Annotated in this window: 51 protein-coding genes (1 of these 51 only partly in view); 22 read left to right on the top strand and 29 right to left on the bottom strand. The window is 60.7% G+C overall.

Going from position 1 to position 57,468, the window contains the following annotated elements; translation table 11 throughout:
• On the top strand, window positions 1-980 hold the 3' portion of the coding sequence (gene phnE / locus OC537_RS15155; RefSeq protein WP_410050482.1) for a phosphonate ABC transporter, permease protein PhnE. 559 nt of this gene lie to the left of the window's left edge; 980 of the gene's 1,539 nt are visible here — the last part of the coding sequence; the start codon falls outside the window, past its left edge; its stop codon occupies window positions 978-980.
• A gap of 111 nt (window positions 981-1,091) precedes the next feature.
• Here the strand turns inward: phnE and OC537_RS15150 are convergent, their stop codons facing one another.
• The 9 genes from OC537_RS15150 to rph all read right to left on the bottom strand — a co-directional run bounded on the left by OC537_RS15150 (window position 1,092) and on the right by rph (window position 10,668).
• A complete protein-coding gene (locus OC537_RS15150) occupies window positions 1,092-1,700 on the bottom strand; it encodes a thiol:disulfide interchange protein DsbA/DsbL (RefSeq protein ID WP_111910826.1) in 609 nt (202 codons plus the stop codon).
• Window positions 1,701-1,859: 159 nt separating this feature from the next.
• Window positions 1,860-2,849 (bottom strand): serine/threonine protein kinase, encoded by a 990-nt coding sequence (locus tag OC537_RS15145; protein ID WP_111910825.1) that lies wholly within the window; start codon window positions 2,847-2,849, stop codon window positions 1,860-1,862.
• A 123-nt stretch (window positions 2,850-2,972) separates the two neighbouring features.
• Entirely contained in the window at window positions 2,973-4,424 is a 1,452-nt protein-coding gene (ccoG, locus tag OC537_RS15140) for a cytochrome c oxidase accessory protein CcoG (RefSeq protein ID WP_111910824.1), read from the bottom strand.
• A 197-nt stretch (window positions 4,425-4,621) separates the two neighbouring features.
• On the bottom strand, window positions 4,622-4,885 hold the full coding sequence (locus OC537_RS15135) for a YihD family protein (RefSeq protein ID WP_025328759.1): 264 nt from the start codon (window positions 4,883-4,885) through the stop codon (window positions 4,622-4,624).
• Window positions 4,886-4,915: 30 nt separating this feature from the next.
• The gene (locus OC537_RS15130) at window positions 4,916-6,070 is read right to left on the bottom strand and encodes a diguanylate cyclase (protein WP_262112478.1); all 1,155 of its coding nucleotides are present in this window, start codon (window positions 6,068-6,070) and stop codon (window positions 4,916-4,918) included.
• Window positions 6,071-6,226: 156 nt separating this feature from the next.
• Entirely contained in the window at window positions 6,227-6,616 is a 390-nt protein-coding gene (gene cueR / locus OC537_RS15125) for a Cu(I)-responsive transcriptional regulator (protein WP_262112476.1), read from the bottom strand.
• The gene (locus OC537_RS15120) at window positions 6,613-9,024 is read right to left on the bottom strand and encodes a heavy metal translocating P-type ATPase (RefSeq protein WP_262112474.1); all 2,412 of its coding nucleotides are present in this window, start codon (window positions 9,022-9,024) and stop codon (window positions 6,613-6,615) included. Before OC537_RS15120 ends, cueR begins: the two co-directional genes overlap by 4 nt.
• Window positions 9,025-9,214: 190 nt before the next feature.
• Window positions 9,215-9,868, bottom strand: coding sequence for an orotate phosphoribosyltransferase (pyrE, locus tag OC537_RS15115; RefSeq protein WP_043128766.1), 654 nt, complete (start codon window positions 9,866-9,868; stop codon window positions 9,215-9,217).
• Between the two features lie 83 nt (window positions 9,869-9,951).
• Complete coding sequence (rph, locus tag OC537_RS15110; protein WP_025328763.1) at window positions 9,952-10,668, bottom strand: ribonuclease PH; 717 nt, start codon at window positions 10,666-10,668, stop codon at window positions 9,952-9,954.
• A gap of 146 nt (window positions 10,669-10,814) precedes the next feature.
• Between rph and OC537_RS15105 the strand changes: the two genes are divergently transcribed.
• The 7 genes from OC537_RS15105 (at window position 10,815) to OC537_RS15080 (ending at window position 15,850) form a co-directional block, all read left to right on the top strand.
• Entirely contained in the window at window positions 10,815-11,678 is an 864-nt protein-coding gene (locus tag OC537_RS15105) for a YicC/YloC family endoribonuclease (protein WP_163157541.1), read from the top strand.
• 183 nt (window positions 11,679-11,861) lie between these two features.
• Complete coding sequence (locus tag OC537_RS15100) at window positions 11,862-13,157, top strand: tyrosine-type recombinase/integrase (RefSeq protein ID WP_262112470.1); 1,296 nt, start codon at window positions 11,862-11,864, stop codon at window positions 13,155-13,157.
• Window positions 13,158-13,168: 11 nt separating this feature from the next.
• Window positions 13,169-13,843 carry a hypothetical protein gene (locus OC537_RS15095; RefSeq protein ID WP_262112469.1) on the top strand — a complete coding sequence of 225 codons (675 nt, stop codon included), beginning with the start codon at window positions 13,169-13,171 and terminating at the stop codon, window positions 13,841-13,843.
• Between the two features lie 112 nt (window positions 13,844-13,955).
• Window positions 13,956-14,171 (top strand): helix-turn-helix transcriptional regulator, encoded by a 216-nt coding sequence (locus tag OC537_RS15090; RefSeq protein ID WP_262112467.1) that lies wholly within the window; start codon window positions 13,956-13,958, stop codon window positions 14,169-14,171.
• Window positions 14,172-14,187: 16 nt separating this feature from the next.
• Entirely contained in the window at window positions 14,188-14,397 is a 210-nt protein-coding gene (locus tag OC537_RS20685) for a helix-turn-helix transcriptional regulator (RefSeq protein ID WP_410050481.1), read from the top strand.
• Between the two features lie 157 nt (window positions 14,398-14,554).
• A complete protein-coding gene (locus OC537_RS15085; RefSeq protein WP_262112465.1) occupies window positions 14,555-15,148 on the top strand; it encodes an inovirus Gp2 family protein in 594 nt (197 codons plus the stop codon).
• A gap of 144 nt (window positions 15,149-15,292) precedes the next feature.
• On the top strand, window positions 15,293-15,850 hold the full coding sequence (locus tag OC537_RS15080) for a hypothetical protein (RefSeq protein ID WP_262112463.1): 558 nt from the start codon (window positions 15,293-15,295) through the stop codon (window positions 15,848-15,850).
• A 4,535-nt stretch (window positions 15,851-20,385) separates the two neighbouring features.
• On the opposite strand, the gene cas2e is transcribed toward OC537_RS15080, so the two are convergent.
• From cas2e to OC537_RS15035, 9 genes are all read right to left on the bottom strand, one after another.
• Window positions 20,386-20,679, bottom strand: a complete 294-nt coding sequence (cas2e, locus tag OC537_RS15075; protein ID WP_171275181.1) for a type I-E CRISPR-associated endoribonuclease Cas2e — start codon at window positions 20,677-20,679, stop codon at window positions 20,386-20,388.
• Complete coding sequence (gene cas1e / locus OC537_RS15070) at window positions 20,679-21,593, bottom strand: type I-E CRISPR-associated endonuclease Cas1e (RefSeq protein WP_262112459.1); 915 nt, start codon at window positions 21,591-21,593, stop codon at window positions 20,679-20,681. Before cas1e ends, cas2e begins: the two co-directional genes overlap by 1 nt.
• A complete protein-coding gene (gene cas6e, locus OC537_RS15065; RefSeq protein ID WP_262112457.1) occupies window positions 21,593-22,204 on the bottom strand; it encodes a type I-E CRISPR-associated protein Cas6/Cse3/CasE in 612 nt (203 codons plus the stop codon). The genes cas1e and cas6e overlap by 1 nt, the downstream gene beginning before the upstream one ends.
• Window positions 22,195-22,842, bottom strand: a complete 648-nt coding sequence (gene cas5e, locus OC537_RS15060) for a type I-E CRISPR-associated protein Cas5/CasD (protein WP_043153346.1) — start codon at window positions 22,840-22,842, stop codon at window positions 22,195-22,197. Before cas5e ends, cas6e begins: the two co-directional genes overlap by 10 nt.
• 1 nt (window position 22,843) lies before the next feature.
• Entirely contained in the window at window positions 22,844-23,980 is a 1,137-nt protein-coding gene (gene cas7e, locus OC537_RS15055) for a type I-E CRISPR-associated protein Cas7/Cse4/CasC (protein ID WP_262112453.1), read from the bottom strand.
• A gap of 20 nt (window positions 23,981-24,000) precedes the next feature.
• Window positions 24,001-24,516 (bottom strand): type I-E CRISPR-associated protein Cse2/CasB, encoded by a 516-nt coding sequence (gene casB / locus OC537_RS15050; protein ID WP_223955970.1) that lies wholly within the window; start codon window positions 24,514-24,516, stop codon window positions 24,001-24,003.
• The gene (gene casA, locus OC537_RS15045) at window positions 24,513-26,066 is read right to left on the bottom strand and encodes a type I-E CRISPR-associated protein Cse1/CasA (RefSeq protein WP_262112450.1); all 1,554 of its coding nucleotides are present in this window, start codon (window positions 26,064-26,066) and stop codon (window positions 24,513-24,515) included. The genes casB and casA overlap by 4 nt, the downstream gene beginning before the upstream one ends.
• Window positions 26,067-26,421: 355 nt before the next feature.
• A complete protein-coding gene (gene cas3 / locus OC537_RS15040; protein WP_262112448.1) occupies window positions 26,422-29,124 on the bottom strand; it encodes a CRISPR-associated helicase Cas3' in 2,703 nt (900 codons plus the stop codon).
• A 41-nt stretch (window positions 29,125-29,165) separates the two neighbouring features.
• Window positions 29,166-29,372 carry a hypothetical protein gene (locus OC537_RS15035; RefSeq protein ID WP_235698468.1) on the bottom strand — a complete coding sequence of 69 codons (207 nt, stop codon included), beginning with the start codon at window positions 29,370-29,372 and terminating at the stop codon, window positions 29,166-29,168.
• 431 nt (window positions 29,373-29,803) lie between these two features.
• Here OC537_RS15035 and OC537_RS15030 point away from each other — a divergent pair, with 431 nt between their 5' ends.
• The 4 genes from OC537_RS15030 (at window position 29,804) to OC537_RS15015 (ending at window position 35,818) form a co-directional block, all read left to right on the top strand.
• A complete protein-coding gene (locus OC537_RS15030; RefSeq protein ID WP_262112444.1) occupies window positions 29,804-30,244 on the top strand; it encodes a hypothetical protein in 441 nt (146 codons plus the stop codon).
• 319 nt (window positions 30,245-30,563) lie between these two features.
• Window positions 30,564-33,422, top strand: a complete 2,859-nt coding sequence (locus OC537_RS15025) for an N-6 DNA methylase (protein WP_262112442.1) — start codon at window positions 30,564-30,566, stop codon at window positions 33,420-33,422.
• 141 nt (window positions 33,423-33,563) lie between these two features.
• Entirely contained in the window at window positions 33,564-34,169 is a 606-nt protein-coding gene (locus OC537_RS15020; RefSeq protein ID WP_262112440.1) for a hypothetical protein, read from the top strand.
• 197 nt (window positions 34,170-34,366) lie between these two features.
• Complete coding sequence (locus tag OC537_RS15015) at window positions 34,367-35,818, top strand: hypothetical protein (RefSeq protein WP_262112438.1); 1,452 nt, start codon at window positions 34,367-34,369, stop codon at window positions 35,816-35,818.
• Between the two features lie 139 nt (window positions 35,819-35,957).
• On the opposite strand, the gene OC537_RS15010 is transcribed toward OC537_RS15015, so the two are convergent.
• The 3 genes from OC537_RS15010 to waaF all read right to left on the bottom strand — a co-directional run bounded on the left by OC537_RS15010 (window position 35,958) and on the right by waaF (window position 39,349).
• Window positions 35,958-36,839, bottom strand: coding sequence for a DMT family transporter (locus tag OC537_RS15010; RefSeq protein WP_106885458.1), 882 nt, complete (start codon window positions 36,837-36,839; stop codon window positions 35,958-35,960).
• Window positions 36,840-36,972: 133 nt separating this feature from the next.
• Window positions 36,973-38,250, bottom strand: a complete 1,278-nt coding sequence (gene waaA / locus OC537_RS15005; RefSeq protein ID WP_262112436.1) for a lipid IV(A) 3-deoxy-D-manno-octulosonic acid transferase — start codon at window positions 38,248-38,250, stop codon at window positions 36,973-36,975.
• Window position 38,251: 1 nt separating this feature from the next.
• The gene (gene waaF, locus OC537_RS15000; RefSeq protein ID WP_262112435.1) at window positions 38,252-39,349 is read right to left on the bottom strand and encodes a lipopolysaccharide heptosyltransferase II; all 1,098 of its coding nucleotides are present in this window, start codon (window positions 39,347-39,349) and stop codon (window positions 38,252-38,254) included.
• A 225-nt stretch (window positions 39,350-39,574) separates the two neighbouring features.
• On the opposite strand from waaF, the gene OC537_RS14995 reads away from it, so the two are divergent.
• Entirely contained in the window at window positions 39,575-40,363 is a 789-nt protein-coding gene (locus OC537_RS14995; RefSeq protein WP_163156790.1) for a glycosyltransferase family 2 protein, read from the top strand.
• A gap of 57 nt (window positions 40,364-40,420) precedes the next feature.
• Here the strand turns inward: OC537_RS14995 and OC537_RS14990 are convergent, their stop codons facing one another.
• On the bottom strand, window positions 40,421-41,464 hold the full coding sequence (locus OC537_RS14990) for a glycosyltransferase family 9 protein (protein WP_262112432.1): 1,044 nt from the start codon (window positions 41,462-41,464) through the stop codon (window positions 40,421-40,423).
• Window positions 41,465-41,687: 223 nt separating this feature from the next.
• Between OC537_RS14990 and coaD the strand changes: the two genes are divergently transcribed.
• On the top strand, window positions 41,688-42,170 hold the full coding sequence (gene coaD / locus OC537_RS14985) for a pantetheine-phosphate adenylyltransferase (RefSeq protein WP_262112430.1): 483 nt from the start codon (window positions 41,688-41,690) through the stop codon (window positions 42,168-42,170).
• A 75-nt stretch (window positions 42,171-42,245) separates the two neighbouring features.
• Here coaD and OC537_RS14980 read toward each other — a convergent pair whose 3' ends face one another.
• The 6 genes from OC537_RS14980 to radC form a co-directional block, all read right to left on the bottom strand.
• Complete coding sequence (locus OC537_RS14980; RefSeq protein ID WP_262113274.1) at window positions 42,246-43,124, bottom strand: VirK/YbjX family protein; 879 nt, start codon at window positions 43,122-43,124, stop codon at window positions 42,246-42,248.
• A gap of 177 nt (window positions 43,125-43,301) precedes the next feature.
• Entirely contained in the window at window positions 43,302-44,114 is an 813-nt protein-coding gene (gene mutM, locus OC537_RS14975; protein ID WP_234677656.1) for a bifunctional DNA-formamidopyrimidine glycosylase/DNA-(apurinic or apyrimidinic site) lyase, read from the bottom strand.
• Window positions 44,115-44,141: 27 nt separating this feature from the next.
• On the bottom strand, window positions 44,142-44,597 hold the full coding sequence (locus OC537_RS14970; RefSeq protein ID WP_262112426.1) for a hypothetical protein: 456 nt from the start codon (window positions 44,595-44,597) through the stop codon (window positions 44,142-44,144).
• A 94-nt stretch (window positions 44,598-44,691) separates the two neighbouring features.
• Window positions 44,692-44,859, bottom strand: coding sequence for a 50S ribosomal protein L33 (rpmG, locus tag OC537_RS14965; RefSeq protein WP_005323752.1), 168 nt, complete (start codon window positions 44,857-44,859; stop codon window positions 44,692-44,694).
• An 11-nt stretch (window positions 44,860-44,870) separates the two neighbouring features.
• Window positions 44,871-45,107, bottom strand: coding sequence for a 50S ribosomal protein L28 (gene rpmB / locus OC537_RS14960; RefSeq protein WP_005307492.1), 237 nt, complete (start codon window positions 45,105-45,107; stop codon window positions 44,871-44,873).
• 136 nt (window positions 45,108-45,243) lie between these two features.
• A complete protein-coding gene (gene radC, locus OC537_RS14955) occupies window positions 45,244-45,918 on the bottom strand; it encodes a RadC family protein (RefSeq protein ID WP_042648929.1) in 675 nt (224 codons plus the stop codon).
• A gap of 147 nt (window positions 45,919-46,065) precedes the next feature.
• Between radC and coaBC the strand changes: the two genes are divergently transcribed.
• From coaBC to pgi, 5 genes are all read left to right on the top strand, one after another.
• The gene (gene coaBC, locus OC537_RS14950) at window positions 46,066-47,268 is read left to right on the top strand and encodes a bifunctional phosphopantothenoylcysteine decarboxylase/phosphopantothenate--cysteine ligase CoaBC (RefSeq protein ID WP_234690415.1); all 1,203 of its coding nucleotides are present in this window, start codon (window positions 46,066-46,068) and stop codon (window positions 47,266-47,268) included.
• 121 nt (window positions 47,269-47,389) lie between these two features.
• Window positions 47,390-47,848, top strand: coding sequence for a dUTP diphosphatase (dut, locus tag OC537_RS14945; protein ID WP_025328776.1), 459 nt, complete (start codon window positions 47,390-47,392; stop codon window positions 47,846-47,848).
• A 71-nt stretch (window positions 47,849-47,919) separates the two neighbouring features.
• Window positions 47,920-48,516 carry a nucleoid occlusion factor SlmA gene (slmA, locus tag OC537_RS14940; protein WP_005323760.1) on the top strand — a complete coding sequence of 199 codons (597 nt, stop codon included), beginning with the start codon at window positions 47,920-47,922 and terminating at the stop codon, window positions 48,514-48,516.
• Between the two features lie 181 nt (window positions 48,517-48,697).
• The gene (locus tag OC537_RS14935; protein ID WP_106885449.1) at window positions 48,698-49,534 is read left to right on the top strand and encodes a mechanosensitive ion channel domain-containing protein; all 837 of its coding nucleotides are present in this window, start codon (window positions 48,698-48,700) and stop codon (window positions 49,532-49,534) included.
• A 417-nt stretch (window positions 49,535-49,951) separates the two neighbouring features.
• Entirely contained in the window at window positions 49,952-51,601 is a 1,650-nt protein-coding gene (gene pgi / locus OC537_RS14930) for a glucose-6-phosphate isomerase (RefSeq protein WP_262112419.1), read from the top strand.
• Between the two features lie 151 nt (window positions 51,602-51,752).
• Here pgi and ilvC read toward each other — a convergent pair whose 3' ends face one another.
• Window positions 51,753-53,234 carry a ketol-acid reductoisomerase gene (ilvC, locus tag OC537_RS14925; protein WP_111913732.1) on the bottom strand — a complete coding sequence of 494 codons (1,482 nt, stop codon included), beginning with the start codon at window positions 53,232-53,234 and terminating at the stop codon, window positions 51,753-51,755.
• A 211-nt stretch (window positions 53,235-53,445) separates the two neighbouring features.
• Here ilvC and ilvY point away from each other — a divergent pair, with 211 nt between their 5' ends.
• From ilvY to OC537_RS14910, 3 genes are all read left to right on the top strand, one after another.
• Window positions 53,446-54,339, top strand: coding sequence for an HTH-type transcriptional activator IlvY (ilvY, locus tag OC537_RS14920; RefSeq protein WP_139745884.1), 894 nt, complete (start codon window positions 53,446-53,448; stop codon window positions 54,337-54,339).
• 102 nt (window positions 54,340-54,441) lie between these two features.
• Window positions 54,442-54,633, top strand: coding sequence for a hypothetical protein (locus OC537_RS14915; RefSeq protein ID WP_262112417.1), 192 nt, complete (start codon window positions 54,442-54,444; stop codon window positions 54,631-54,633).
• A gap of 90 nt (window positions 54,634-54,723) precedes the next feature.
• Window positions 54,724-57,297, top strand: a complete 2,574-nt coding sequence (locus tag OC537_RS14910; RefSeq protein ID WP_262112415.1) for a bifunctional acetate--CoA ligase family protein/GNAT family N-acetyltransferase — start codon at window positions 54,724-54,726, stop codon at window positions 57,295-57,297.
• Window positions 57,298-57,468: the final 171 nt, after the last annotated feature.

Below are 57,468 nucleotides of genomic sequence, written 5' to 3'. Positions count from 1 at the left end.
GCGTGCTGCCTGCGGTGCGCCAGGAGTTGCTCTCCTACACCATCTATCGCTGGGAGTGCGCCCTGCGCGCCTCCGTCATCATGGGCTTCGTCGGCGCCGGCGGGCTCGGCCAGCAGCTCGAACTCTCCCTGCGCATGTTTGCCGGTGGCGAGGTGGTCACCCTGCTGCTGGCCTTTATCCTGCTGGTGACCCTGGCGGATGGCCTCAGCGCCTGGCTGCGCCACAGCCGCTCCCCCGGCCTGCAACTGCTGGCCTGCCTGGGGCTGGCCGGCGCCATGGCGTTCCACCAGCTCGACTGGCGCATGCTGAGCTTCTCCTTCGGCGGGCTTGGGCAGTTTGTCGGCGAGTTTCTGCAACCGGACTGGTCGGCGCCCTTCCTGCTGACGGTGGCCACCGGCCTGCTTGATACGGTACAGATGGCGCTGCTGAGTACACTGCTGAGCGCCCTGCTGGCGCTGCCGCTGGCCAGCCTCGCCCGGCACTGCTGGCCGCTGCGACTGCTGTTCAACCTGCTGCGCTCCGTGCCCGAGCTCATCTTCGCCAGTCTGCTGGTGATCGCGGTCGGGCTGGGGCCGGTGGCGGGCATACTGGCGCTCACTCTGCATACCACGGGCGTGCTGGCGCGGCTGTTCGTGGAGACGCTGGAGAATGCGGATCAGGCCCCCCGCCTCGCCCTGCAGCTGAGCGGCGCCGGTCGCATCGCCAGCTTCTGGTACGGCCTGTTCCCGCTGGTGTCACGCCAGTGGCTGGCCTACAGCCTCTATCGCGGCGAGATGAACCTGCGCGCCGCCACCATACTCGGGGTGGTGGGCGCCGGCGGGCTGGGGCAGCAGCTCTATGTGTCCCTCAGCCTGTTCCGTTACGATCAGGCGGCCACCCTGATCCTGGCCATCTTGCTGCTGGTCTGGCTGGCGGAGGCCATCAGCCGCCGCACCCGGTTGCCGCGGCCAGCGCCCTCCCAGCGGGACTGCCAGATCTGAATCTGGCTCGATCCGTCCGCCTTGCCCGGCGAGACGGCAGGCTCTGACGAGGGTAAAAACAAAAAGCCCGCCGGTTTGCACCGGCGGGCTTTTTTATCGACTCGGGAGAGGTCAGTCTTTCTTGGCCAGCAGGAATTTCACCAGCTGGTTGAACTGCTCCTGGGAGGTGATGGATTCAATCTTCACCAGGTACTTGCCATTGACCAGGAAGGCCGGCACACCGCGAATGTTGTAGCTCTCGGTGTTGCGATCGAACTGGGAGACCATACCGGAGACGGCGAAGCTGTCGACGGCACCGTCAAACTCTTCGGCCGGTACGCCGTTGTCCACGAAGATCTGCTTCACGTCGGCACGGCTCTGCGGCACCTGACGCTGGGTGTGGATCTTGTCGAAGATGACCGGAGTCAGCTTACCTTCGACGTTCAGCAGGTTGGCGACGGCATAGGCGCGTTGCATCTCCGGGCCCATCTCACGGCCCAGGAAGGCCACCGGGTTCTTCTTCATCGGCACGCCTTCCGGCAGGCTCTTCTTCAGATCTTCGGCGATCGGCTCGAACTTGGCGCAGTGCGGGCAGAAATAGGAGAAGAACTCCAGCACTTCAGGTTGGGCGCTGCCGGTCTGGGTGACCACGTCATAGTTGACGCCTTCCTTGAATTCCGGGGCGGCGTGAACCATGGGGATCATCAGCATGGCAGCGAGGAAAAATAGTACTTTTTTCATGACGTTTCCTGTTAAGGGATCACTGTGAGGCACGCCCGGCGAACCGAAGCAGTCCAAGCCTATTGCGTCACCTTCCCGCCGTCAATGGCAAAGGCGGGTGGGCGAGCCCCTGGAGCGCATCCTTGCTGGTCGTACCCCGGGTACCGCGATCCGTCTGGCTTACCAGTTAGGCATCAGCGTCAGGGGCGGCGCCTTGAGCGCTTCCAGCTGGTCGTGCAGGGTCGCTATCTGCTGGCGCCAGTAGTGATCCGTATTGAACCAGGGGAAGTGACGGGGGAAGGCGGGATCCTCCCAGCGCCTGGCCAGCCAGGCCATGTAGTGGACTATGCGCATGGCTCGCAGCGGTTCGATCAACGCCAGCTCCCGCGGGTCGAACTCCATGAACTCCTCGTAGCCAGCCAGCAGGGTGTCGAGCTGGATCTGCTGCTCGTGGCGCTCGCCGCTCAGCATCATCCAGAGATCCTGGATGGCGGGGCCGGTGCGGCAGTCGTCGAGATCGACGAACAGGGGGCCGTCACGCCACAGTATGTTGCCGGGGTGGCAATCCCCGTGCAGGGAGATCCGGGCCACGTCCAGGGTCATGGCGTCGCAGACATGCCGGATCAGCTCGTCGAGCACCCCGAAGAACTGCTTGGCCAGGCCGCTCGGCACCCACTCTCCGGCCGCCAGCAACTGACGCGGCTCGTGCAGCATACTCTCCACGTCCAGCTGGACCCGATGGTGGAAGGAGTGACTGGCCCCGACACTGTGGATGCGGCCGAGATAGCGCCCCACCCACTCCAGCTGATCCAGGTTGTCCACCTCGAACTGGCGACCACCGACGCTCTGCCAGATGGCGAAGGGGTAGCCCTGATACTCCAGCAGGGTCTCGCCGGCAAAGGCGATGGGGGCGGCGACCGGGATCTCCGTCTCACGCAGGCGAGCGGCAAACTCGTGCTCCTCGAGGATCTGGGCCCGGCTCCAGCGACCGGGGCGGTAGAACTTCACCACGTAACGGCGACGCTCCTCATCCTGAAACTGGTAGACCCGGTTTTCATAGCTGTTGAGCTCGATGAGGCCGGAGTCGATGCGCAGGCCGCTGAGATCGATCGCATCCATGATGAGGTCGGGATTGAGGTCGGAATAGTTGAAACGCATGTCATCCACCATGAGAAAGGGGCGCTGTTGCGCCCCATTCTATCCGAGATAGCCAATCAATGCCGCCCATGATCCCGATCCGGAACATTCCACGGACGCCCGTGGCACGCCGGATCAGCTGTCCGGGACGGCCCCTCAGAGCCGGCTGATAAACTTGCTGGGCTGGCGCAGGGTGCCCTTGCTGTCGTCCGGTGCGGCTCCTTCCCGTTTGAGCACGAACTGGACATCCAGGGTCGGCCGCTTCAGGTTGAAGGGATCCACCGCCAGGCTCACCGGCAGGGTGAAGATTTCCCCTGGTTTGAGAGTCACTTCCCGCGGGCCGAACCACTGGTGCTCCGGCAACCCTTCCACATCCAGTTGATAGGTCTGGGATTGCAGGGTCTTGTTGAGGATCTTCAGGGTATAGGTGTTCTCGATGAGCCCCTCGCTGTTCTCCCGGAACAGCTGGTTGCGATCCCGCAGTATGTCGAGCCCCATGGGCATGATGGACATGGCGTTGTAGACGAAGACCCCCAGCATGATGACCATCACCAGGCCATAGCCGAGCAGCTTGGGCCTGGCCACATGGGTCTGGTTGTGGGCCAGCTTGTGCTCAGTGGTGTAGCTGATCAGCCCCTTCGGATAGCCCATCCGATCCATGGTCTGATCGCAGGCATCGACGCAGGCGCCGCAGTTGATGCACTCGTACTGCAGGCCGTCGCGGATGTCGATGCCGGTCGGGCAGACCTGCACGCAGAGATCGCAATCGATGCAGTCCCCCAGCCCCAGCGCCTTGGGATCGGCCTTGCGGCCACGGGCGCCACGGGTCTCGCCGCGCTTGCTGTCGTAGCCGACTATGTAGGTGTCCTTGTCGAACATGGCGGACTGGAAGCGGGCATAGGGGCACATGTGGATGCACATGATGGCGCGCATCCAGCCGGCGTTACCGTAGGTGCAGGCGGCGAAGAAGAGCACCCAGAAGATGACCCAGCCGCTCGCCTGCAAGGTGAAGAAGTCAGGCACCAGCTGGAACACATCCTGGAAGTAGGCGACGAAGGTGAGGCCGGTGCCCAGCGACAGCAGGATCCAGGCCAGGTGCTTGGCGCCCTTGCGGGCCAGCTTCTCGCCACTCCAGGGGGCTGCATCCAGCTTGCGGCGCTTGTTGGCGGCGCCTTCCAGCTTCTCTTCGAACCAGATGAACATGAAGGTCCACACCGTCTGGGGGCAGAGATAGCCGCACCAGACCCGGCCGAGGAAGGTGGTGACGAAGAAGAGGGCGAAGGCGGCGATCATGAAGACCCAGGCCAGCAGGGTCAGATCCTGCGGCCAGATGGTAGCGCCGAAGATGTGGAACTGCTGATGCTCCAGATCGAACAGTACCGCCTGGCGGCCGTCGTAGCGCAGCAGGGGCAAGGTGACGAAGAGGGCGACGAAGAACCAGCCCATGACCTTGCGCACCCGCTGCCAGTAGCCGGTCTGGGACCTGACGTAGATGCGGTTGCCGGGATTGAACCTGTCATCGCCCGCCTTGAACGTGTGGGGATTGAAGGTCCCGGTGACGTTCTTGTCGGTCACATCCTTGATATCGATCTTGTCCTGGTCGGCCATTGCAGCACATAGCTCCACTCATATTGTTATGAAGGCGATTATATCTTAAACAGCCTGCTAATTGTGTGGGTTAAATGTATCTATAGTTCGAGTGCCGTCGCAATTTCAGGCAACAAAAAAGGCCCATAGCCAGTTGACTATGGGCCTTTTTAGAGATTCTCTTGAAACCTTCCTCTTCCGGCAACCCGGCGGTCGCGTTACTTGATGCCGCGGGCCTTGAGCAGGGCTTCCTTGAAGTCAGGAACATGATCCTTGGCCAGGCCCGGGATCATCGCCTGCTTGTCGGATTCGCGCATCTTGAGGTGGTAGATCAGCATGTCGTCGGTCAGCTCGGACAGGGCGCCCTCATAGCCGGCCTCGGCCGCCAGTTTGGCGATGAATTGCACCAAGCTGAGATCCTGCTCCTTGATCCAGGCGGGCTGCAGCAGCTCCAGCAGCTCTTCGATACGATGACATTGCATAGACGACCTCTTTAATCTGTCATGTGAAACTCAGGCAACCTTACCCATCAAGGCTACTTCGATACGATCCCGGCCATTATGCTTGGCCTGATAGAGGGCCGCATCCGCTTTTTGGATAAGCTCGGTGATGGAGTTGTGCTGATCCGGCACCAGGGTCGCCACCCCGAAGCTGCAACTGACCCGGCCGGATACCCGGGACTTGTGGTGGGGAATGCCCAGGGTTCGCAGGGCCGTTTGCACCTGTTCGGCGATCTGCATGGCCCCCTGCAAGGTGGTGCAGGGCAGCAGCAGGGCGAACTCCTCCCCGCCGTAACGAGCGGCCAGATCGTCTTCCCGCCGCAGCACCTCGGCCAGCAGGCCCGCCACCTGCTGCAGGCACTGGTCCCCCAGCTGATGGCCATAGTGATCGTTGAACTGCTTGAAGTAGTCCACATCCACCAGCACCAGGGAGAGAGGCGCCCTGGCCCTGTGACAGCGGCGCCAGGCTCGCGCCAGGGTGTCGTCCAGGTGAGCCCGGTTGGCGATGCCGGTCAGGCCGTCCAGGCGGGAGGTGAGCTTGAGATGCTCCGAGACCACCTTGAGTTCGGCCACCAGGTCGGCGTTGGAAAAACTGTGGTAGAGGGAGGCTACCTGATCCCGGCGCAACCGGCGCAGCAGGGTCGGCAGGAACACGAACAGGTAACCCGCCAGCATGCAGGAGACGATCCGCTCCTGCTCGTTGCCGTCGCTGAGCTCGAACAGCATGGCAAATCCGAGCGGCAGCACGGCCCCGTAGAGGGTGCGGCGACTGCCGAACAGCATGATGGCGCTGCCGGTGAGGATCAGGCTGGTGAGCATCATCATGGCGGCTCGGTAGGTGTCCGGCAGTCTGTCCATGTAGAGCAGCACGCCGAGGGCCCAGATGATGGAGGTGATGGTCACCCCTATGAAGAGCTCCCGCTCCAGCACCGGCAGCGGGAGCTCCGTCAACCTGGGCTGACGCCAGCGCAGGTGCCACCAGCGACCCAGCAACAGCAGGAAGACCAGGCCAAGCCAGCCGAGCGCCTCCGTGGCGGGCAGGTAGTCGTGGAACAGCAGGCTCCAGCTGATCGCCAGCAGCGCCAGACAAGGCAGGCTGAAGGAGGCGTGGGTATAGAGTTGGACCATGATGGCCCGCCGCACCTGGTGATTCACACTCTGGGTCAACTGGGTACTCCCTGTACAAGAGCCGCACAGTTTAACACTCCCTTTTCCTGCTCAACAATCAATCGCCCGCTATTAAGCAGCCACTCAGCCCCCAATCCGCCGTGCGCCGCGCAGCACAGGCAGGATCCCGGGCCGCCCCGGCCTGCCCGGGCTACCTCAGCCCTTCTCGAGTTCGTCGAGGATGGGACATTGAGGATTCGCGTCCCCGTGGCAGCACCCCACCACCGCCTCCAGGGAGCTGAGCATGGCCTGCAGACCGGCGATCCGGGCCCGCAGATCGACGATCTTCTCCTGCGCCAGCTTCTTCACCTGGGCGCTGGTCCTGTGCTCGTCCCGATAGAGCGCCAGCAGCTCCTGACACTCCTCCAGGTTGAAGCCGGTCTCCCGCGCCCGCTTGACGAAGCGCAGCTCCCGCAGGGCACCGTCTGTGTAGCTGCGATAGCCGTTGTCACTGCGCACCGGGGCCGAGATGAGGCCGATGCTCTCGTAGTAGCGAATGGTCTTGGCGGACAGCCCAGTGGCCTTGGCAACCTTGCTGATGTTCATGGATGACTCCTTTGCGATTCAGATTGGCGCTGGCCGCCCGCCCTGGGCTGCCAGCGTTTCAGTAACAGGGAATTGCTCAATACCGTGATGCTGCTCAGGGCCATGGCCGCCCCCGCCAGCTCGGGGCTGAGATAGCCCAGCGCCGCCAGCGGAATGCCGATGATGTTGAACACGAAGGCCCAGAACAGGTTCTGCTGTATGGTGCGCCAGGTGGCCGCCGAGATGTCGATGGCATCAGCCACCAGCCGCGGATCAGATCGCATGAGCGTGATGGAGGCGGTCTCCATGGCCACATCCGAGCCTGAACCCATGGCGATGCCGACATCCGCCGCCGCCAGCGCCGGGGCGTCGTTCACCCCGTCCCCCACCATGGCCACCAACCCGCGGGTTTGCGCGCGCAGCGCCTCCACTTTTTCCACCTTGCCGGCGGGCAGCACAGAGTCAAAGGCCCCGTCCAGCCCCAGCTTGGCGGCGATATGGGCCACCGGCGCAGGGGCATCACCGCTCACCAGCCAGCTGGCGATGCCGCGCTGGCGCAGTATGGCGATGGCCTCGGGGCTCTCTGGGCGCAGGGTATCGGCCAGGGCGGCGATCGCCACCGCCACGCCGTCGATGGAGACCCAGACCCGGGTCGCGCCGTCGGCGGGCGCTTCATCCTGTTGTGGCGGCTCAATGCCGAGCTGAGCCAGCAGGGAGGCATTGCCGATGGCCACTCTGTGCCCAGCCACTTGACCGAGGATACCGGCACCGACCCGCACCTCCACGGCTTCGGGCTGGGGCAGCACGACCTCTTTGCCGACCGCCTCGCGCATCGCCAGCGCCAGCGGGTGCTCGCTCGCCTGTTGCAGGGCGGCGGCGAGGCGCAGTTGTTCATCGGTGCCGCTCCAGCTCGCCAGCACCGGCCGCCCCTGAGTCAGGGTGCCAGTCTTGTCGAAGATCAGCGCCTTGATGGCGTGGGCCTTCTGCAGGGTATCCACGTCCTTGATCAGAATGCCGTGGCGCGCCGCCACCCCGGTGCCGGTGACGATGGCGGCCGGGGTCGCCAGCCCCAGGGCGCAGGGGCAGGCGATCACCAGCACGGCAACGGCGGCCAGCAGCGCCTGGCCGAAGTCGTTGCTTGCGGCATACCAGGCCAGCAGGGTGAACAGGGCGATGGCCATGACCACGGGCACGAAGATGGCGGAGACCCTGTCCACCAGCTGTTGCAGCGGCGCCTTACCCATCTGGGCACGCTCCACCAGGGCGATGATCTTGCTGAGGCTGGAGTCTTCCCCGACCGTGGTGGCCTCTATCTCCAGCACGCCGGAGCGGTTGATGGCGCCGCCCAGCACGGCATCCCCCAGTGCGCGCGGCACCGGCAGGCTCTCGCCGGTAAGAATGGATTCATCCAGCTCGCTCTCACCACTCAGGATCTTGCCGTCCACCGGCACCCGCTCCCCCACCAGCACCCGCAGCCTGTCGCCACGCAGCACCTCGTCGATGGCGACACTCTGCCAGGCTTCGCCACGCCAGACGGTGGCGGTGTCCGGCCGCAACGCCATCAGCTCGCGAATGGCGGACTGGGTGCTGCGGCGGGCCCTCGCCTCCAGCAGTTTCCCCAGTGAAATCAGGGTAATGATGATGGCGCTCGCCTCGAAATAGAGCTTGCCGCTGGCGGCCATCCCCAGGGTCAGCAGCAGATAGAGGCTGTAGAAGTAGGCGGCGCTGGTGCCTGTCACCACCAGCACATCCATGTTGGCGGCGCGGTTCTTGAGGGCAAGCCAGGCGCCGCGATAGAAGCGGGCCCCGATCCAGAACTGCACCGGAGTGGCGAGCACCAGCTCCAGCCAGGCGGGTAGATGCCAGGGCAGCAGGCCGGCCATGGCGACCATGCCCACCAGCAGCGGCAGGGTGAGCAGGGCTGAAATAACAACCTGAGTCAGCGCCTGGCGGGCGGCGGCGGCTTCCTGTTCCTCACGGTCCAGCAGTTGCTGACGGCGCTGGCTGACGGAGCCTTGCGCCAGCTGGGCACCGAAGCCAAGCGCTTCTATATGGGTGCGCAGGGAAGCCGGGGTCTGGGTGCCGGGCACTAGCAGGATGCGGGCCTGCTCGAGGGAGAAATTGACCTCGGCCGAGATGACGCCAGGCAGTGCTGCCAGCATCTTGTTCAGCCGAGCCGAACAACCGGCACAGGTCATGCCGCTGATTTGGAAGGAGATCGTCTCATGGCCGTAGCCATAGCCCTGCCCCGTGATGCTGTCGAGGACCTCGGGCAGACGAGCCGGGTCACCGAGTTCGATGGCCGCCTGCTCCAGCGCGAAATTGACGCTGGCCGTCACGCCGTCGAGCTGGTTGAGGGCGGCCGTGATGCGGCTGGCGCAGTTGGCGCAGCTCATGCCGCTGACGGGAAGTTGAATATGCATGGTCATGACAATCCTCCTCGGATAGACCAGCAAACCTTAACCTTTACTGTAAGGGTAAGCTCAAGTGAGCGCACCGACTTTTTGTGCAAATAAAAAACGGCGCCTGTTGGCGCCGTTGATGCGATCGGCAGCATGCCGATCTGCCCCCTTCTCCCCTCACGGGGGAAGGACCGGGGATGAGGGGGCAACCGGGTCGTCAGATGCCGTACTGGGCGCGATAGGCCTTCATGGCCGCCAGTTGCTCGGCCAGCGCGGGCTGCTCTGCCTGCTTCTCTTCCAGATAGGCGATGAGGTCGCTCATCTGGATGATGGCGATGATGTGGGCGCCATAGTCACGCTCCACTTCCTGGATGGCGGAGAGCTCGCCCTTGCCCTTCTCCTGACGATCCAGGGCGATCAGCACCCCGGCCAGGGAGGCACCGTTGGCCTGGATCAAGTCCATGGATTCGCGGATGGCGGTCCCGGCGGTGATGACGTCGTCCACCAGCATGATGCGCCCCTTGAGCGGGCTGCCCACCAGATTGCCGCCCTCGCCGTGATCCTTGGCCTCCTTGCGGTTGAAGCACCAGGGCACGTCCACATCGTGCTGTTCCACCAGCTGCACCGCGGTGGCGGAGGCGATGGGGATCCCCTTGTAGGCCGGGCCAAACAGCACATCGAATTCGATGCCGGCATCCATCAGGGCGGCGGCATAGAAGCGGCCGAGGCGGGCCAGATCGCGACCGCTGTTGAACAGGCCGGCGTTGAAGAAGTAGGGGCTCTTGCGGCCGGATTTCAGGGTGAACTCACCGAATTTGAGAACCTGTTTCTCCAGGGCGAACTCGATAAATTGACGCTGGTAGGCTTTCATTCTGGCTCCTTGCTTGGCTTGTCGTTTACTGGTGTGGGGGTATAAAAAAACGCGGTCAATGCCGCGTTTTTCAAATCAGAAATTCAGGAGAGCGCCTGCTTCTGCAGCGCTATGATGTCGTCGATACCGCCCTTGGCGAGCGCCAGCATCGCCAGCAGCTCCTCGTGGGTGAAGGGCTCGGCCTCGGCGGTGCCCTGCACCTCTATGATGCGACCGTCTTCGGTCATCACCACGTTCATGTCGGTCTCGGCGGCGGAATCTTCCACGTACTCCAGATCGCAGATGGCTTCGCCCTGATACATGCCGACGGAGACGGCGGCGATCATCTGCTTGAGCGGGCTCTGCTTGAGCATGCCCTTCTCGACCATCCAGTTCAGCGCATCCACCAGGGCTACGCAGGCACCTGTGATGGCGGCGGTGCGGGTGCCGCCGTCGGCCTGCAGCACGTCACAGTCCACAGTGATGGAGTGCTCGCCGAGCGCGGTCAAGTCCACGGCGGCGCGCAGGGAGCGGGCGATCAGTCGGGAGATCTCCAGGGTGCGACCGCTCTGCTTGCCGGCAGCCGCCTCGCGGTTCATGCGCGAATGGGTGGAGCGCGGCAGCATGCCGTACTCGGCGGTGACCCAGCCCTGACCCTTGCCTTTCAGGAAGCGCGGCACGCTGGTGTCAACGCTGGCGGTGCACAGCACGCGGGTGTGGCCGAACTCCACCAGCACAGATCCTTCCGCATGCTTGGTGAAGTTGCGGGTGATGGTAACCGGGCGCACTTGCGCGGCACTGCGATCGCTGGGACGGGACATGGGACTGACCTCTGGGCTGGCTGAATTGGCGCAGGAGTATAAGCCATTGCTACTCAAATATCAGCCGCTAAAACCACGGCATCGGCTGACGGGGCAAGCCTGGCTGAGTATACTGGCCGCACACTTCATCAAGCCCGGAACAATCAATGATTCACAGCATGACCGCCTACGCCCGCAAGGAATTCAAGGGCGACTGGGGCACAGCCGTTTGGGAAATTCGTTCGGTCAACCAGCGCTATCTGGAAACCTACATCCGCCTGCCGGAGCAGCTGCGCAGCCTGGAGCCGGTCCTGCGTGAGCGTTTCCGTGCCAAGCTGCAGCGCGGCAAGGTGGAGTGCAACCTGAGGTTCGAGGCAGCCCAAGCCGCCGCCAGCCAGCTGCACATCAATGAGGAGCTGGCCAAGCTCATCATCGACAGTGCCAACTGGGTAATGAAAGAGGCGGGCCAGGGCCAGCTCAACCCGGTGGACGTGCTGCGCTGGCCGGGTGTCATGGCCGCCGCCGAACAGGACATGGACGCGGTCGCCACCGAGCTGCTCGGCGGTTTCGATCTGACCATGGAAGATTTCCTCGCCTCCCGCGCCAGCGAAGGGGCCAATCTCAAGGCGCTGATCCAGCAGCGCCTTGACGGCATCCAGGTGGAAGTGAAGAAGGTGCGCGTACACCTGCCGCAAATCATCGAGTGGCAGCGCCAGAAGCTCACCGACCGCCTGGCCGAGGCCAAGGTGGAGCTGGATCCGGCACGCATCGAGCAGGAAATCGTGCTGCTGGCCCAGAAGATCGACGTGGCCGAAGAGCTGGATCGCCTGGAGATGCACATCAGCGAAACCATCAAGATCATGAAGAAGGGTGGCGCCTGCGGCCGTCGTCTCGACTTCATGATGCAGGAGTTCAACCGCGAGTCGAACACGCTCGGCTCCAAATCCATCAACGCCGAAGTGACCCAGTCCGCCGTCGAACTGAAGGTCCTCATCGAGCAGATGCGCGAGCAAATTCAGAACATAGAGTGATGTTTTTCGGCGTTTCCAGCTGTCTCAGATGACTCACAAACCCCTGATTTTCAGGGGTTTGCTGTTTATGCATGTCTTGCATCGTTCTGGATTGTTCGATAAAAGTGGTATCACGATTGGTATCACGATGCGACGTGATACCACGTTTACCATAACGTGATACCACTAGCCGAAGGACGTAGCATGAAAGCCAGTGAACTCGCCAAGAAGATCAAAGATCAGGACGCTGAAGATGGAAAAGAGGGCAAGTTAGGCACCACCAATAACATCAATGTGGGCGATGGCCTGTATCTTCGACGGCTGCCCAGTGGAACTCGCAAGTGGGTGTTCCGTTATACCAATATCGCCAAGAAGCGGGTCTGGTTCACGATAGGGTCATACCCTCATCTGTCTCTGGCTCAGGCTCGTGGTGAAGCCGCCCGCCTCAACGCCGATGTGGAAAATGGCAAAGACCCTTCAGCAGAGCGCAAACGCGATCAGCAAGAGACAATCAAGACTGTCGAGCAACTATTTCTCGACTGGCATCAGCATGATGTCAGCCGACGGCTGAAGCACCCGCAGATCCCCAAGCGCCTCTACCAAAAAGAGATTGCCCCACACATTGGTAAGCTGGCATTGAAAGACGTTAATGCTCGCGATATTCGCGCCATCATCCATACCGTCGCCAACTCCGGGCGCAATGCAACCGCCAATGATGCCTTGATGGTTTGCAAGCAGCTTTTCAAGCATGCGATCAAGCTGAACCTACTGGACTACAGCCCTGCCCAGGCTTTCACCATGTCGGATGCTGGTGGGCAGGAAAAGAGCCGGAAGCGCATTCTTAGTCTTGATGAGCTGGATTTACTGTTCACTGTTCTTCGCAAACACCGGGACCAGTTTGTCCGTGAAAACTACCTGGCAATCGCGTTGTTGGTTCATCTAGGGGTGCGTAAAGGTGAGTTGATTGCGGCGATGTGGAGTGAGCTCAATTTTGACGAGGGAACGTGGTGCATTCCAGCCGAGCGAAGTAAGACTGCCACCGCGATCACTATCCCGCTGAGCGCAGCCAGCCTCGAATGGTTTGCCGAACTAAAAGTACGGGCCTGCGGATCACCCTATGTGTTTCCATCACGGCGGGCCAGCAAGCGGCGAGATTATATCTCCGACGACACCTTGAACCATGCCATTGCCAAGCTTTTTGGCCAAAAAGTAGATAGCAAGAAACAGCCGTTAGCCAATGTGCTTGGTGAAGCCGGTTTAGAGCACTTCACCATTCACGACTTGCGTCGTACCTGCCGTAGCTTGCTGGCTTCTATTGGCATTCCGAGCCATGTCGCAGAGCGGTGCCTGAATCACAAACTAAAAGGCGTCGAGGGGATTTATAACCGGCACGACTACCTTGACGAGCGACGAGAGGCATTAGAAAAGCTGGCAGACATATTGGCTCCCATTGTGGATAGCCAACCCAATGTAGTCCCGTTCATCAGTAGAGCATCCTGAGATAGTCATCTATGTCTACCAACACATATCCAGCATTTATGAGCCACAACTCCCTGATCTTAGAGCTCAGAGAGATCGTGAAGGAGTATCCAGAACTCCGAGAAAGGCTCGCAAAATACATAACGGCCATGGAATGGTTTGAAGGTATTGAGTGCCAACTTGAGCAGATTCTGGGCAAAAAGGACTTCGCTGCTGCGGCTTTGTTGATGATGCGAGACAGTGCGGGCATGGACGGGAAAAGCTCATTGGAAGGGGAGGATGTCTATCAGTTTGTGAATATGCATGTTCCAAGAGGTATGGCTGCACTTGGCTTACGGCGGTTAAGTAAGCATCTGATCACACTAGGTGAACGCGATCGTAATCTCGCGAGTGGTTTACCCCACAAGAACTACCAGTCAGCTCGCAAGGCGGAAGGTAAAAAAGGGGGTCAAGCAAAAGCGGCTTTGCTGGCTCCCCTTCATGACGAGATTGAGCGGCTGTACTGGGATGACACAAGTAAAAACCCAAAAGAGACAGCAAAGTCTCATGCGCTTCGCATACAGAAAGACGTTCTGTCGTTTATTGAAACTGATCCTGTTAGATATCAATCCGTTGGCTCCGGTTCTGGGGCTCCCAAGGAACGGGATTATTTCGAGTTCATTTATCGCACCATCCTAAAACTGAAAAGTAAAAAGGCTAAAAAATAGCCATCCAAATGTAAGGTACCCCCTACCTGCATACCCCAACATCTATAAACACCTGAGAATCCCTCCGAACCCGGCAACATCTGCCGGAACAATGTCCACTCGGAGGGATTCAATGTCATACAGTATCGAGCGCCAGCAAATCCTCAACCTCTACGGCTATAACCAGGATCGCTTGGTTCGCGAAAATGAACGTAAAACCATCACGACTATTTCCCGCACCCAAGCCTGGGTACTTGAACAAAAAGGGGCGTTTCCCAAACGCAAAAAGCTGGGAGCTAGCTGCGCTTGGCTTCTTTCTGACTTGCTCCTTTGGATTCACCACCAGTAAGCGGGGGAGCTGTGAAATGAACATTCTGGACTACTTTAGCGTACCAGCAGCCCCGACACCGATCATGAAAATGACTGAGATCTGCACACTGTTTGGGCGGAGCCGCCAAACGGTATATCGGTGGGTTAATGAAGGTGAGTTGCCCCCGCCGTTGCGGACCCCAAATGGCAGAGCGATCGGGTGGAACAGGGATGAAGTCATGAAGTATCTTAACAATCAATCCTAACTGTCCCAACCAGCCCCAACCCCGCCCAATGTGACAATTTGAGACATTTTTACCTCGTTGTTACCTCTGCGCGGCGATCACCGCCACGCTGCGACCCCTTTTGATATCAGGGTTCTGGGATAAAACAACTTGGCCAATTCGGTAGGATATTAATAATATGTCACTTGTTGATAATAATTCTCAAAGAATTCTTACACCCAACTATCTTTATCAAGGGCATCTCTGGACTGTGATATCCAACTATCAAATCCGAAAAGACATTATGAATTGTATCTTTACGGTTCTGAGAGAATTCTTTGAAAGGCGCAGTAAACTGACTGCAATCAGAATTGAGCTTCATCTTAAGAAATGGACTGCGAATAATGCTCCTGTCAGAGAGTTCTTCACAATGTTACGTCGCCAATTATTCAAGCAGTACGGGAAGATTTACCACCGCTATATCTGGGCTCGTGAACAGAATCAAACCAAAGCTCAACACTACCACGTAGTTCTGCTGGTGGACGGCCAGTTTGTCAAACATCCATCAATAATCGAAAAGATTGCAAGAAGCATCTGGATCTATGGGTATTTCTGCCTCCCCCCAAGGCCCTTCTATCATATCCATCGTGATCAGATTGGGCGATTTTGTGCGCTTGTCTATCGGCTCAGTTATCTCGCCAAGGCAGAAACCAAAGGAAACAGACCGAAAAAGGTCAGAGACTATGGCTTTGATGCCACCGGGGGGATCTATAACAGGTGCGAGGCAACCTAGCGCCCAAAAGATAACACCGTAATCGCCCATACCATCAAGATGGGTCACACAATTTGATACTGCGGTTGCAGGATCATGGAGGTCCACCAGCAAAATTTGATGTACGGCGACATTATACTATCCATTAAACTGGAGAACGATTAAATGGGTGATGAACAGAACGAGGCGGATGAGTTATATGCGATTGAGGAAAAATTACGCCTCATTTATGGGGAGAAAGCATACAAGCGTATAACAGAGAATGAGTGGTGGATCTATGACTATTGTCAGCGGCGTAAAAAACTGGAAAAACAAATAGAACGCCACAGAAAAACAATTATTAAACCGTTGCTATTTCCCTCTATCTTCGCTGATCAAAAAACGGTGGAGAAGAAAAATCGGCAAAACGGGCAGCGCTCCCGGTGGTTCATGGATAAATTTTCCAGAATATTTTCCCTTGAAGATCTGCGGCCGATTGATTGCGTGGAACACCTGATAATAAAAATGTGCTGGCATCCTCATCGTGCCCATATCTGGGCGGTGGCGACTTATCCCGGAGTCACCAGTCAACAATTGACGGATTACGTGGGAGTGCCCAGCTCAAACCACAGAATGGTGTTTTGGCGTTTGAATAATGACCTGTACCACCTTGGCTGGCAGTTCATCTCATGCCAAGCAGGTTCTCAAAACGAACCATGGGGTTGGTATCTGGAAAAAATCTGAGAAGTGATCACCGGAAGTGATCGGGGAATCAGATCAGCGTTGCCTGATCTGATCACTTTATCTGATCATATCAGCCTTACCTGATCACCTATCCCTAGAAGGCTGGCGACGAGCAAAGCCACGTCCTGTCTAGGGTTGGTAATGATCATGGTGATTTGAGTGGGAAAGCCGCAGGCGTGTAAATCCGCCGCTCAATGCTCGTCAAAAAATTCACTTGTCTCGTTACGGGTGATTACATACGCGATCAGATGACACCCAAAATCGAAACCCGACGCGCCAAATTAAAGCTGCTCTGTTAGAAAATGTCCGCCATCAGCTCTCGCTGCTCATCAAACAATGACAGCCAGAACGATTACCCTAGCACGTAATCGAGAGCATGCCATGCCGAAGAGATTCGGTTCATCCCCGCGGACTCGGGGAATAGAATAGCGCCTCGATGGCCGCCTAGCGCTGGGTCGATTCATCCCCACAAAAGCGGGGAACAGCTCTATCATCCCTAGGAGTCTCTCCCTTCAAGCGGTTCATCCCCGCAGGCGCGGGGAACAGGGCTCCCGTGGCCGCCCGCAAGTGGTCTACACCGGTTCATCCCCGCTGGCGCGGGGAACAGACCCCGTCCACGGCGGCGGTCACCGGCAGGTTCGGTTCATCCCCGCGGGCACGGGGAACAGAAAAACAGATCGCCGCATATATCGATGCGCGGCGGTTCATCCCCGCGGACGCGGGGAACAGCTCTGCCGCGACTCTATCAATGATCTCAAGCGCGGTTCATCCCCGCGGGCGCGGGGAACAGAGCACGATACGGTACTGGCGCTCGCCGATCAGCGGTTCATCCCCGCGCGCGCGGGGAACAGCGAAGGCCCGAGCGCATGGCATCGGTGGCACTCGGTTCATCCCCGCGGGCGCGGGGAACAGCGCGCCACCCTGGAGGAGCGTTGGGCCATCATCGGTTCATCCCCGCGGGCGCGGGGAACAGCCTTTCCCCAGTCGGTGGCACGGCTGGGGCTTCGGTTCATCCCCGCGGGCGCGGGGAACAGAGCGCGTCGAACTCGACGGTCACGCGCTGATACGGTTCATCCCCGCGGGCGCGGGGAACAGCTGGATGGTGACATCGAGGATGTGAAGACTCGCGGTTCATCCCCGCGGGCGCGGGGAACAGCGTGTTCCTGGTATCCGAATTACTCGTGTCGACGGTTCATCCCCGCGGGCGCGGGGAACAGGATGAATCTGTTGAGCCAGTGCGTATTATCACCGGTTCATCCCCGCGGGCGCGGGGAACAGAGCAGAGAGGCCGCCGTCAGGGCCGTTTTTTTCGGTTCATCCCCGCGGGCGCGGGGAACAGGTATCGACATCAGCGCCCTTGCCGCTGACAGGCGGTTCATCCCCGCGGGCGCGGGGAACAGGCGTCATTGTCCCACGCGACGTAGGCGTAACCCGGTTCATCCCCGCGGGCGCGGGGAACAGTGACTCCGGTAACGTATACGCAGCAATAACGACGGTTCATCCCCGCGGGCGCGGGGAACAGTTTATGTTTAAGCTCTGCCCACCCTATAACGGCGGTTCATCCCCGCGGGCGCGGGGAACAGGTGATCGACGCCAGATTTCCCTTGTCGTCAAACGGTTCATCCCCGCGGGCGCGGGGAACAGGCGGAGTTGATAGACCCTGCCAGTTTGTCTTGCGGTTCATCCCCGCGGGCGCGGGGAACAGCGGCGTCGATCTCGGAGTCCATGGCGAGCAGGCGGTTCATCCCCGCGGGCGCGGGGAACAGAATATCTGATTGCCTATTGCGATGCGGTCGGACGGTTCATCCCCGCGGGCGCGGGGAACAGTATCTTCTGCGAACTCCGGCAGATGTACCCGACGGTTCATCCCCGCGGGCGCGGGGAACAGTCCAACAGATCACCCTGGCGTCTATCGCCGTACGGTTCATCCCCGCGGGCGCGGGGAACAGAGAATGGGCAGGTTGTTGAACGTGCTAGCGCCCGGTTCATCCCCGCGGGCGCGGGGAACAGTTCTTCACTTCGGAGCCGACAGCCTCGGCAGCCGGTTCATCCCCGCGGGCGCGGGGAACAGACTGGAATGCTGCAACATGTCAGCACCTCCCCCGGTTCATCCCCGCGGGCGCGGGGAACAGCCAGTTCCTGCGCAAAAGCTGCAAGAAAGCTCCGGTTCATCCCCGCGGGCGCGGGGAACAGCCCACAACCCCGCGAATGGTGGTTCCTATGTACGGTTCATCCCCGCGGGCGCGGGGAACAGTTCCGGGAGGAGCTGGCCCGTTCCCGCAAAGACGGTTCATCCCCGCGGGCGCGGGGAACAGATGGGCTCTGCTCCTGCCAGCAGTAGGGTGAGCGGTTCATCCCCGCGGGCGCGGGGAACAGTGGATGTCCTGGCCGCGAAGTTGGGCCTGTATCGGTTCATCCCCGCGGGCGCGGGGAACAGCAGATCTGCCAGGAGAACATGGCCCGCAATGACGGTTCATCCCCGCGGGCGCGGGGAACAGGCCAAGGCTCGCAAGGGGGAGGGCGCATGATCCGGTTCATCCCCGCGGGCGCGGGGAACAGATTTATGCGGGTCGGTTTGAGGGACTGGTGATCGGTTCATCCCCGCGGGCGCGGGGAACAGGCCTTGTTACGTCCCATCATCATCGCGTTCGCCGGTTCATCCCCGCGGGCGCGGGGAACAGCCACTCCACACGCCATCGTTACCCTGATACTCCGGTTCATCCCCGCGGGCGCGGGGAACAGGCTACGTCAAAATTTTCACGTAAGGGGATGAACGGTTCATCCCCGCGGGCGCGGGGAACAGAACTCCACTGATGCACAAGTGTACGGCAATACCGGTTCATCCCCGCGGGCGCGGGGAACAGTCAGTTAGGGTATGATTTGGATAGTAATTTAACGGTTCATCCCCGCGGGCGCGGGGAACAGTCCTCCATCAGTTCGGTCAGACGGTCAGCGACCGGTTCATCCCCGCGGGCGCGGGGAACAGTAGTTCTGGTCTCTGAACGGGCCAACCGTCCACGGTTCATCCCCGCGGGCGCGGGGAACAGGACTCACCCAACAGGCCGGTGTCGTGGTTCCACGGTTCATCCCCGCGGGCGCGGGGAACAGGCGTTGATGATGGCCACCTGGAACGGCAGCGACGGTTCATCCCCGCGGGCGCGGGGAACAGCACAAGTCCAGATGACTGGCAAAGCGGCGGGGCGGTTCATCCCCGCGGGCGCGGGGAACAGATGCTGCCGATGCCAAAGGCGGTTTCGCTGAGCGGTTCATCCCCGCGGGCGCGGGGAACAGACATCCAGCACGACAAGCACCGGACGGGGCAACGGTTCATCCCCGCGGGCGCGGGGAACAGCCATTCTGCATGCAGTTAGAACAGGTCATTGGCGGTTCATCCCCGCGGGCGCGGGGAACAGCCACTGAGCCACCAGAGGCCCCTGGTTCGCATCGGTTCATCCCCGCGGGCGCGGGGAACAGGTATTGGAAAATGGCAATACCCTGCGCGGGTTCGGTTCATCCCCGCGGGCGCGGGGAACAGGATATTCCGGCAAACACTGCTGCCAATATCACCGGTTCATCCCCGCGGGCGCGGGGAACAGTGTGTTACCTGGTGCATGAGTAAATCAGTCTGCGGTTCATCCCCGCGGGCGCGGGGAACAGTGCGTGTGCGATGGCTGGCAATCGAGCCAGAGCGGTTCATCCCCGCGGGCGCGGGGAACAGGGATCTGTCTCGGCCCCCATGGCGGCCATCACCGGTTCATCCCCGCGGGCGCGGGGAACAGTGCCGGATTACCTCTACTACTGCCTGATGTGGCGGTTCATCCCCGCGGGCGCGGGGAACAGTTGATGAGCGCCACGTTTTCCACCACTGACGCCGGTTCATCCCCGCGGGCGCGGGGAACAGAAGCTCGACGAGTCCAGTTTCTTCGTCGACCGCGGTTCATCCCCGCGGGCGCGGGGAACAGGCCAGGAGTAACATCAGTCACCATCCCTAGCTAGGTTCATCCCCGCGGGCGCGGGGAACAGGCATGTGAGCTGCACAACAGTGGCGGGAAGTTCGGTTCATCCCCGCGGGCGCGGGGAACAGATCACTGTCGGGGCAGATACCCAGGATGACCGCGGTTCATCCCCGCGGGCGCGGGGAACAGTTGGCACTACTGGCGTTCAATGCACTGTTTGGCGGTTCATCCCCGCGGGCGCGGGGAACAGGGGATCCCGCCGCCAGTGATGGCAGCCAGAACGTGGTTCATCCCCGCGGGCGCGGGGAACAGGGCACTCTTCCTCCGGCATCGAGGCGCAATAGCGGTTCATCCCCGCGGGCGCGGGGAACAGAGCAGCAGAGGGGCCCGGGTAATGGCGGTGATCGGTTCATCCCCGCGGGCGCGGGGAACAGTCCACCCGCTCCTTTATCGCGCACTCCAGCACCGGTTCATCCCCGCGGGCGCGGGGAACAGACTTAACAGATGCTATTGATTTTGATGGCTTTTTCCAACCATAGAAAACCCACCGACTAGTCCAGATTGTTAATGAACGCTAAGCTATTGATTTTCAATGGGTAGAAAAGAGACCAATCGGCAACCATCGAGGTCCACCGGCACCCTGCGATTGGTCCCCAGGGTTTGAAAGTCAAAACCAGAATCGTTATTAGCGGGCCAGGCCATCACGATATTGCCCTGCTCCACCAAAGCCTCGCACTGCTGCCAGATCATCTCTCGCACCCGGCGCGACACCTCTCCCACATAGACACCGGCACGCACCTCGAGTAACCAGACCGCGAGCCGGCCGCGCAGGCGCGGCGGCACATCCTCAGTGACCACCACCAGCATGCTCATCACTGACTCCTGTGACCGGCATCCCCCATGCCGGCGGGTTCGGGGATGGCGGGCGGCTGGGCATCTGCAGGGGCGTCTGGCGGGGTGATGCCCCCGGCCGAGAGCACCTCCTCGATAAGCGGGATGAGTTTCTCCAGGGTGCGCTGCTTGTTGAAGCTGTCACGGCAAGCCAGGCGCACGGCCCGATCCGGGTTGGCATCCCCCCTTGCGGCAATCTCGAAGGCCTGGGGCACCACTGTCTCAAACTTGATGATGTCGGCGATGTCATAGACAAACGAGAGCGGCTTGCCGCTATGGATAAAGCCGATGGCGGGGGCATACCCTGCCGCCAGGATAGCTGCCTCCGTGATGCCATAGAGGCAGGAGGTGGCGGCGCTGATGCATTGATTGGGCAAGTCTCCCTTGTCCCAATCCTTGGGGTCATAGCGCCGCCCCTGCCACTTCACCCCATAGCGGACGGCCAACAGCTTGTAGGTCTCCCGCACCCGCGCCCCTTCGATGCCGCGCAGTTGATCTACCGAGCGGCGGCTGGGGGGCGGCTCACCAAAGCGCAGCTCAAACATCTTGCGCACCACCTTGAGACGCAAATCGTCATCGAGGGCCAGCTTGGCCTGATAGAGCAGCCGGTCGGAGCGAGCCCCGCCCGGCTGGCCTGCTGCATAGAGGCGTACCCCGGCCTCTCCCACCCAGACCAGCAGAGTCCCCGCTGTGGCCGCCAGCTTGACTGCGGCGTGCGAGACGCGGGTGCCGGGCTCAAGCATCAGGCAGGCGACGGTGCCGATGGGGATGTGGGTGCGAACGCCCTCCTTGTCCACCAGCACGAAGGCGCCGTCGATCACATCGAGCTGGCCATATTTGAGAAACAGCATGGCCCGACGATCCTTGATGGGCAGCGGCTTGAGGGGCGGCAACATCAGGCTTTACCCAGTGAGAGCAGACCACAACCCAGGGACTTGGCCGGGCCAATCCCTCCTTGCAGCGCCGCCAACAGGGCGTGGGTGTCGTTCACCCTCAGATAGCCCTCGAAGGTGGCCGTCAGTACGCTCAGGCGACTATCGCCCTTACGTCCCTGCTGCATGGTCGAGCCGCTGACCAGCCCCTGTAGCAGGGTAAAACCGTGGCGCTCACCCTGGCGGGCGAGCCAGGTCAGCTGATCTTGTTCGTGACACAGGCCCCGGCGCTTGCCATCCCGGGTCACGGTTGGGTTGGCCTGCAGGCGAAAGCGATAGGATCCTTCAGGTTCGAGCCACTGCTCGGGGGCAAAGTGCTTCTCTTGCACCTCTCCTTGCAGGTAATAAGGAAGATCGCGCAGCGGCCCCCAGTTACCCGCGGTTTGCGACTGCACCAACAGCTGTGGCTGTTGCCAGTTGGCCGTGGGCTCGAGGCGCCACAAGAATCGCTCCGGCGCCGTCTGCTCATCGGGCGCGAAGGCCCTGGCCAGAGTGCGATGCAGGTCATAAGGATTGGCCAGATCCCGACGCGCCTCCCGGCTTTTGGGGTTGAGGATCAGTTTGCTCAGGAACATGGCGCCTCCTGCGGATCCAAGGGCTGGGTGGTAACAAAACGCGGCCCGAAGCGGCGCTCGGCAAAGGGGGCAATGGGTTGGTCGAGACGCACCGCCCCTTCACTGGCCTCGAGCAGCAGACGGCGTACCTGACGCCCTGCCCCTTTGCTCAACTCGGGATAGTTGCGCAAGGCAGTCAGGAGATCGCTCTCATGCAAGCCATCTGGCAGATAAACCGGCGGTGAAGGCAGACACCCTTTTCGGCCCAGGCTCAGGGGCCAATGGGGGTGGCGCAGCGCCTGGTGAATACGCGCCAACAGGGTGGCCTCCCCCTCGAAGCCAACCAGAAAGGCGGCATCACTCAGGTAGTAGCGGGGGCTGACCACGGTGCGATTCATGTCGACCTTACCGGCCGCATTCAGGATGCCGGTGGCGGTCTGATAGTCGCGCAGCACCACCCCTTCCCTGTCTACTCGCACGCCCATGATGAGGGCGGCGAGATCGTCGACCGGCTCGCACCTATCCCGTCCCAGCGCAGCGCAGACCAGTCCCAGCACCCCCGACTTGGAGGGCTCTAGCTGGGTATCGCGTTCATCGAAGCGGCTGGTGGTGCCCCAGGATTGCAGGGGCCCCTGAAGCCGCAGTAGCAGTGTCGGCATCTTACTCCTCCCACTGGGTCTCGACGGCATCGCGTACCCAGGCGGCCAGATCGCTGACCGAGCTGCGGGCCAGGCTGCTGTCGAGCTGCCACTTGCCGGTGAGGTCGATATGAGCCCAACGATCGTCAGCATCCCCATAGACGGGGGCGAGCTTGCGCTCGTAGTCAGCGAGCGCCGCCACCGACTGCTCGGTCAGGCTCTTGTCATGGCGCGGCTGGATGGGGCACTCGAAGGCGTTGGCCAGGTTGAGGGGGCTTTTACGCAGACTCACCCCGATAAACTCGGGCAGGTTGTGAGCGGCGAAGCTGTTCTGCTTGCCAGTCGGGATGGCGCGCACCATGGCCTGGATCAGGGCCTCGATGGCAGAGGCGGTAAGCTCCTTGTCCTCTTGCAGGTTGTTCAGCAACTTGCTGACATCGAGGGCCGCGTAACGATAGAAGGTGGCGGAGTTGAACTCGACCTGACCAATCATGCCGGCACCTGTCTCGTCGGGACCACCGACGTCATCGACCGCGGTGAAGTAGTCAAAGTCACGCTCCACCCTGTGAGTGCTGATGGCATGGGCCACCTGGCAGGCGGCATCCTGATTGACCTGAGGCAGGTCGGCCAGCATACGGCCGAAGAGGGCAACATCCACCGCCTTGCCACCATCGAGCAGTGCCTTGGCCTGCTTGGCCAACTCGGCCGGGATGGCTGCCTTGCTCTCTTTCTTCCCCTTCTTCTCACCCGCTGCCGGGATGATCAGGGCGTCCCAGTGAGTTTCAATCAGAGCGGCAAAACCGGCAATCTCGCGCTCACCCAAAAACAGCAGATATTCGGTCTTGCCATCGTCCTTGAGCTTGAGCCCGGCGGCGGCGAGGGCCACTTCAATCTTGCCTGCCGCCTCTTCCTGATCGCGCCCGGCCAGTCTTTCCAGCAACAGAGCCTGCAACTTCTTGGTACGCAGCGCCCGATACTCGGCCGGGATCAGTTGCTGGTCACGGCTATAGAGGCGAACGGCACGCTTGAAACACTGGCTACTGACACGCGCGCGGCGCTGGCCACCGAAGAGGGCGTCTTTGGGTGCCCCGGTATCGTCACGGTTGAGGTTAGAGGGGGCAAAGTTCTGGATCAGATGCAGTTCAACAAACAGGGTCATGGTTTCTCTCCTTGAAAGATTTAATCGTTTGAATCGGCAGTGGCCGCGATGCGGTAAAAGTCACTGGCCCAACGGCGACGCAACTTATCGAGCGCCTCGGGACGAGTGGGGTTAAGCCAGTCGGTGAGATCCCAAAGCAAGCGCTGATAATCGATGGCCAGCTCGTGGGATCTGAGCAGAGTCACGCAGTGGCGCAGTGGCTCGGCCAGGGTCTCGCCATCGCTCTCGAGCAGGGCGATAAAGCGTCCCTCGATGGATGGGCTCTGCTCCTGCTTGCGATAGAGAACGCCCATCGCCTTGGCTAGGGTCATCTCACTGTGCTTTGGATGAAGCGCAAAAAGCCCGGCCACCAGGTAGTGGGACTGGCGACGAGCCGAGTCGGGATGCTCATCGGCTGCGATAAAGGGCTCAACGTAGGGAAAGACGCGGGGCGCAGTGCCGGGGGCAAAGGTGAGACTGCGGCGCAGCTCGGCCAAGGCCCCGCGGTTGCTTTGTGACAATCGCTGCAGATGGTCGACAAAAGGCTGATCACTCATTGAAGCTCTCCTGTTTCGTTAAGGGCTGTCAGTTGCTCCCGGATGGCAGACCACAAGCGGGGCTGCGCCTTGGCATTGGCACGCCAGAGGCGAGCGCCGCCTCCCTGGCTGGCCAGCAGGGTCTCCCACGCCGCCAGGGCGGCCTCTTTCAATACCTGCTGCCACTGCCGCTCGGCGACATCGGGGTCTTGTTCAAGCTGCGCCAGGGTGGTCATCAGGGCGCGCTCGGCGCGGGCAAAGAAGAGCGGTGCAGCGGGACCAGCATCAAACAGGGCTCGAGCCCGGTTGCGGGTATCTTTCTGCTGGCTGTCTGGCAAGGTATCGGCAATCAGTTGGACGGCTGCCCCTTTGAGCGAGGCAAACAGGGTCTCGGCCATCTCCAACATATCTCGGGCCGTTCGAGTTATCTCGGGTTGCTCAAGAAGGGCCAATGGCAACGCCAAGTGTTCTACGCGCCAGCGCAGCAACTTGGCTTGATCGCTGGCCAGCCCGGCCACCAGCAGGCGAAGGTGTTTTTTGCCCAGCGATTTGTTTAAGCGGGTGGCGCTGTCGAGGATCGCTGCCGGAGCCGACTTTTTATCGCCCCCATCGGGCAGCAACGCCGGCAGGTCGCGCCAGAGGGCTCGCCCTTCACTGAAGGTGAGGCGCACAGGTCCCGTGCTGCCTTCCCGGAAGTTGGCCATGGGATCGGGGGCGTGGGGATCCTCTTCCAGCCCCTGCCCTGCGGCAAAGCGCAGCCAGCGGATAGCGCCATCCTCCTCTCGTTGAAACAGCACGGCGCGGGTCTGGCGGGTGAAGCGATCGTTGGGGCCAGTGGCAAGTAGAGGAGACGATTTCAGATTGGCGACGGTGAGCGCGGGTCGCTCCCAGCTAGGCAAGTCTTCATGGTCAGGCGAGGCGGGATGCAGGCTCAGGATAAGGGTCTGCGCCAGGGACTCACCCAGTGGCAAGGCGGCCGCCGTATTGGCCAGCGGGCCCGCCTTATCGGCATCACGAAACACCTTGACCAGACCACCCGGCGTACACTGCAAAAAGCCGAGCAGGGTCCGAATGGCATGAAGCGGCGAAATGGCTCCCGGCGCGGTGTCCACCGAGTGGTTGAACACCACGGGGGCATTGCCGCTGACGCTGGCCAGATCGATCTGGGTCCAGGGTTTGAACTTTTCACCGGTTTCGGCCGCCGTGGCCAAGTCGGCCACCTGCACAAAGGGGTGCTCGGGGTGAAACAGCCAGAAGCGATCGCGCCACTTTTCCAGATAGGTGGTCATGGCCTCAGTAGGGAGCCCCTGGGTAAACCAGTTGCGCAGGTCTCGCTGCCCCCACTCTGGGGTCTGTGCGCTTAAGGCCCTGTGGGTGATGGCCAGCAGCAGGCGATACTGGGCCATCAAAGATGGCGGCGCCGTCTCGGCCAAGTCCACTATCTGCGATGCCTGCTCAAAGAGGGCCAGCAGGCCCAGCTCCCTGACCTCGCCGCTGAGCATCCTGACCGGCAGCCAGGGCTCGTCGAGTAGGCTAACCCTCTTTGTTATTGTGTTCTGATGTTTTTTCACACACTCCTCCCCGAATGTCGCAGCGAAACCAAAAACTTTGCGCGCCCTTTCTTCGCCAAGCCACACAGAGCAGCACAGCAACAACCAGTGCCGCCCACCCCGACCCCGACCCAAAAAAATCGGATACCAGACTGATGATTTGAGACCCTATAGTCGTGCTCACTTTATGAACATGGTGACTCAAATTACCCCCAACCGCTGCAATCATCAAGACTAAATGTTTCTCTTTGAATCTCGAATCTCGGCTTGATACAGTCTCTTCACTCCCTGCATTGGCAGGGATGAACCAACTAACTGCTTGTCGCAGTTATGCTCCCCATTTCATGGGGATGAGGGGGCGGTAACGCCCCCACCTTTATGTCTGGCTCTCATAGATGAGTCCGAGATGACTATCGAGTACTACAGCCAGCCGGCTATCGATCTGCGTCCTCCCCTTGTTATCGAGCAAAAGGGGGTAGCTGTAGCGAAGCAGGGGGCTCTCGGCAAAGGCCCGCACCTCGGGCTGCGACTTGATGGCCTTGACCAGCGCCTGATTGGAGAGGCTGAGCTGGCAGGCGCAGAGCTGGCAGGCCAACTCGGAGGAAAGGGGAGCATCGAGATCGAAGGGCTCAGCATCAGGCGTCAAGGCCACCCCCTTATCAGAGACAAAGAGCGGGATCACGGTGACGCTGGATTTGCCCAGCCGGGTGCAGTTAATTAAGCCTTTGTCCTCGCCCTCTCCCTCTTCATAACCTCTGGGCTTGTCCGAATAGGCAGTACCTGGGTCTGCATCAGCCCTGATAACAATATTGCGGGCCAGCTGCCGTTGTTGTTGCTCTGCGGCCAGATAAGTGGCGTAGCTGTATTCCTCGATATATTGGCGTAGCGCCTCACTCACCGAATCGGGCAACTCACCGTCGCCATAGACGGCCTGTACCAGCCGATCGATATCCTGGGGCAGTTGCAAGCTGGTTTCGCCGAGGAGCCGCAGCCAGGTCATGGCGAGCAGGTAGGGATCGTAGACAAAGCGCCAACGGGTGGTCGCCAAATCGGGTAATTCACCGGGTAAGAGTCCGGCCACCGTCAACACCGGCTGCCGATGGGGCTCGGGGCGATGGGGGCTTTGGTGTCGGTGCAGCCGCCCAACCCGTTGCAGCAGCAGATCGACCGGGGCGAGATCGCTGACCAGAAAATCAAAGTCGATATCGAGGGATTGCTCCACCACCTGGGTTGCCACCAACAGAGCCCGGGCCGGACGTTTCCCCTCTTTACCAAAGGTGGACAGCACGGCAGCTTCTCGCTGTGCCCGTTCATCGGCGGGGAAGCGGGCATGAAAAATCTGCAGGGTGAGATCTTCCGGCGCCTTGGCCTTGAGCAGGCTATAGAGCTGCTGCGCCCGCTCGACCGTATTGACGATGATAGCGCCGCAGCCCCCGTGGGTCAGGGCCTCAAGTGCCACGCAGAGCAGCGCCTCGGGTGTGGTGCCGCAGCCTGCGAGCTTGACCGGCATCATCTCCCGACTTGCTATCTGGTCATCCCAGTCGAGGCCCCTGTCATCGGCAAGCACCAGCCGCGGATAGGCAAGCTCTGGCAGCACTGCAGGGTCAACCCGCCATGCCTTGAGCAAACCATCACGACGCTTTGTTGGCAGCGTGGCACTCATCAGGATGACAGAGCAGCCCAGGCCTTTTAGCCAGCGCAGCAGCGCCTCAATCAACCCCTCGGTATAGGTGTCGTAGGCATGCACCTCATCGAGCACCACTACCCGATTGGCCAGCCCCCACAGCCGCACGAAGTGATGTTTGACGTTCAGCACAGAGAAGAGCGCCTGATCGATGGTGCCCACTCCATAGGGAGCGATCAGCGGTCGCTTGCGACGGGAGAACCAGCGGGCGGCTTCTACCCCCTCACTCTGCTTGCCATCCTCACCCCACACATCCTTGAGCGCGGCCATCATCTCCTGACGGGCGGCGCCACCGTGGATCAGTTGCAGATCAGGCGCCGGTCCGTGAGCAAAAGCATCCATAAACTGGCGAGCACGGGCAAACAGGGCATTGCCGGTGGCCTGTGTTGGCAAGGCCAGATAGAAGCCGCGATGGCCATTGGCACGCTGCAAGTGCAGGTGTGCCATAAAGGCGAGCTCAGTCTTGCCCTCCCCCATGGGTGCCTCCACCAGCAGCAGAGCCGGCCCCTGGCTCTGTTGTAACAGGGCAACGCCCTGTTGCTGCAAGGCTCTCGGCATGACCGGCTGATCGGCAGCCAGCATTTGGCCCAGTTGCCTGTCAAGCGGTGCGGGCTCGGATAGCATGGGCGCAAAGGAACGCCAGCCGATGGTCGCAAGCGCCCGATGAGCCAGCGCCTTGGCATGGATGTAGTGTTGTCTGAGATCGTCGTGACGAATACCGAAGGAGAACCACTCGAGGTTGGAGCCAATCCAGTCGGATATGGAGGTCAGTCCGGCCAGCCAGTTGATGGCGGGCAGGGTCAGCATGTCGGCCGTGATCACTCCCGGAGGGGAGAGCACGGCCCAGTAAGCATCGAGCAATGCCTGCCTGGCTTGTGGCCAGACGGGGTCTTCACGAGCAGGCAATCCCTTTTCAATTTCCTTCTGCTTGAGCGGATAGCCATGGTGAGCGCCAACCGCTTCAGACACTTGCTGACACCAGCAAAAATCGGTGCCGGTTCGCGCCGGTAGCCACTCTTCCAGAATGGCGGTCGTCGCCCAGTCATGCCGGTCACTGCGCAGCGATGCATCGGCAAATGTCAGCCCTTGCGCCTTCGCAAGCGCCAGCCCCAGGGGCCATTTGGCCTGAAACCCCGGGATCGCCTTGCCCACGTCATGCAACCCGGCCAGCGCCGCCAACCAGCGGGGGGCCGTCTCAGCCGCCAGGCCAAATTGCTTGGCCAAATGTTGATGAGTGGTGACGGGTTCGAGCTCGAGGATCGACTCGGCCACCGCAGCCACATCCAGCATATGGGCCAGCAAGGGGTGACCCTGCTTATCGCTGCTTTTGGCCCAGAAGATAGCGGCCTGCGGATTGAGGCTTGAAAACAGGATGGGATCTTTTAGCTCTTCCATGTCGGCACCTCTCTATCCTTGCTGCCCATTATTTCCCTCACTCACAGGCTGGCCCACTGGCGCAGATGTCTCGTGTTTTTTAGTCCCGCCGTCGTGGTGGTATTCACACTCTGGTGAAGCTCGAGGGACGATAGCACCTCGAGCTCGCCGCTAAAGCGCACCAGCTCGCGCTGGTCGGCGTAGGGGAAGCGCAGGCGAATATGGCCGCTTGGCTCTAGGGTCTGGGTTTGATCCTGATGCCACTTCATATCCCTGACCCAGGGGGCGGCGGATGAGTCAAAGCGCAGTTCAGCCTGCTACAGGGTGCTGCCGGCAAAGATGCCGTAGCCATTGGTAAACAGGCGAAGTGCATGGACTGGCCAGAATCAGTCAAAACTGATAGTTATCTTGCCAGAGTGACCTGGATGGGACCATGGCATAACACCGGGATTGTGCGGGGGGTCATTTAAAGAGTGCTGGTGGATGGGGTCGGTAGAGCAGGTTAGGAAAGAGGACGGGTCGAGGACGCTGACAGGATTACGCTACTGGAACTACGAACCGGCCGACCCGCCACCGGAACCCCAATTGCAAGCATTGCCCTTGGTAAACAGACCATATCAGTGGTGGCAGGGATAGACAACTACCAGGCATTGTACGGCGCAAACACCAGCCTGTTGCCACGTGATGCCAAGGAGACCATATGATGACCGATCAGCCAGCTTTTGTTCCTGTCCTTACAGTGATGGTGGACTACGGAGGGGCACCGTTCCTGTGGCTCAAAGAGTCACCAGATGAACCAGGCTACGTGAACGACTGCACGTGCGAGGGCGATGGATACTGCGAAGATGACCCCATGTCGGAAGAGCTCTGGGGCATGTTTTCTCCTTGGGCGCGCGAATTTAATAGAACCATGTATAGCAGCCATGCGCTTGATCCCGATCGCTGGGACTGGGGGGCTTTTCACGAGCGAGGCCTGCAACTGACCCGCCTGCTCAAAGCAGAGGTGGGTGATGCGTACCGAGTGCTTTATTGCAAACCTGTAGAAGATCCCGCGTTTAAGCAGGACGAGTACAGGGAAGTCTTGGCCGACGGAACCATAGTTCCCTTCCATCCTGATCTGGATGGGTCTGCCGGCTCTTAGTCTATTGAGCTGCTGCTTCAACCTGTAATAGAACGCAAGTGGTATCACAAACGGTATCAACCACGCTTGACTGCAACCAACAAAACCACTCATTCATCTGATTTTTAATGACTTATTAATTTCAATCTACATTCAAATTCAAAACATCGAGTGACCCCATCGCCGATGCACCAGCCCCCGCCACCCGGGGGCTTCCATTTTGATGGTCGATAGCATGGTCCACCTCCCGCCACTCATGGCAGAATAAGCCCCTCTTTCTCTGCTTTTGTTCCCGACATGAGCCAATCCCTCGATGGCGTCATGATGTTCACGAGCTGGAGTGAAATACCTGTTGCACCAAAATGCTCTCGCTGCCAGGAAAGTCGTACCAGATGTCGACCTTCTTACGAGTGCTTTGCCGTCAAGACAATCGATTCGGATGTTTTTGGAAGACAAGATGACCAACCACAACTTTTCCCAGACTGCAGCCTTTATCTGGTCGGTCGCCGATCTGCTTCGCGGTGATTTCAAACAATCCCAGTATGGACGGGTGATACTGCCCTTCACCCTGTTGCGCCGCCTCGAGTGCGTGCTGGCCCCCACCAAGGATGCCGTGGTAGCAGAGCATCAACGGGTCAGCGCAATGAAATTGTCGGAAGAGGCGCAGGAGAAGCTCTTGCTGCGCGCGACCCGGAGCAAGGCCAATCCCGAGGGGCTGGCCTTCTTCAACACCTCGCCGATGGATCTGGCCAAGATGGGGCAAAACGGGATCAAGGCCAATCTGGAGCACTATGTTCACTCCTTCTCGAAAGATGCGCGGGAGATTTTCGAGCACTTCAACTTCGATGAATTTATCGCCCTGCTGGAAGATGCCAACCTGCTGTTCAAGGTGGTGAAGCTGTTTGCCACCACTGACCTTAGCCCAGCAGCCATCTCCAACCACGAGATGGGGTTGGTGTTTGAAGAGCTGATCCGCCGTTTTGCCGAATCGTCCAATGAAACTGCCGGTGAGCACTTCACCCCGCGCGATATAGTGCGGCTCACCACCTCCCTGGTCTTTATGGAAGATGACGAGGCGCTGACCACAGAGGGGATCATTCGCACCATCTACGACCCGACTGCTGGCACGGGTGGCTTCCTCTCATCGGGGATGGAGTATGTGCACGAACTCAACCCCAAGGCGGTCATGCGTGCCTTTGGTCAGGAGCTCAACCCCGAATCCTATGCCATCTGCAAGGCCGACATGCTGATCAAGGGGCAGGATGTCAGCCGCATCAAGCTCGGCAATACCCTCTCCAACGACCAACTGCCCGGCGACAAGTTTGATTACATGCTCTCCAATCCGCCGTTCGGGGTGGACTGGAAGAAGATTGAAGAGGAGATCAAAAAAGAGAGTGCGAAAGGGTTTGCCGGTCGTTTTGGCCCCGGCCTGCCTCGTGTCTCCGACGGCTCCCTGCTGTTTTTGCTGCATCTGGTCAGCAAGATGCGTGATACCCATGCCCTCGATGGCAGCCTGACCGACGGCGGGCGGATCGGCATCATCCTCAACGGCTCCCCTCTCTTTACCGGCGGGGCTGGCAGCGGCGAGAGCGAGATCCGTCGCTTCATTCTGGAGTCGGATCTGCTTGAAGCCATCATCGCTCTGCCGACTGACATGTTCTACAACACAGGTATCGCCACCTATATCTGGGTGCTGAGCAACAAGAAAAAAGCCGAGCGTCAGGGCAAGGTGCAGCTGATCAACGGCGCCCCCCTTGGCAGCAAGATGCGTAAATCCCTTGGCTCCAAGCGCAATGTGCTGAGCGATGACGAGATCGCCGCCATCACCCGCAACTTTGGCGACTTTGTCGCCATCGATACCCTGACCGAGAGTGGCAAGCCGCTCACCAGCAAAATCTTTGACAGCCATCGCTTCGGTTATCGACGGGTCACCATAGAGCGGCCGCTGCGCCTCTCGGTCGCCGTCAGTGACGAGGCCGTCGCCTCGCTGCGTTTTGCCGCCAAACCCTTGAATGGGGCCATGATGGCGCTCCATGAGCAATTCGGGATGGCCTGGGAGGCAGAGGAGTATGGCGCCTTCGGTGAGCAAGAAACGGCAGCCCGCGCCCTGCTCAAGGCTGACTTCCCCGAGCTCAAGGAGAAGCAGATCAAGGAGCTGCTGGCCCCCTCCCTGTGGCAGAGCCAGCGCGCCCTGATGGAGAAGGCAAAGGCCTTGCAGGCGGCCCTCGGCACCGCCCAATGTGATGATTTCAATCGGTTCGAGCTGGCGCTGAAAAAGGCCCTGCAGAGCAGCGCTATCAAGCTCGATACCAAAGAGAAGAAACAGTTTATTGAGGCTATCAGCTGGAAAAACCCGGCGGCCGAGCCCGTGGTGAGCAAGGTGGTGAAAGAGGAGCCCCAGCCGCTCTATGGGGCCTTTGCCTACGCGGGTTCGCTCAAGACCTGGCAAGGCAAGGTGGTGGAGTATGAGCAGGACAGCGATCTGCGGGACTACGAGAACATCCCCCTCGACCCCGACCGCAATACCGTCGCGCTGATAGAGGAGTACTTTAAGCAGGAAGTGCAGCCCCATGTGGCCGATGCCTGGATCAATGCCGACAAGCGTGATCAGCAGGATGGTGAAATTGGTGTTGTTGGTTATGAAATTAACTTCAAGTATTTTTTCCAAAAAAACTACTCTAGAGATAGCATTTTTCAAGGCCATTCATCTCGATTAAAAGAAATAGTCACAATTAATACAAGTGGTTTGTATGTTCTAGAATCATCAACAGGGAAAATAACTGATTTTTCCAGCCTTAGTGAGCAAAGAAAATTACAAAGCCCTATTCGCTTTGATCTTCATTCAGAAAAAATGTTACCAGAGTTTTACAACGTATTTTTATTGCAAGAAGAAGGAAAAGATTGGCTTGAGAGTAATTTTTCATCATCAAGCACTTTTAGATATGTTTCAATGCCCGCTTGGCTAAACAGTAAAATTACTCTTCCACCAATTAGTAACCAGTCTGAATTAGTAGATCTTTGGGAAGAGTGTGAGGCAGTCCTTTCACGGGTTATAAACCTAAAAAAATCCTTACTTAGCAACTTTAGTACAGCACAAGAGCAGATTAGACCATATCAGGGAGTTATTAATAGATATGAACTTGAGTTTTCATCAATGTTGCCAACACCTTTAGCAATATTGTGGGAGCTAGCTGAATAAAGGTTTAACGATAAAGACTGGTGTGAAGCATTCATTAAACTCTTTGAGTATCTAGGTTTTTATTTATGCGCAGTTATTTTTGGCATACAGAAACCGAAAATCAAGGTATTTGATGGTAAACGCAGTATAAAAGACATATCTATGGGGTTTAGTTATTATCAATTAGAAAAACTTGACCCTGATGCTTTTATTGATAACCCTGTAATGCGTAAAATTGTGAGCAAGGACTTAATCTCCCTGCTTAAGGATGCTACAGACATCAGGAATGACATTGCTCACAGAGGGCTACCATCAGCCTCTTCAGTTATTGAAGTGAAAGAAAAAATTGATAGATTAAAAGACAAGATACAGTTAAGTATTCGAGACTTTTTTGAGATGACCACTTTATTAAAGCCGAATCAAGCCAAATATGATGGCATTTCATTTTTATACGAAGTAGATGTATTAAAAGGTCTCGGTATTAATCCAAGCAAAACTGCGCTGCTAAAAACTAAAGAGCCGTTGGTCTGTGGTGATCTCTACATAGCGCATGATGCTATTAACCCAGAGGAAGATGTCGCTATATCAAAATTATTTCCGCTTATAAAAGTGACTGAAACCATACCAGATAGTGAGCTCATAGGCTTCTATTTTTATAGTGACGTGCCTAATGGACAAGAAAAACTTAGATTTGTATGTCCATATCCAAACATTGAGACATATAAATATTTTGATGCAAAATTAATTACTGACAATACTGAAAATTAACGTATACCTGCATCATTAAATTAAAGGATAAACTTTCTATTTATAACATTATCTCCGCACTGCGGAGAGAATTGAGCTGGACCCATATCAAATATCGACGAGCCCTTGAAGCGGGACTTTTATAGCCAGATGGCCATCACCGAGGGGTGGTCAACCCGCCCCCTGGATGAGCGGATTGAATCGCGCTGGCCTTCAATATGCAGCTAAGCGGCTTGGACGGTGAGGAGGGGGCGCTGGTGCAGGTGCCCGATGAGCGAGCCAGACTGCGTGACTATTTCGACCGGCAAGAGCAGCCAGCCTTGCTCGATATGCTGCTCGATGAGCTCGGTCGCAACCCCAAACGCTGGCAACACTGGCTGAGGAAGATGGACCTGAGTGAGCAGACGCTCTCCCCCGCCAAGCTGAAAACCCTGATCAACAAGGCGTTGCCCAGACAGGATATTTGGGAATGGCAGGAGGTGAGCGGCTATTTCGCCGAGGCCGCCGAGCAATTTGAAGCGATCTGGGAGGGGGTCGATACCCTGCCGCTTGAGCAGCAGTGGCTGCTGACCAATCATGCCCTCAAGCGCCTCAACACTGTGCTGCAGCAGATCGATGACTCCAATGGTGATCGCTTCGAACTGGAGGCTGATATCTGCGAGCGCCTCCCCGCGCTCTTTGCCCTGTTGCCCTGGTCGGAGAGCGACAAGGTTGACTGGCTCTTTACTCATCTCATCGAGCAACCTATGGATGTGTTCCCGGAAGAGGAAGCCTTTGGTGAACTCCCTCAAAGCCCGGCCTTTCTGGCACTGTGCGAGAAAGGGCTTGAGCAAGTGCTGACCCAGGGGGAGCAGGGCCACGAACGTGACTGGGATCTGCTGCGCTACGGTAACCCTCTGCTGGAAGCGGCCAGAGCCTGCGGTGACTGGCGCCGCGAACTGACGCTGCTGGCCAGCATGGCCAGTTGCACCAGAAACTGGCTCAAGCTCTGCATGCTCTGTTGCGAGCATGAGGAGCCGCTGGAGGGGGAGTATTGGCTCGCCAAGGCGCGCAAGGGGGCAGTATCGCCCCATGAGCAGGACGCCTGCGATGAAGCAGAGATTACGTTATGTGTGGCACTCGGCGAGAGGGGGCGAGCATGGCGCCTGGCACGGGCCGGGTTCGAGCGGATGCCTTATTTTGACGGGTTCAAGCGACTGCGCCAGTTGCAGCAACAGTTGGAATGGCAGGACGAGACCCTGCTGCCCTGGGTCGAGCAGTGCTTCAAGGATCAGGTAGCGGTCAGGCAGCCGTTCAATTTACCCTCTCATCAGGATGCGCTGGTGCGCTTCTATCTCGATCTGGGTCGGGTACAGGATGCCTGCGACTGGGTGGCGCACCACAAGATCAGCCCGGAGCTGCTGCTGACACTGGCTGAGCGAATAGCGCCGGACCATCCTGAGCTGGCCATGACCTACCTCTTCCGGGTGGCGACCGGCTACGTGGCCACGGGCCATCACGGTGGCTATGAGAAGGCGGTCTCGGTGCTGCGCAAGCTGGAGCAGTCGCTGGGGGATGACAAGGCGCTGCAGGAGCACTTTATCCAGCAGCTCAAGACGCTGGCGACCGAACACAAACGCAAGCGCAACTTTATCCAGCTGGTGAATCAGTATTTCCCCTCCCGCCTCTGAGTTGCTCTGATTCCCATTCTTCTCTGGCCGTTATCTGCAAGCGCCAAGGGATGGGTATCCCAGCCATAAAAACGGGCACTGCAAGTGCAGGCCCGTTCTTTTGCTGATAACCACCCGTTCTGGCTGGGGGTGCGGCTTTTTATCCGTTTGACGCTTTGAATTTGCGGCTACGCAGCAGCAGGGGGAGCTGGTAGAGCACCAGAGCCCCCAGCACCAGACCGGCGCCAGCCAGCTTGGCAGGGCCTAGCGGCTCGTCATAGAAGAAGGTGCTCAGGATCAGAGTCCAGACGGGTTCCAGCAGCATCAGCAGGGCGGCGTGGGCCGTGGTCATCTGGCTCAGGGCGTGGGTGAGCAGCCAGTAGCGCAGGGTGGTGGCGATCAGGACGCTGGCGGCAAACCAGCCCCAGACACCAGAGCTGATGTCGGCGGGCCACTGCTCTGTCAGCAGGGAGAGCAGGGTGCCGATCAGGCCGGTCACCGCCAGCTGGATGCAGGTGAGCCAGGTAGGGGGAATGGACTGGGCGAAGTGGCGGTGCACCGCGAGCTGAACCCCCAGGGTGGCGGCCGCCGCCAGAAACCAGAACAGGGACAGGGACACGCCCCAGTGGGTGCTGCTGGAGAGCAGCAGCAGGCCGGCCACGGCGATGGGCAGGGTGAGCCAGTAGTGGCGGCCGGGTCTGGCCTTGAAGGCGGCCCAGGCGGCGAGCGGCGCCATCAGGGTGGCCACGCTCATGATGAAGGCGCCGCTGCCCAGCGCATCGCTCTGGCTGATGGCGGTGACCCAGAACAGCAGGCTGGCCCCGAGCAGGGTGCCGCACCCGGCGGCACGCAGCAGTTGCGAACGGCTGGGGGGCGATTCGCGCAGCCAGGCGAGCGGCAACAGCAGCAGGGCGGCCAGCAGAAAGCGGCTGCCGATAAAAGCGGCGGTGGGCAGCTCACGAATAGCCTCTTTCGAGAAGAGCCAGCCAGCGGCGGCCAGCAGGGTGACCAGTATCATCAACAGCAGGGGAGCGCGGTTCATCGGGGCATCACAGGGTCAAGGCAAAGGGCAGAGCATAAAGGAAAGCAGGCCGGATTGCCTGCGGCGTTTGCTCCTGCCCCGGGATCAGGCGGGCCTATGAGCGGACACGGGGTGGCCACCTGGGCCACCCGCGCTAGTCGTTTTCCAGTGCGGCGAGGCAGTGGGACAGGGTGCGCGCCAGCGCCCCCTGGTTGCGCAGCACCACGGCACGGACCTGCTCCCCCATCTGGCGGCGGGCGCCCGCATCGCCGAGCAAGGCGTTCACCTTGTCGCCCAGGGCATCGGCATCCGCCACCACGGCGGCGCCCCCCTGAGCCACCAGCTGGCGGGTGATGTCGCTGAAGTTGAAGTAGGCGGGGCCGGTCAGGCAGGGTTTGCCGAGCGCCGCCGGCTCCAGCAGGTTGTGGCCACCAATCTTCACCAGGCTGCCGCCGACGAAGGCCACGTCAGCCGCCGCCAGCATCAGCGGCAGCTCGCCCATGGTATCGCCGAGATAGACCTTGTCCGTCTCGCTCACCGGCTTGCCCTGACCCTGGCAGTGAGAGCGCAGCACGCAGCCGTAAGGGGCGCACAACTCGGCCACCCTGGCAAAACGCTCGGGATGGCGCGGCACCAGGATCAGCAGGGCAGACGGATGTGCCTTGAGCACCCGATCGAAGGCGGCCAGCACCTGCTCGTCTTCCCCCTGATGGGTGCTGGCGGCGATCCAGACCGGCCGCTCCTGTCCAAGCTGCTGGCGCAGGGCGCGGCCCCGGGCCTGCACCTCGTCGCCAAACTGGATGTCGAACTTGATGGAGCCGGTCACCGCCAGCCGCTCGCGGCCAATTCCCAGACGATGGAAGCGATCCGCGTCGTCCTGGTGCTGGCACAGCAGGTGAGTCAGCGGGCGGCTGAGGGCATCGAAGGCGCCCTGGAAACGGGCATAGCGCTGGCAGGATCGCTCGGAGAGGCGGGCATTGAGGATGGTCACCGGCAGGTGGCGTGCCTCGCAGGCCGCCAGCCAGTTCGGCCACAGCTCTGTCTCCATCACCCAGAGGGCGCGGGGCTTGAAGGTGGCCAGAAATGACGAGACCGCCCAGGGGTAGTCCAGCGGCGCATAGCGATGCACCACCAGATCCCCGAGCTTGGCCGCCTGCTCGGCACCGGTGCGGGTGGTGGTGGTGAGCAGTATGGGCAAGGAGGGCTGCTCCGCCTTGAGGGCGCGGATGAAGGGGCTGATGGCCAGCGTCTCCCCCACGCTCACCGCATGGATCCAGAGCGGCGCCTCCTGCCCTGTGGCAGGCGTCCGCCCCAGGTGCTCGGCCCAGCGCTTGCCGAAGCCGGGCTTGCCTTTTTTGGGCTTGTAGAGCGCCAGCAGCGCCAGTGGCAGGCCCAGGTGGATCAGCAGGTTGTAGAGCAGCCGATAGATCATGCTACTGGCCTTCGCCGCCGGTCGCGGGCTCAGCCACCGGCTGCAGCGCTATGATCAGGTCCGCCCCGTCACTGCGCTCCAGCCGTTTGCCCGCCTCTATGACCTGCTCCGGCATCAGCTCGATCAGGCACTTGAGGTGGCCGAACTTGCAGGTGCGCTTGAAGCAGGGGCGACATTTGATGTCGGTGTGCACTATCTCCACCCTGTCCGCCAGGGGCGGTGTGTAGAGCGGCGAGGTGGAGCCATAGACGCCGATCAGCGGCCGGTTGAGGGCGGCGGCGACGTGCATCAGGCCCGAATCGTTGGCGATGACCCGACCGGCCAGCGCCATGAGATCGATCGCCTCGTGCAGGCTGGTCTTGCCCGCCAGAACGTGACAATTGGGACGGGACAGGGGATTGATCCGGTCCCGTATGGTGTTGGCCACCTCCACATCCTTGCCGGAGCCGAAGATCCACACCTGACAGCCTTCATCCAGATGCTTCTGGGCCACCACGGCGTAGTGCCCCTCGGGCCAGCGCTTGGCCGGGCCGAACTCGGCCCCCGGGCAGAGCACCAGCACGGGGCGGGCGCGATTCAGGCCGAGCCGCTCCAGGGCCTTGTCCTGATTGACGAGATCCACGTGCAGGGACGGATGGGGAATGGACGGAATGTCGCTCCGGCTCTTCATCTGTGCCTTGGGGTAGGCCAGCGCCAGATAGGCTTCCACCATCAGCGGAAAGGCCTGCTTGTTGCTGCGCATGTCGTTGAGCAGGCCGAAGCGGTGCTCCCCCTTCCAGCCGGTACGCACCGGGATCCTGGCAAACCAGGGGATGAGGGCCGACTTCATGGAGTTGGGCTGGATGATGGCCTGATCGTACTGCTCGGCGGCCAGCTGCTTGCCGAGCCGGCGGCGGGCCCCCAGCTTGAAGTCACCGTGGCCGAGCGGCATGGGGATAGCCTTGTCCACCTCGGGCATCCGCTCCAGCAAGGCCACGCACCAGGCCGGCGCCATCACATGCAGCTCGCTGTCCGGGTGATTGCTCTTGAGTGCCTTGTAGAGGCTCTGGGACATCACCATGTCGCCGACCCAGGAGGGGCCGATCACCAATATCTTCATCGCGCGTCTTCTCTCGGGACTGGCCCGGCTGTTAATCGTTACTGGGCGAGATTATGCCCCAAGAAAGGCCGAAGAAATAACAGAAGATCCCTGCCTGATGCGCAAGAGGCCTTCAGGGACAGCACAAGGGGGAGCGGGCCCATGCCCCCACCGGGGTTTTAGGCTAGAATGGGCGCCAATCCGAGCATGACCCGCCCGCCGGGCGCCAACAAGAGTCCAGAACCCGTGAAAAAACCGACCCTGGCGGCCGTCCTGATCGTCAAGAACGAAGCCGACAACCTGCGCGCCTGCCTCGCCTCCCTCGATGGCCTGGTGGACGAAATCGTCATCCTGGACTCCGGCAGTCAGGATGATACCCCCGCCATCGCCGCCGAATTCGGCGCCCGCTTCTTCGTCAACACGGCCTGGCCCGGTTTCGGTCGCCAGCGCCGCCTCGCCCAGTCCCATGTCCAGTCGGAATGGGTGCTGTGGCTGGATGCGGACGAGCGGCTCACCCCGGAACTGAAAGCAGCCATTGCCACCGTCATGGCCAACCCGGCGGGCGACACCATCTACTCCATCCCCCGCCTCTCCTGGGTGTTCGGCCGCTTCATCCGCCACAGCGGCTGGTACCCGGATCGGGTACTGCGTCTCTACCCCAGGGCGCTCACCGGCTACAACGAGGCGCTGGTGCACGAGAAGGTGGAGGTGCGCGCCAACATGAAGATCGTCAACCTGCACGGCGACCTGCTCCACTTCACCTACCGGGATCTGGAGCACTATCTGGTCAAATCCGCCGGCTACGCCAGGGCCTGGGCCGATCAGCGCACCGCCCGTGGCAAGAAGGGTTCCCTCGGTCAGGGGCTGGTGCACGCCGTCGGCTGCTTCCTCAAGATGTACCTGCTCAAGGCCGGCTTCCTCGACGGCAAGCAGGGGCTGCTGCTGGCCATCCTCTCGGCCCACTCCACCTTCGCGAAGTACGCCGACCTCTGGATCCGCCAGCAGCCACAGGCGCCGGACCAGGCACCAAAGTAAGCCGGCATGGCGACCCCCCATGACGAGACAGGGCCCCGAGGGGCCCTGTCTGCATTCTCAGTTCTCTGCCCGCCAGAACGGCGGTGCCCAGCGGGCGATCGCCGCCGCCATCGTCTTGGGATCGAGCTGGCTCATGTCTTCCGGGTGATCGCTGTCTTCCGGCGGGCTGAAGGCCAGATGACGCCCCTCGCTGTTGAGCGGACGCCAGCGCAGCGGCGTGGCGGAGCGGTGCGCCGGGAAGAAGCCTATGGTCGGTACGTCCAGCGCCGCGGCTATGTGCAGCGGTCCCGTGCTGCCCGCCACGAACAGGGCGGCATTGGCCATCACCTGACAGAACTTCGGCAGCCCCTCGTCGGATCGGTAGATCCAGCCGTTGCCGCCGTGGGCCAGCAGCTCGGCCGCCAGCTGTTCCGCCTTGCTCTCCTCCCCGGGCCCCGCCGTCAGCACGCACTGCAGTTCAGGGCAGGCCTGGTTGAGCTTGATGATGAGGCGCGAGTACTGCTCTATGGAGAGGTTGTTGGCCGAGCCGCCGCTGCCGGCATGCACCATCAGCCAGGGGCGGCTCGCATCCAGCTTCAAGCGGCTGGCGATCTGCTCGCGCACCTGTCGCAGGCTCTCGGGATCGAAGCTGAGGTAGGGCCCCTGGGGCTCCACCACGCTCAGTTGCTGGTCGGCCAGGAAGCGGCGCACCAGATCCAGGTTGTACTCGTACTCCGGCTTCTGGGAGCGGGAACGGCGCTGCACCAGCCGCTGGTTGTAGAGCACCTGGGCCAGCTTGGTGGCCGGGGCCAGCCGGTAGGGAATGTGCGCCTTCCACACCAGCTTGGCGTTACGGGTGTTGGAGAAGAGGCAGATGGAGGCATCGAAGGCGGCCGCCTTGATGCGGGCCAGCAAGGCGCGTTGCTGTTCCTTGTCGGCCCGGGCACCCGGATCCAGGATGATCTCGTCGATCCAGGGGCAGAGGCGGGCCAGCGGCGCCGTGTAGGCGGGAACCAGGGCAGTCACATGACACTCCATGGAGCGCTTGAGCATGGCAAAACTCGGCCAGGCCAGCATGAAGTCACCAATCTTGTCATTGCGTACTACCAGAATACGTTTCATAAAAAATCCCTTTGCTCCCTGTCACCAATGCAGGGAGGCTTGATGCGCGGTGCGGGTATTCTTGCCTGATGCCGGGCTATTCTCAAGCGAAGACGCCGAGGGGCCCTGATTTGGGCGATCAAACCTGGGGCATAGCGCCAGAAATCCGCGCCATCCCGGTCGCGACAAACCACCAACAGCCCCTATAATGCGACCAATTTTCCCGGTTGCAGGAATCAGCAGCATGACCAACAAGGTAATATATCCCGGCACCTTCGACCCCATCACCAACGGCCACACCGACCTCATTGGCCGGGCCGCCAGGCTGTTTGACGAGGTGGTGGTCGGGGTCGCCAACAGCCCGAGCAAGCGGCCGCTGTTCGATCTGGCGGAGCGCGTCCTGCTGGCTCAGCAGGTGACCACCCATCTGCCCAACGTCAAGGTGGTGGGCTTCTCCGGCCTGCTGGTGGATTTTGCCAGGGAGCAGCAGGCCAACGTGCTGATCCGCGGCCTGCGCGCCGTCTCCGACTTCGAGTACGAATTCCAGCTGGCCAACATGAACCGCCGCCTGATGCCGGAGCTTGAGAGCGTCTTCCTCACCCCGGCGGAAGAGAACTCCTTCATCTCCTCCACCCTGGTGAAGGAAGTCGCCCTGCACGGCGGCGACATCCACCAGTTCGTCGATCCCCTGGTGGCGCAGGCCATCGCCGCCAAACAGGGCAAGTGACAACGCAAACAGGCTACCCTCGGGTAGCCTGTTTGTCGGGGCAGCTGGCGCAGCCCCGGTCTCCCGCCCCGGCCGTCAGTCCGGCGCGCGGTTCAGCGCCTGCTGACAGTTGAGCGTCAGCTCGTCCAGCCAGGCGTAGCGACGCCGGTACATGGCCCGCTTCTTGGCGGCCACCTCTTCCAGCGGCTTGCGCACCACGGGCTGCAACCGCACGAAGTTGGCATCCTGATCCTGGGCACCGAACTCCTGCCACAGCTCGTCATAGTCCGCCTGCAGGCAAGCCTTTTTCTTCTTGCTGTAGCGTCTGGCCTGGAAGATGTGCGCCTTCATCCGCACGGCCGAGACACGGCTTGCCCCCATGGCCCCGGCCAGCGCCATCACCAGCATCACCACCAGCGACTTGGGTCTCAGACCATGACCCGCCTTGGTCAGTGCCCGTACCTGCTCCTGGGGCTGCTCGACACCGGGCTCGGGCCCCTGCACCGAGCCTATCACCAGCGCCAGATCGTGCTCGCTGCCCGCCAGCGAGAAGGCGCAGCTGTAGAGCCGCTCCCCCTGCTCGTTGACGATGGAGAGAGCCAGTTCGGCCTCCCGCCGGAAGGTGCCGTCGTGGCGCAGCACCAGGCGACAGCCGCCCTCGGGGTAACGGCCGAGTTCGATCCCCTCCCCCAGATAGAGCGGGTCGATCAGGTCAGGATAACGGGCCAGCAGCAGCCGGTAGTGATCCTCCACCATCCTGACTCGCTGGTTCACGGTCGAGCAGGCGAAGCGATAGGGTCGCATCGGCTTGTCGAGCAGCTCGGGGTAGTGGGCAGGCAGGGCCCTCAGGGGTTCTGTCTGAAACAGCTCGAACACCCGGTTCAACTGCGGCCGGTAGAGCAGACTACGCAGCACGAACTTGCCGCGATTGAAGGTCTTGCGGGCGCTGTCATCGGGATAAAGGAAGCGGGCCATTTTTTGGGCGCAATAGTGCCCCTGCCGGGATAAGTGATCCCAGTCTATTGATTCTGCTGTCATTTTTATTACCTCGCAGCCTGAACTGGCGAGATAGTAGTCATGGACGAAAGCGGCATCAACAGACTGGCAATACTCTCTTACAACTTGGCCGGATATGGCCCAAAAAACGGCAATTCAGCGTTGGCAGTGGGAGCAGAACACAGTGGTTCTCTGGCCCATCCTCACCTCGGTCAGCAGGGTATGGCAGTGGAAACAGGGCTGGCCGCCCCGGCCATAGACCTGCAACTGCTGCACGAAATAGCCCGGTTTGCCATCGGCACTGGTGAAGTCCTTGAGAGTGGTGCCCCCCTGGCGAATGGCCTCGGCCAGCACCCGCTTGATCTCGGCCACCAGGGTCCCCAGCCGCTCGCCACTGATGTTGCCCGCCGCCCGCTTGGGGTGAATGCCGGCGGCATAGAGCGCCTCGTTGGCGTAGATGTTGCCCACCCCGACCACCACCTGGTTGTCCATCAGGAACTGCTTGATGGCGGTGCTGCGCCCCTTGGCCCGCGCCCGCAGATAGTCGGCGCTGAAGGCCTCGGTGAGCGGCTCGGGCCCCAGCTTGGCGAGCAGGGCATGCACCTCGGCGGGTTCACGGGTCCACAGCAGGGCGCCGAAACGGCGCGGATCGTTGAGCCGCAGCAGCTTGCCGTTGGCGAGCTCTATGTCCACGTGATCGTGCTTCTCGGCCGGGGTGCCTATGTCCAGCACCCGCAGGCTGCCGGACATGCCAAGGTGCAGGATGGCGGTGCCAAAATCTGTCTCCAGCAGCAGATACTTGGCGCGGCGGCTGACCCTGTGGATGACGAGATCCACCAGCTCCTGGATCTCGCCTGGCACGGGCCAGCGCAGCCGGCCATCCCTGACCACCACACGGGTCACCTTGATGCCGGTGAGCCAGGGAGAGATCCCCTGGCGGCTGACTTCGACTTCCGGTAATTCAGGCATAGACAGGCCTCTCGCTCACGGCAGGGTTCAGGGGGTGGGACGCAGCAGGTCGCGGTACTGCTCCTGGCTCAGGGTGAGCCAGGTCGAGGGGGGCAGCAGGGCGGCAAACTTGCCGTCGTCCTGATAGAGCCCCACTTCAACCGGGTCGCTCTGGCCGGCGACCCATATCTTGAGGGTAACAGGGGCGCCGCGCACGGCCCCGCCCGGGGGCAACAGCCAGCCTTGCCATGTCTCGATGCGGGCGGCCAGCTGGGCGCTGCTGAGCCCCAGATCCGGCCCGCTGCGCCAGCCCTGGCCGATCCGCTCTATCTGCCAGCTCGGCCCCTGCCAGGTCAACACCACGGCAGCTTCGGGCAGCAGGGGACGCGACCGCTGGGCGCTGTTCTCCTGCTGGGCCTGCTCCAGCCGGTGCAGCAGGGTGATCACTATCAGCACCACCACTATGATCACGTTATTCCAGCCTTTGCGGCTCAATTTGAACATGGCAAGCCTCCCTTTGAAGCGGCAGTGTACTGAATTTCACCCATAAAAAAACCCGGCACTAAGCCGGGTTTTTTGGGAATGCAGCATCAAGTAATTACTTGATTTTGCCTTCCTTGTAGATCACATGCTGACGAATAACGGGATCAAATTTCTTGATCTCCATTTTTTCGGGCATGGTGCGCTTGTTCTTGGTAGTGGTATAGAAGTGACCAGTACCGGCGCTGGAGTTCAGGCGAATCTTATCGCGAATACCTTTAGCCATGATCTAATTCCTTATACCTTAACGCCGCTGGCACGCAGTTCAGCCAGAACCACTTCAACGCCGCGCTTGTCGATGATACGCATGCCTTTTGCGGATACGCGCAGGCTTACGAAGCGTTTTTCACTCTCAACCCAAAAACGGTGAGTGTGCAGGTTCGGCAGGAAACGACGCTTGGTAGCGTTGTTAGCGTGCGAACGGTTGTTACCAACTGCCGGGCGCTTGCCGGTTACTTGGCATACTCTAGACATGTCAGTCTCTCCAAATCTTACTTCATTGCTCGAGCAAATATCTGCCCCGCTGGCCTTCGATTGCGGGGCAAACAGAAGGCGGCATTTTATACAGCATCCGTGATCAAAGATCAACTAATACAGTGCCAGAGCCCAGTCATAACCAACCACGCTCTGCGAAAGAAACCGTGATGCCGTCACCGATCACCAAGTGATCCAGCACTCTGATATCGACCAAGGCCAGGGCGGCCAGGATCCGATCCGTGATCTGGCGGTCGGCCCGACTGGGCTCGGCTACGCCGGACGGGTGATTATGCGCCAGAATCACGGCGGCTGCATTATGTTTGAGCGCGATCTGCACGATTTCCCTGGGCCAGACGCTCGCCGAATCCAGGGTGCCGTAGAAAAGTTCAACAAATTGAATCACTCTGTGCTGGTTATCGAGCAATAACAGCGCAAACACCTCCCGCGGCCTGTCCCGCAGTTGAGCCTGCAGATACTCCCGGGTCAACTGGGGAGAGGTGAGGGCCTCCCCCCGTTGCAACTGCTCGGCAAGATGTCGCCTGCCCATCTCCAGCACCGCCTGCAACTGGGCATATTTGGCCGGTCCCAGCCCGTGAGCGCCGCAAAACGCCTGCTGCTCGGCCCCAAGCAGCGCCCGCAAGGATCCGAACTGCTGCAACAGCTGGCGGGAAAGATCCACCGCGCTCAGGCCGCTGACCCCGGTGCGAAGGAAGATCGCCAGCAATTCCGCATCGGACAGCACCCCCGCCCCACGCCGTAACAGCTTCTCCCGAGGGCGCTCATCTTCCGGCCACTCCTTGATGCTCATTTGTCTCTCCCTCATGGCTATTGAGAGAAAACATAGCAAAAAATCGCGGGAGCCCGACCACAACTCCCCCATGTCAGCCTCTGTCGTCGTCCATCGCCTGTGCTATCTTAGCCGACCAGTCAGAGTGAGCCGAAAGAGAAGCAGCAGATGAGATTGGCCGATAAACGCATCCTGTTGGGTGTCAGTGGCGGGATCGCCGCCTACAAGAGTGCCGAGCTGGTACGCCGCCTGAAAGATCAGGGGGCCGAGGTGCGGGTGGTAATGACCCGCTCCGCCAAGGAGTTCATCACTCCCCTGACCCTGCAGGCCGTCTCCGGCCACCCGGTCGCCGACAGCCTGCTGGATCCGGCCGCCGAGGCGGGCATGGGCCACATCGAGCTGGCCAAGTGGGCGGATCTGGTGCTGATCGCCCCCGCCAGCGCCAATCTGATGGCGCGCATGGCCGCCGGCATGGCGGACGAGCTGCTGACCACCCTCTGCCTGGCCACTCCGGCAACCGTGGCGCTGGCCCCGGCCATGAACCAGCAGATGTATCGCAACGCTGCCACCCAGGCCAATCTCGATACCCTGGCCAGCCGCGGCATCCTGCTGTGGGGGCCGGACTCCGGCAGCCAGGCCTGCGGTGACGTGGGTCCGGGCCGGATGCTGGATCCCCTCGAACTGGTGGAGCGCTGCTGCCAGCAGCTGACTGCCGAGCCGCTGCTGGCGGGAGTCAAACTGCTGCTCACCGCCGGGCCGACCCGCGAGGCGCTGGATCCGGTGCGCTACATCAGCAACCACAGTTCCGGCAAGATGGGCTATGCCATCGCCCGCGCCGCCCGCGAGGCGGGTGCCGAGGTGACCCTGGTGAGCGGCCCGGTCGCCCTGGCCACGCCCCAGGGGATTGAGCGGGTCGACGTGGAGAGCGCGGAGCAGATGCACCAGGCGGTGATGAACCGGGTTCATGAGTGCGATCTCTTCATCGGCTGCGCCGCCGTGGCGGACTATCGCCCGGCCCAGGTCGCCAGCCAGAAGATCAAGAAGACAGGTGACAACGACCAGATGGCGCTGACCCTGGTCAAGAATCCCGACATCATAGCCGCCGTGGGGGCACTGTCAGACAAGCCCTTCACCGTCGGATTTGCCGCCGAAACCGTGGATGTGGAACAATACGCCCTCGACAAACTGCGACGTAAGCGGCTGGACATGATCGCCGCCAACGACGTGTCCCGCGCGGGTCAAGGCTTCAATGCCGATGACAACGCCCTGACCGTCTTCTGGCAAGGGGGTCAGGCCGCCCTGCCCCTGGCCGACAAGCTGACGCTGGCTCGTCATCTTGTCGCCCTGATTGCACGCCACTATCGACCCTGAGCCATTGCCACTGGCGGCGGACTCACGGCGACCGGCATCGCATTGACAACATGCTGGGCGACCCAAGGGCGCCCACTGAACCACTCGATCGTCCCCGGGCGATCCAATTGAAAAACGATTCATGACGACACAAATTGAACTGAAAATCCTGGATGCCCGCATCGGCACCGACTTCCCGCTGCCTGCCTACGCCACTCCGGGTTCCGCCGGCATGGATCTGCGCGCCCTGCTGGATGCACCGATCACGCTGGCACCGGGCGACACCACGCTAGTGCCGACCGGGCTCGCCATCCACATTCAGGATCCGGGTCTGTGCGCCACCATCTTGCCCCGCTCCGGCCTGGGTCATAAGCACGGCATAGTGCTCGGCAACCTGGTCGGCCTCATCGATTCCGACTACCAGGGCCAGCTGATGGTCTCGGTCTGGAATCGCGGCAACGACAGCTTCACCATGCAGCCAGGGGAGCGCATCGCCCAGCTGGTGATCCTGCCCGTGGTGCAGGCCAGCTTCCAGCTGGTCGATGAGTTCAATCAGAGTGAACGGGGTGAAGGCGGGTTTGGTTCTTCTGGTCGCCAATAACAAGACCACACAGGCCCCTGGGGTCTGTGTCTAATAACAGAATCAAGCCATTGTTTTTTTTAGGGGAATCCATGGCAAGCAGTAACCAGAAACAGAGTCGGCGCGATCAGATCCTGCAGGCACTCGCCCACATGCTGGAAACCAGTCCGGGCCAGCGCATCACCACGGCGCGCCTCGCGGCCGAGGTGGGTGTGTCCGAGGCGGCCCTCTATCGGCACTTTCCGAGCAAGGCGCGGATGTTCGAGGGGCTGATCGACTTTATCGAGGATTCCCTGCTGTCACGGGTCAACCTGATCATGGCCGAAGAGAAGGACACCATGGCCCGCTGCCACCATATACTGCAGCTGCTGCTGGTGTTCGCCGAGCGCAATCCCGGCATCACCCGCATCCTCAACGGCGACGCCCTGCTGGGTGAGCACGATCGGCTGCGGGATCGCATCAGCGCCCTGTTTGACAAGCTGGAGACCCAGCTCAAGCAGGCTCTGAGGGAGAAGCGGCTGCGGGAAGGCCAGGGCTTCCAGCTCGATGAGACCATGCTGGCCAACCTGTTGCTGGCCTATGCCGAGGGACGGATCAGCCAGTTCGTCCGTTCCGAGTTCAAACTCAAGCCCACCGCCGGGTTTGAGGATCAGTGGCAGTTTATGCGCAGCCAGCTATTGCAGAGTTGAATGTGCAATCGTCGGCGAGCATGCCGGCGCAGATGGACTGGAACACAAAGGGAGGCCTTGGCCTCCCTTGTTTTTTGTGGCAGCTTGCTATGGCACAAAATAAGCACCAGATGCGACCCAGGTTGTCGCGTTCCGGTGTTAGATTCATGCGCCATAAACCTTTATACCAACAGGACATCCTATGGAACCCGAGATCATTACCGAAGCGCAGACCTGGCTGGTCAACAACCAGGGGCTGATCATCGAGTACGCGGTCAACATCGCTGCCGCCCTGCTCACCCTGCTGGTCGGTTACATCGCCGCCAATATTCTCAGCGGTGGCGTGGTCAGAGTGATGCAGACCCGCAAGCTGGATGCCACAGTCACCCACTTCGTCGGCAGCATCCTCAAGTACACCATTCTGGTGTTCGTGGTGATAGCGGCCCTGGGCCGGGTCGGGGTACAGACCGCCTCCTTCGTCGCCATCATTGGTGCCGCCGGTCTGGCCATTGGTCTGGCGCTGCAGGGGTCCCTCTCCAACTTCGCCGCCGGTTTCCTGCTGATCATCTTCCGCCCCATCAAGGCGGGCGAGTTTATTGAAGTAGCGGGCACCAATGGCGTGGTGCAGTCCGTCCAGCTGTTCACCACCACCCTCACCTCCGGTGACAACAAGATGGTGGTAGTACCGAACTCCGCCATCCTCAACGGCACCATAGTCAATTACTCGCGCATGGATACCCGCCGGGTCGACATGACCTTCGGCATCGGCTACGGCTCTGACCTGCGCAAGGCCAAGCAGATCCTGGAGCGACTGGTGAACGAGGACCCGCGCATCCTGAAAGATCCGGAAGCCGTCATCGCCGTCGCCGCCCTGGCCGACTCCTCGGTCAACATAGTGGTGCGCCCCTGGGTCAAGACGGGCGATTACTGGGGTGTCTGGTTCGACTTCCACGAGAAGGTGAAGCTGGCCTTCGATGCCGAGGGCGTCGAGATCCCCTTCCCCCAGATGGTCATGCATATGCAGAAGACCCAGGCCTGAATCCAGTCATGATGGCCACAATGCCAGCCTCCGGGCTGGCATTGTCGTTTCCGGGGCAGGGGAAAACCGTCCACCACCAGGACGGTCTGGCCCCTGCCCGACACCCGTTCAAAGGCGGCCGCGTCATCCCATCTCCGGCACCTGGTGCGCCCCGCCTCCCCCCTGCCACATTGAAACCCCTTTCAACCTGACGAGACCGGCGAAGCATGAGCCAACGCAAGATCTCATGGCCCCTGCTGACTCATAATCGCAGCGTTTTGGTTGTAAACTCCTTCGATGCAGACAATTGGTAAAGCTCTGTTACACGGGCCGCACCATGTGCTCGGTATAATGGGCCCGGTATAGTGCTCGAATAATAAGGTTTGGCGGGAGCCTTGCCTGCAAGGTTCAAACACAACTTGGAAGATCGGTAATCCTATGAAAAATATCAATCCAACCCAGACCCAGGCCTGGCAGGCACTGGAAGCCCACTTTGCAGCGAACAAAGAGACCCGGCTGAAAGATCTGTTCGCCCAGGATCCCCAGCGTTTCAACAAGTTCTCCCTCACCTATCAAGGCGACATCCTGGTCGACTACTCCAAGAACCTGATCACTGAGGAGACTCTCAAGCTGCTCATCGATCTGGCCAAGGAGACCGATCTGCGCAGCGCCATCGACGCCATGTTCAACGGCGACAAGATCAACATGACCGAAGGGCGCTCCGTCCTGCACGTGGCCCTGCGCAACCGCTCCGACCGTCCCATAGAGTGCGACGGCAAGGACGTGATGCCGGAAGTGAAGGCCGTGCTGGCCAAGATGAAGGGCTTCTGCGAGAAAATCATTTCCGGCGAGTGGAAAGGCTACACCGGCAAGGCGATCCAGCACGTGGTCAACATCGGTATCGGTGGCTCGGATCTGGGTCCTGTGATGATCACCGAGGCACTGCGTCCCTACAAAAACCACCTGCAGATGCACTTCGTCTCTAACGTCGATGGCACCCACATCGCCGAGACCCTGAAGAAGATCGATCCGGAAACCACCCTGTTCCTGGTGGCCTCCAAGACCTTCACCACTCAGGAGACCATGACCAACGCCCTGACCGCTCGCGACTGGTTCATCAAGATCGCCGGTGACAAGGCCCACGTTGCCAAGCACTTCGCTGCGCTCTCTACCAACGGCAAGGCCGTGGCCGAGTTCGGTATCGATACCAACAACATGTTCGAGTTCTGGGACTGGGTTGGCGGCCGCTACTCCTCCTGGTCCGCCATCGGCATGCCCATCGCCCTGTCCGTCGGTTTCGACAACTTCGAGGCCCTGCTGCAAGGCGCCTTCGAGATGGACATGCACTTCGCCACTGCCTCCTATGAGCAGAACCTGCCTGTGCTGCTGGCGCTGATCGGCCTGTGGTACAACAACTTCCATGGTGCTGAGTCCGAAGCCATTCTGCCGTACGATCAGTACATGCACCGCTTCCCTGCCTACTTCCAGCAGGGCAATATGGAATCCAACGGCAAGTACGTGGATCGCAACGGCAAGCCGGTTGACTACCAGACCGGCCCCATCATCTGGGGTGAGCCGGGCACCAACGGCCAGCACGCCTTCTACCAGCTGATCCACCAGGGCACCAAGCTTATCCCCTGCGACTTCCTGGCGCCGGCCATCAGCCACAACCCTATCGGTGACCACCATCCGAAACTGCTGGCCAACTTCTTCGCCCAAACCGAGGCCCTGGCCTTCGGCAAGAGCAAGGAACAGGTCGAAGCCGAGTTCCTGGCTGCTGGTAAAACCCTGGAGCAGGTCAAGGATCTGGTGCCGTTCAAGGTGTTCGAAGGCAACCGCCCGACCAACAGCATACTGTTCAAGAGCCTGACCCCGAAAACCCTGGGCGCCCTGATCGCCATGTACGAACACAAGATCTTCGTACAGGGCGCAATCTGGAACATCTTCAGCTTCGACCAGTGGGGCGTGGAGCTGGGCAAACAGCTGGCCAACAAGATACTGCCGGAGCTGGGCAGCAATGACGCTGTCACCAGCCACGACAGCTCCACCAACGGTCTGATCAACACCTGGAAATCCTGGAAAGCCTGATATTCCAGGTCTTTCTGAATGCAAAAGCCCCGCTCATAGAGCGGGGCTTTTTATTGCCGGGAGCCGCCGTTGCCATCCGGTGGAGATCTGGCCAGGTGTCCAAGCCAGCCAGAAGACGGGGATCGTCACCCCCGCCCTTCCATCGCCAGCATCAACCGCCGACGGCGATACGCTTCATGTCTTTCATATAGCCGCGCAGGGTCTGGCCGATCTGCTCGATCGGGTGGTTGCGGGTCGCTTCATTCGCGGCCAGCAGCGCCAGGTTGTCCACCGCCTTGCTCTCGGCACGGGCACTGCCCAGATCACCAGCCTGAAGGGTCGGCATAAAGTGCTCACGCAGCAGCGGCACGGCGGCGTTGGCGAACAGGTAGTTGCCGTACTCGGCGGTGTCGGAGATCACCACGTTCATCTCGTACAGACGCTTGCGGGCGACTGTGTTGGCGATCAGCGGCAGCTCGTGCAGGGATTCGTAGTAGGCAGACTCTTCATAGATGCCGGAGGCCACCATGGTTTCGAACGCCAGTTCGACACCCGCCTTGACCATGGCCACCATGACCACGCCATTGTCGAAGTACTCCTGCTCGGCGATCTTGCCCGCATAAGCCGGGGCATTCTCGAAGGCAGACTTGCCGGTCTCTTCGCGCCAGCCGAACAGCTTGGCATCGTCTTCGGCCCAGTCGGCCATCATGCCGCGGGAGAATTCGCCTGCAATGATGTCATCCATGTGCTTCTCGAACAGCGGACGCATCAGGGTGCGCAGTTGCTCGGACAGTTCGAAGGCGCGCAGCTTGGCCGGATTTGAGAGGCGGTCCATCATCAGGCTGATGCCACCCTGCTTCAGGGCTTCGGTGATGGTCTCCCAGCCGAACTGGATCAGCTTGCCGGCGTAGGCCGGATCGGTGCCTTCGGCAACCAGCTTGTCGTAGCAGAGCAGGGAACCGGCCTGCAGCATGCCGCACAGAATGGTCTGTTCGCCCATCAGGTCGGATTTCACTTCCGCCACGAAGGAGGATTCCAATACGCCCGCACGGTCGCCGCCGGTGGCGGAGGCCCAGGCCTTGGCGATGGCCATGCCTTCGCCCTGGGGATCATTCTCCGGGTGGACGGCGATCAGGGTCGGCACACCGAAACCGCGCTTGTACTCTTCACGCACCTCGGTACCCGGGCACTTGGGCGCCACCATGACGACAGTGATGTCGGCGCGGATCTGCTGACCCTCTTCCACCACGTTGAAGCCGTGGGAATAACCCAGGGCCGCGCCCTGCTTCATCAGCGGCATGACGGTCTTCACCACGTCGGAGTGCTGCTTGTCCGGAGTCAGGTTCAGTACCAGATCCGCAGTCGGGATCAGATCCTCGTAGGTACCGACGACGAAGCCGTTGTCGGTGGCCTTCTGCCAGGAGGCGCGCTTCTCGGTGATGGCGGCCTTGCGCAGGGCGTAGGAGATGTCCAGCCCGGAGTCGCGCATGTTCAGACCCTGGTTCAGACCCTGGGCGCCACAGCCCACAATCACCACCTTCTTGCCCTTGAGCGCCGCACAACCGTCAGCGAACTCTTCGCGCTGCATGAAACGACACTTGCCCAGCTGGGCCAACTGCTGACGCAGGTTCAAGGTGTTGAAATAGTTAGCCATGGTGATTGCTCCGTTCGATTGATTCCATGCCGGGTAACGGCGTTGTCCAAACCACTATAGCGCGGGACACTTATTGCCTGAAATGATATATTCGAAACAGTACGTTGCATAAATTGAAATGTGACTCTTGGCAATCTCAGGCCGTTATCCCGCCCGGTGCAGCTGCCTGAACGGATATAGTCGGCACAAGCGCCGCTGCAGGAATTCAAAGATGGACCTTCGCAATCTCGAACTGTTTCTCCACCTCGCCGACTCCCTCCACTTCGGCAAGAGCGCCGATGCCATGGCGGTCAGCCCCTCCACCCTGAGCCGCGCCATCCAGCGGCTGGAGCAGGAGACCGGCTGCGTGCTGTTCGAGCGGGACAACCGCAGCGTGCGGCTCACCCCGGCGGGGGAGAAGCTGCGGGAGTTCGGTGGCAGCCTGCTGCAGGAGTGGCGGCGGCTCAAGCAGGAACTCAGGCGCAGCGACGAGCCGCTGCAGGGCCGGCTGCGGGTGTTCTGCTCGGTCACCGCCAGCTACTTCCTGCTGCCCGAGGTGCTGGAGCGCTTTCGTCGCCGCTACCCCCAACTCGAGATCAAGCTGGAGACCGGCGACCCCGCCCTGGCAGTGGACAAGATCCTGGCCGACGAGGCCGATCTCGCCATCGCCGCCAGGCCGGATGCGCTCTCTGCCAAGCTGGAGTTCGCCAGCCTGCAGCAGGTGCCGCTGGTGTTTATCGCCCCCCGCAATGCCCCCCAGCAAAGCCAGTGGTTCCAGCAGGGCGAACCCGACTGGGAGCGGCTGCCACTCATCCTCTCGGAGCAGGGGCTGGCCCGCAAACGCTGTGATCAGTGGTTTCGCAACAAGGGCATAGCCCCCAACATCTATGCCGAGGTCGCCGGCAATGAAGGCATAGTCGCCATGGTCGCCCTCGGCTTCGGCGTAGGCCTGGTGCCTGCCGCCGTGATCGATCACAGCCCCATGGGGGACAAGGTCCGCATCGTCGAACCCAGACCTGCCCTCAAGCCGTTCGATGTCGGCATCGCCGTGCTCAAGAAGCGGCTGGAAGAACCGCTGATCCGCGCCTTCTGGGACACGGCCCGCGGTCAGGGAGGATTGCGCTGACCCCGGGATGGCCCCAGCATCAGTGTCAAATGTGTCAGTATGAAAGCCCAGGAGAAGAGGGGACACTGGCCGGCAAACCCATCCACCACAAAGAGCCATGCCGTGAGCCAGCATCTTATCGAAATCCAGAGTGCCATCCTGTTTGCAGAGTACCTGCAGAGCCTCGGAGTCCAGCGCACCTCGCTCGATCGGGAGCAGGAGATCTATGTGCAGGACAGGCACCTGGCCACTGTGCGGCGCATCCAGGGTGAGCTGAGATTTTATCTGCGTGCCAATGCCCTGGCCCGGTCGTGATCCGCAATGGGTCACAGAATGAACGCCTGAAGCGTATTAGACTGGCACCATACGTCACCCTCGCCTCGGGGGTCGCCATGAGGAGTGCCCATGAAACCAAGCGGCCTGGATCGGCTCTTCAAACCCCAATCGATTGCCGTCATCGGTGCCTCCAGTGACCCCCAGAAGGCCGGGCATGTAGTCATCCGGCATCTGCTCGCGGGCCAGTTCAAGGGCCCCATACTGCCGGTCAGTCCTCACTGCCGGTCCGTGGCCGGCGTGCTCGCCTATCCCGATATCGAGAGCCTGCCCCTCTCTCCGGATCTTGCCATCGTCTGCACCCGGCGCGAGCGGGTACTGCCGCTCATCGAGGAGCTCGGCAAGAAGGGAACCGGCGCAGCCATCATACTGGCCGCCCAGTTCTCCGGCGACGAGCGCCAGCGGCTCAGGCAACTCTGCCAGCAATACGGCATCCGCCTGCTCGGTCCCAACAGCATGGGCATGCTGTTGCCCGGGCAGGGCATCAACGCCAGCTTTTCCCCCATAGCCGCCACCCCGGGGCAGGTGGCCTTTTTGTCCCAATCGGCGGCGGTCAGCACCACCATTCTCGATTGGGCCAAACAGCGGGAGATTGGCTTCTCGGCCTTCGTCTCGCTTGGGGATCATTGCGATATCGACTTCGGCCAGCTGCTGGATCAGCTCTCCCGCGACGGGGCAACCCGCGCCATCCTGATCTACATGGACAAGCTGCACGATGCCCGTCACTTTCTCTCCGCCGCCCGCGCCGCCTCCCGCAACAAGCCCATTCTGGTGCTCAAGAGCGGCCGCCACGATCCGGCCAACGGCCTCGACAACGTTTATGACGCCGCCATCCGCCGGGCCGGCATGCTGCGGGTCCGGGATACCCATGAGCTGTTTGCCACCGTCGAAACCCTGAGCCACTCCTTGACCCTCAAGGGGGAGCGACTCGCCATCCTCTCCAACGGGCGCGGTCTGGCCAACATGGCCGCAGACGTGCTGCTGGCACGCGGTGGCAAGATGGCCATGCCTCCCCTGGACATAGGCAGCGATGCCGATGTGGAGGCCTACAGAACCGCGCTGGACGAGCTGCTGCAAGGAGACGGGGCCGATGCCATTCTGCTGATCCACGCCCCCTCCCTCACCGCCCGCGGTGCAACCCTAGCCAGCAATCTGATCGATTTCCTCAAGCAGCACCCCAGGGCAAGGCGTTTCAACATACTGACCAACTGGGCAGGAGAATACTCGGCTCAAGAGGGTCGCCGCCTGTTCAATGAGGCGGGGATCCCCACTTACCGCACCCCGGAGAGTGCAGTCACCGCCTTCATGCACATGGTGGAATATCGCCGCAACCAGAAGCAGTTGATGGAAACCCCGGCCTCCCTGCAAGGGGACAGGCTAGATGTCGAACGTTGCCAGCAGTTGCTCCGCCAGGCGCTGGATCGCAAGCAGCGGGTACTGGATACCCACCTGGCACAACCCATCATGCAGGCGGCCGGTCTCTCCACCCTGTCGACCTGGATCGTTTCCGATGCCATCGAAGCGGCGCTGACCGCGGAGCAGATAGGCTATCCGGTGGCGGTGAAGCTGCGCTCACCTGACATAGCCCACAAGTCCGAGGTACACGGTGTCATGCTGAATCTGCGTACCTCGGCGGAAGTGGCCCAGGCGGCGGATGCCATCCTGGACCGGGTCCGCCAGCACGATCCGGGGGCCCGAATAGAAGGCCTGCTGGTGCAGCGCATGGCGCGCCGCAGCGGGGGCCTGGAGCTGAGGATCCGCCTGCAGCAGGATCCCGTGTTCGGCCCCGTCATCCTGCTCGGGGAGTCCGGTGCCGAGCCCCACGAGATGGTCGCGGCCCTGCCACCGCTCAATCAGGCGCTCGCTCGCTACCAGATCATCGGTGCCCTCAAGAACGGCAAGATCCGCGAACAGGCCAGTCCGGTACGACTCAATATCGATGCCCTCGGCCAGGTCTTGTGCCAACTGTCCGAACTGCTGCTTGCCTTCCCCGAAATCCAGGAGCTGGACCTGCACCCGCTGCAGGCCTGTGGTGAAGAGATGGTGATCCTGGATGCCAGGCTGGTGCTGATGGAAGAGGGTCGGCAGATGCTGCCACTGGCCATTCGCCCCTATCCCACCGAACTGGAGGAGGGTGCTTGGCTCAAGGATCAGAGCCATGTCCTGCTGCGCCCGATCCGGCCGGAGGACGAACCGGCCCACAAGCAGTTCGTGCTCAAGGTCTCCGATGAGGACAGATACAAGCGCTTCTTCGCCGACGTGGGGGAGCTGGGGCACGAAGAGCTGGCCCGCATGACCCAGATAGATTACGACCGGGAGATGGCCTTCGTCGCGGTCGGACAGGACGGCGCCTTCAGCCAGCAGATCCTGGGAGTGGTGCGCGCCATCTCCAATCCGGAGCAGTCTGACGCGGAATTTGCCATCCTGGTGCGATCGGATATGAAAGGGCTGGGGCTCGGCAAGCTGATGATGGAGAAAATAGTGCGCTACGCCAGAGAGCGCGGCATCGGCCAGCTGTCGGGCATGACCATGCCCAGCAATCGCGGCATGATCAACCTGGCCAAGCGGCTGGGTTTCCAGATCGACATCCAGCTGGAAGACGGCGTAGTCAATATGGTGCTGCCCTGTGCAGATCAGGGCCGATGAAGGTGGGATTCGGTTGTAAATCAACTGAATATAGATGCAGGCTGTGAATTTCAGGCAATAAAAAACCCCGCTCATTGAGCGGGGTTTCTTCTAATTGGGTGCCTGGCAGTGTCCTACTCTCGCATGGCGAATGCCACACTACCATCGGCGCTACCGCGTTTCACTTCTGAG

This window comes from Aeromonas sp. Marseille-Q5825, assembly GCF_946892685.1.
GTDB lineage: Bacteria > Pseudomonadota > Gammaproteobacteria > Enterobacterales > Aeromonadaceae > Aeromonas > Aeromonas rivipollensis.
This window is presented reverse-complemented; position numbering and strand designations above follow the sequence as displayed.

Excerpts from the sequence above, each read along its gene's own strand:
- OC537_RS15085 (WP_262112465.1), top strand. The coding sequence starts at position 14,555 with ATGTCACTTGTTGATAATAATTCTCAAAGAATTCTTACACCCAACTAT.
- cas2e (WP_171275181.1), bottom strand. The coding sequence starts at position 20,679 with ATGAGCATGCTGGTGGTGGTCACTGAGGATGTGCCGCCGCGCCTGCGC.
- OC537_RS15020 (WP_262112440.1), top strand. The coding sequence starts at position 33,564 with ATGGGGTTTAGTTATTATCAATTAGAAAAACTTGACCCTGATGCTTTT.
- waaF (WP_262112435.1), bottom strand. The coding sequence starts at position 39,349 with ATGAAGATATTGGTGATCGGCCCCTCCTGGGTCGGCGACATGGTGATG.
- waaA (WP_262112436.1), bottom strand. The coding sequence starts at position 38,250 with ATGATCTATCGGCTGCTCTACAACCTGCTGATCCACCTGGGCCTGCCA.
- OC537_RS15100 (WP_262112470.1), top strand. The coding sequence starts at position 11,862 with ATGAAAGCCAGTGAACTCGCCAAGAAGATCAAAGATCAGGACGCTGAA.
- coaD (WP_262112430.1), top strand. The coding sequence starts at position 41,688 with ATGACCAACAAGGTAATATATCCCGGCACCTTCGACCCCATCACCAAC.
- cueR (WP_262112476.1), bottom strand. The coding sequence starts at position 6,616 with ATGAACATCAGCAAGGTTGCCAAGGCCACTGGGCTGTCCGCCAAGACC.
- ccoG (WP_111910824.1), bottom strand. The coding sequence starts at position 4,424 with ATGGCCGACCAGGACAAGATCGATATCAAGGATGTGACCGACAAGAAC.
- slmA (WP_005323760.1), top strand. The coding sequence starts at position 47,920 with ATGGCAAGCAGTAACCAGAAACAGAGTCGGCGCGATCAGATCCTGCAG.
- OC537_RS15150 (WP_111910826.1), bottom strand. The coding sequence starts at position 1,700 with ATGAAAAAAGTACTATTTTTCCTCGCTGCCATGCTGATGATCCCCATG.
- cas6e (WP_262112457.1), bottom strand. The coding sequence starts at position 22,204 with ATGTTCCTGAGCAAACTGATCCTCAACCCCAAAAGCCGGGAGGCGCGT.
- casB (WP_223955970.1), bottom strand. The coding sequence starts at position 24,516 with ATGAGTGATCAGCCTTTTGTCGACCATCTGCAGCGATTGTCACAAAGC.
- dut (WP_025328776.1), top strand. The coding sequence starts at position 47,390 with ATGACGACACAAATTGAACTGAAAATCCTGGATGCCCGCATCGGCACC.
- rpmB (WP_005307492.1), bottom strand. The coding sequence starts at position 45,107 with ATGTCTAGAGTATGCCAAGTAACCGGCAAGCGCCCGGCAGTTGGTAAC.
- OC537_RS20685 (WP_410050481.1), top strand. The coding sequence starts at position 14,188 with ATGAACATTCTGGACTACTTTAGCGTACCAGCAGCCCCGACACCGATC.
- cas7e (WP_262112453.1), bottom strand. The coding sequence starts at position 23,980 with ATGACCCTGTTTGTTGAACTGCATCTGATCCAGAACTTTGCCCCCTCT.
- OC537_RS15105 (WP_163157541.1), top strand. The coding sequence starts at position 10,815 with ATGATTCACAGCATGACCGCCTACGCCCGCAAGGAATTCAAGGGCGAC.
- OC537_RS15135 (WP_025328759.1), bottom strand. The coding sequence starts at position 4,885 with ATGCAATGTCATCGTATCGAAGAGCTGCTGGAGCTGCTGCAGCCCGCC.
- OC537_RS14910 (WP_262112415.1), top strand. The coding sequence starts at position 54,724 with ATGAAACCAAGCGGCCTGGATCGGCTCTTCAAACCCCAATCGATTGCC.
- rpmG (WP_005323752.1), bottom strand. The coding sequence starts at position 44,859 with ATGGCTAAAGGTATTCGCGATAAGATTCGCCTGAACTCCAGCGCCGGT.
- OC537_RS14980 (WP_262113274.1), bottom strand. The coding sequence starts at position 43,124 with ATGGCCCGCTTCCTTTATCCCGATGACAGCGCCCGCAAGACCTTCAAT.
- cas3 (WP_262112448.1), bottom strand. The coding sequence starts at position 29,124 with ATGGAAGAGCTAAAAGATCCCATCCTGTTTTCAAGCCTCAATCCGCAG.
- OC537_RS14990 (WP_262112432.1), bottom strand. The coding sequence starts at position 41,464 with ATGAAACGTATTCTGGTAGTACGCAATGACAAGATTGGTGACTTCATG.
- cas1e (WP_262112459.1), bottom strand. The coding sequence starts at position 21,593 with ATGTTGCCGCCCCTCAAGCCGCTGCCCATCAAGGATCGTCGGGCCATG.
- OC537_RS15030 (WP_262112444.1), top strand. The coding sequence starts at position 29,804 with ATGATGACCGATCAGCCAGCTTTTGTTCCTGTCCTTACAGTGATGGTG.
- OC537_RS14935 (WP_106885449.1), top strand. The coding sequence starts at position 48,698 with ATGGAACCCGAGATCATTACCGAAGCGCAGACCTGGCTGGTCAACAAC.
- OC537_RS15090 (WP_262112467.1), top strand. The coding sequence starts at position 13,956 with ATGTCATACAGTATCGAGCGCCAGCAAATCCTCAACCTCTACGGCTAT.
- pyrE (WP_043128766.1), bottom strand. The coding sequence starts at position 9,868 with ATGAAAGCCTACCAGCGTCAATTTATCGAGTTCGCCCTGGAGAAACAG.
- OC537_RS15095 (WP_262112469.1), top strand. The coding sequence starts at position 13,169 with ATGTCTACCAACACATATCCAGCATTTATGAGCCACAACTCCCTGATC.
- OC537_RS15035 (WP_235698468.1), bottom strand. The coding sequence starts at position 29,372 with ATGAAGTGGCATCAGGATCAAACCCAGACCCTAGAGCCAAGCGGCCAT.
- OC537_RS15145 (WP_111910825.1), bottom strand. The coding sequence starts at position 2,849 with ATGGTGGATGACATGCGTTTCAACTATTCCGACCTCAATCCCGACCTC.
- mutM (WP_234677656.1), bottom strand. The coding sequence starts at position 44,114 with ATGCCTGAATTACCGGAAGTCGAAGTCAGCCGCCAGGGGATCTCTCCC.
- ilvC (WP_111913732.1), bottom strand. The coding sequence starts at position 53,234 with ATGGCTAACTATTTCAACACCTTGAACCTGCGTCAGCAGTTGGCCCAG.
- coaBC (WP_234690415.1), top strand. The coding sequence starts at position 46,066 with ATGAGATTGGCCGATAAACGCATCCTGTTGGGTGTCAGTGGCGGGATC.
- OC537_RS14970 (WP_262112426.1), bottom strand. The coding sequence starts at position 44,597 with ATGTTCAAATTGAGCCGCAAAGGCTGGAATAACGTGATCATAGTGGTG.
- pgi (WP_262112419.1), top strand. The coding sequence starts at position 49,952 with ATGAAAAATATCAATCCAACCCAGACCCAGGCCTGGCAGGCACTGGAA.
- cas5e (WP_043153346.1), bottom strand. The coding sequence starts at position 22,842 with ATGCCGACACTGCTACTGCGGCTTCAGGGGCCCCTGCAATCCTGGGGC.
- OC537_RS15080 (WP_262112463.1), top strand. The coding sequence starts at position 15,293 with ATGGGTGATGAACAGAACGAGGCGGATGAGTTATATGCGATTGAGGAA.
- OC537_RS15010 (WP_106885458.1), bottom strand. The coding sequence starts at position 36,839 with ATGAACCGCGCTCCCCTGCTGTTGATGATACTGGTCACCCTGCTGGCC.
- OC537_RS15120 (WP_262112474.1), bottom strand. The coding sequence starts at position 9,024 with ATGACCATGCATATTCAACTTCCCGTCAGCGGCATGAGCTGCGCCAAC.
- radC (WP_042648929.1), bottom strand. The coding sequence starts at position 45,918 with ATGAGCATCAAGGAGTGGCCGGAAGATGAGCGCCCTCGGGAGAAGCTG.
- OC537_RS15015 (WP_262112438.1), top strand. The coding sequence starts at position 34,367 with ATGCAGCTAAGCGGCTTGGACGGTGAGGAGGGGGCGCTGGTGCAGGTG.
- rph (WP_025328763.1), bottom strand. The coding sequence starts at position 10,668 with ATGTCCCGTCCCAGCGATCGCAGTGCCGCGCAAGTGCGCCCGGTTACC.
- ilvY (WP_139745884.1), top strand. The coding sequence starts at position 53,446 with ATGGACCTTCGCAATCTCGAACTGTTTCTCCACCTCGCCGACTCCCTC.